At 62.3% G+C, this 54,290-nt stretch carries 55 protein-coding genes, 1 other RNA gene and 2 pseudogenes (1 of these 58 running past the window's edge); 24 read left to right on the forward strand and 34 right to left on the reverse strand.

Translation table 11 applies throughout. The features are described from left to right. From AC19YT_RS13130 to exbB, 8 genes are all read right to left on the reverse strand, one after another. The coding region (locus AC19YT_RS13130; RefSeq protein ID WP_500610430.1) for a hypothetical protein at positions 1 to 852 on the reverse strand (852 nt) is incomplete at its 3' end. 128 nt (positions 853 to 980) lie between these two features. Further along, entirely contained in the window at positions 981 to 2,171 is a 1,191-nt protein-coding gene (locus AC19YT_RS13135) for a DUF2515 family protein (protein ID WP_500610431.1), read from the reverse strand. 476 nt (positions 2,172 to 2,647) lie between these two features. Beyond that, complete coding sequence (locus tag AC19YT_RS13140) at positions 2,648 to 4,048, reverse strand: aminoacyl-tRNA deacylase and HDOD domain-containing protein (RefSeq protein WP_500598460.1); 1,401 nt, start codon at positions 4,046 to 4,048, stop codon at positions 2,648 to 2,650. Positions 4,049 to 4,126: 78 nt separating this feature from the next. Further along, entirely contained in the window at positions 4,127 to 6,202 is a 2,076-nt protein-coding gene (recG, locus tag AC19YT_RS13145) for an ATP-dependent DNA helicase RecG (protein WP_095108673.1), read from the reverse strand. 9 nt (positions 6,203 to 6,211) lie between these two features. Beyond that, positions 6,212 to 7,132: a hydrogen peroxide-inducible genes activator gene (locus AC19YT_RS13150; protein ID WP_095108674.1), complete on the reverse strand. Its 921-nt coding sequence runs from the start codon at positions 7,130 to 7,132 to the stop codon at positions 6,212 to 6,214. Between the two features lie 159 nt (positions 7,133 to 7,291). Continuing rightward, positions 7,292 to 8,038: a TonB family protein gene (locus AC19YT_RS13155; protein WP_095108675.1), complete on the reverse strand. Its 747-nt coding sequence runs from the start codon at positions 8,036 to 8,038 to the stop codon at positions 7,292 to 7,294. Beyond that, a complete protein-coding gene (exbD, locus tag AC19YT_RS13160; protein WP_095108676.1) occupies positions 8,035 to 8,463 on the reverse strand; it encodes a TonB system transport protein ExbD in 429 nt (142 codons plus the stop codon). Before exbD ends, AC19YT_RS13155 begins: the two co-directional genes overlap by 4 nt. Positions 8,464 to 8,469: 6 nt before the next feature. After that, positions 8,470 to 9,480 (reverse strand): tonB-system energizer ExbB, encoded by a 1,011-nt coding sequence (gene exbB, locus AC19YT_RS13165; protein WP_500610432.1) that lies wholly within the window; start codon positions 9,478 to 9,480, stop codon positions 8,470 to 8,472. 187 nt (positions 9,481 to 9,667) lie between these two features. Between exbB and AC19YT_RS13170 the strand changes: the two genes are divergently transcribed. Beyond that, a complete protein-coding gene (locus AC19YT_RS13170) occupies positions 9,668 to 10,525 on the forward strand; it encodes an SDR family oxidoreductase (protein WP_500610433.1) in 858 nt (285 codons plus the stop codon). A gap of 13 nt (positions 10,526 to 10,538) precedes the next feature. On the opposite strand, the gene AC19YT_RS13175 is transcribed toward AC19YT_RS13170, so the two are convergent. From AC19YT_RS13175 to AC19YT_RS13200, 6 genes are all read right to left on the reverse strand, one after another. Then, positions 10,539 to 11,282, reverse strand: a complete 744-nt coding sequence (locus AC19YT_RS13175) for a putative periplasmic lipoprotein (RefSeq protein ID WP_500598469.1) — start codon at positions 11,280 to 11,282, stop codon at positions 10,539 to 10,541. Between the two features lie 65 nt (positions 11,283 to 11,347). After that, the gene (locus AC19YT_RS13180; protein WP_003229509.1) at positions 11,348 to 11,728 is read right to left on the reverse strand and encodes a RidA family protein; all 381 of its coding nucleotides are present in this window, start codon (positions 11,726 to 11,728) and stop codon (positions 11,348 to 11,350) included. A 24-nt stretch (positions 11,729 to 11,752) separates the two neighbouring features. Further along, complete coding sequence (spoT, locus tag AC19YT_RS13185; protein WP_500610434.1) at positions 11,753 to 13,858, reverse strand: bifunctional GTP diphosphokinase/guanosine-3',5'-bis pyrophosphate 3'-pyrophosphohydrolase; 2,106 nt, start codon at positions 13,856 to 13,858, stop codon at positions 11,753 to 11,755. Between the two features lie 57 nt (positions 13,859 to 13,915). Further along, positions 13,916 to 14,179: a DNA-directed RNA polymerase subunit omega gene (gene rpoZ / locus AC19YT_RS13190; protein WP_095108681.1), complete on the reverse strand. Its 264-nt coding sequence runs from the start codon at positions 14,177 to 14,179 to the stop codon at positions 13,916 to 13,918. A gap of 166 nt (positions 14,180 to 14,345) precedes the next feature. Further along, positions 14,346 to 14,966 (reverse strand): guanylate kinase, encoded by a 621-nt coding sequence (gene gmk / locus AC19YT_RS13195; protein ID WP_095108682.1) that lies wholly within the window; start codon positions 14,964 to 14,966, stop codon positions 14,346 to 14,348. A 10-nt stretch (positions 14,967 to 14,976) separates the two neighbouring features. Beyond that, positions 14,977 to 15,840 carry a YicC/YloC family endoribonuclease gene (locus tag AC19YT_RS13200; protein WP_500610435.1) on the reverse strand — a complete coding sequence of 288 codons (864 nt, stop codon included), beginning with the start codon at positions 15,838 to 15,840 and terminating at the stop codon, positions 14,977 to 14,979. A gap of 217 nt (positions 15,841 to 16,057) precedes the next feature. Here AC19YT_RS13200 and rph point away from each other — a divergent pair, with 217 nt between their 5' ends. Both rph and AC19YT_RS13210 read left to right on the forward strand, forming a co-directional pair. Further along, positions 16,058 to 16,780 carry a ribonuclease PH gene (gene rph / locus AC19YT_RS13205; protein WP_095108684.1) on the forward strand — a complete coding sequence of 241 codons (723 nt, stop codon included), beginning with the start codon at positions 16,058 to 16,060 and terminating at the stop codon, positions 16,778 to 16,780. A gap of 27 nt (positions 16,781 to 16,807) precedes the next feature. After that, positions 16,808 to 17,176: a DUF4870 domain-containing protein gene (locus tag AC19YT_RS13210; RefSeq protein ID WP_095108685.1), complete on the forward strand. Its 369-nt coding sequence runs from the start codon at positions 16,808 to 16,810 to the stop codon at positions 17,174 to 17,176. 71 nt (positions 17,177 to 17,247) lie between these two features. On the opposite strand, the gene crc is transcribed toward AC19YT_RS13210, so the two are convergent. Next, on the reverse strand, positions 17,248 to 18,027 hold the full coding sequence (gene crc, locus AC19YT_RS13215) for a catabolite repression control protein Crc (RefSeq protein ID WP_095108686.1): 780 nt from the start codon (positions 18,025 to 18,027) through the stop codon (positions 17,248 to 17,250). Between the two features lie 81 nt (positions 18,028 to 18,108). Here crc and pyrE point away from each other — a divergent pair, with 81 nt between their 5' ends. Beyond that, positions 18,109 to 18,753 carry an orotate phosphoribosyltransferase gene (gene pyrE, locus AC19YT_RS13220; RefSeq protein WP_500610436.1) on the forward strand — a complete coding sequence of 215 codons (645 nt, stop codon included), beginning with the start codon at positions 18,109 to 18,111 and terminating at the stop codon, positions 18,751 to 18,753. A gap of 66 nt (positions 18,754 to 18,819) precedes the next feature. On the opposite strand, the gene argB is transcribed toward pyrE, so the two are convergent. The 4 genes and pseudogenes from argB to coaBC all read right to left on the reverse strand — a co-directional run bounded on the left by argB (position 18,820) and on the right by coaBC (position 22,975). Further along, positions 18,820 to 19,725, reverse strand: coding sequence for an acetylglutamate kinase (argB, locus tag AC19YT_RS13225; RefSeq protein WP_095108688.1), 906 nt, complete (start codon positions 19,723 to 19,725; stop codon positions 18,820 to 18,822). A gap of 32 nt (positions 19,726 to 19,757) precedes the next feature. Beyond that, positions 19,758 to 21,134 (reverse strand): annotated as a pseudogene (locus tag AC19YT_RS13230) (phosphomannomutase/phosphoglucomutase); the annotation flags it as partial. Positions 21,135 to 21,306: 172 nt separating this feature from the next. Beyond that, positions 21,307 to 21,762, reverse strand: a complete 456-nt coding sequence (gene dut, locus AC19YT_RS13235; RefSeq protein ID WP_500610437.1) for a dUTP diphosphatase — start codon at positions 21,760 to 21,762, stop codon at positions 21,307 to 21,309. Between the two features lie 4 nt (positions 21,763 to 21,766). After that, entirely contained in the window at positions 21,767 to 22,975 is a 1,209-nt protein-coding gene (gene coaBC / locus AC19YT_RS13240; protein ID WP_095108691.1) for a bifunctional phosphopantothenoylcysteine decarboxylase/phosphopantothenate--cysteine ligase CoaBC, read from the reverse strand. A gap of 131 nt (positions 22,976 to 23,106) precedes the next feature. On the opposite strand from coaBC, the gene radC reads away from it, so the two are divergent. Continuing rightward, positions 23,107 to 23,781, forward strand: a complete 675-nt coding sequence (radC, locus tag AC19YT_RS13245) for a RadC family protein (RefSeq protein ID WP_095108692.1) — start codon at positions 23,107 to 23,109, stop codon at positions 23,779 to 23,781. Between the two features lie 14 nt (positions 23,782 to 23,795). On the opposite strand, the gene AC19YT_RS13250 is transcribed toward radC, so the two are convergent. After that, complete coding sequence (locus AC19YT_RS13250) at positions 23,796 to 25,379, reverse strand: ABC transporter substrate-binding protein (protein ID WP_095108693.1); 1,584 nt, start codon at positions 25,377 to 25,379, stop codon at positions 23,796 to 23,798. Between the two features lie 542 nt (positions 25,380 to 25,921). Between AC19YT_RS13250 and rpmB the strand changes: the two genes are divergently transcribed. Together rpmB and rpmG are read left to right on the forward strand one after the other, a co-directional pair. After that, complete coding sequence (gene rpmB / locus AC19YT_RS13255; RefSeq protein WP_019410280.1) at positions 25,922 to 26,155, forward strand: 50S ribosomal protein L28; 234 nt, start codon at positions 25,922 to 25,924, stop codon at positions 26,153 to 26,155. 12 nt (positions 26,156 to 26,167) lie between these two features. Further along, on the forward strand, positions 26,168 to 26,323 hold the full coding sequence (gene rpmG / locus AC19YT_RS13260; protein ID WP_003177274.1) for a 50S ribosomal protein L33: 156 nt from the start codon (positions 26,168 to 26,170) through the stop codon (positions 26,321 to 26,323). 70 nt (positions 26,324 to 26,393) lie between these two features. On the opposite strand, the gene AC19YT_RS13265 is transcribed toward rpmG, so the two are convergent. Continuing rightward, complete coding sequence (locus AC19YT_RS13265) at positions 26,394 to 26,606, reverse strand: peptidase inhibitor (RefSeq protein WP_095108694.1); 213 nt, start codon at positions 26,604 to 26,606, stop codon at positions 26,394 to 26,396. 187 nt (positions 26,607 to 26,793) lie between these two features. Next, positions 26,794 to 27,156, reverse strand: a complete 363-nt coding sequence (locus tag AC19YT_RS13270) for a cupin domain-containing protein (RefSeq protein WP_095108695.1) — start codon at positions 27,154 to 27,156, stop codon at positions 26,794 to 26,796. A 237-nt stretch (positions 27,157 to 27,393) separates the two neighbouring features. Here AC19YT_RS13270 and AC19YT_RS13275 point away from each other — a divergent pair, with 237 nt between their 5' ends. The 6 genes from AC19YT_RS13275 to AC19YT_RS13300 all read left to right on the forward strand — a co-directional run bounded on the left by AC19YT_RS13275 (position 27,394) and on the right by AC19YT_RS13300 (position 34,431). Beyond that, entirely contained in the window at positions 27,394 to 28,887 is a 1,494-nt protein-coding gene (locus AC19YT_RS13275; RefSeq protein ID WP_095108696.1) for an aldehyde dehydrogenase, read from the forward strand. Between the two features lie 276 nt (positions 28,888 to 29,163). Beyond that, positions 29,164 to 29,493: a thioredoxin TrxA gene (gene trxA / locus AC19YT_RS13280; RefSeq protein ID WP_003206727.1), complete on the forward strand. Its 330-nt coding sequence runs from the start codon at positions 29,164 to 29,166 to the stop codon at positions 29,491 to 29,493. 232 nt (positions 29,494 to 29,725) lie between these two features. Further along, entirely contained in the window at positions 29,726 to 30,985 is a 1,260-nt protein-coding gene (rho, locus tag AC19YT_RS13285) for a transcription termination factor Rho (RefSeq protein WP_095108697.1), read from the forward strand. 141 nt (positions 30,986 to 31,126) lie between these two features. Then, positions 31,127 to 32,593 carry a 4-hydroxy-3-polyprenylbenzoate decarboxylase gene (gene ubiD, locus AC19YT_RS13290; protein WP_095108698.1) on the forward strand — a complete coding sequence of 489 codons (1,467 nt, stop codon included), beginning with the start codon at positions 31,127 to 31,129 and terminating at the stop codon, positions 32,591 to 32,593. Next, positions 32,593 to 33,561 carry a CDP-6-deoxy-delta-3,4-glucoseen reductase gene (locus AC19YT_RS13295; RefSeq protein ID WP_095108699.1) on the forward strand — a complete coding sequence of 323 codons (969 nt, stop codon included), beginning with the start codon at positions 32,593 to 32,595 and terminating at the stop codon, positions 33,559 to 33,561. Before ubiD ends, AC19YT_RS13295 begins: the two co-directional genes overlap by 1 nt. 201 nt (positions 33,562 to 33,762) lie before the next feature. Next, complete coding sequence (locus AC19YT_RS13300) at positions 33,763 to 34,431, forward strand: gamma-glutamylcyclotransferase (RefSeq protein WP_095108700.1); 669 nt, start codon at positions 33,763 to 33,765, stop codon at positions 34,429 to 34,431. A 226-nt stretch (positions 34,432 to 34,657) separates the two neighbouring features. On the opposite strand, the gene AC19YT_RS13305 is transcribed toward AC19YT_RS13300, so the two are convergent. Further along, on the reverse strand, positions 34,658 to 35,635 hold the full coding sequence (locus tag AC19YT_RS13305; protein WP_500610438.1) for an NADPH:quinone oxidoreductase family protein: 978 nt from the start codon (positions 35,633 to 35,635) through the stop codon (positions 34,658 to 34,660). A gap of 168 nt (positions 35,636 to 35,803) precedes the next feature. Here AC19YT_RS13305 and AC19YT_RS13310 point away from each other — a divergent pair, with 168 nt between their 5' ends. Further along, positions 35,804 to 36,214: a flagellar basal body-associated protein FliL gene (locus AC19YT_RS13310; protein WP_095108703.1), complete on the forward strand. Its 411-nt coding sequence runs from the start codon at positions 35,804 to 35,806 to the stop codon at positions 36,212 to 36,214. Between the two features lie 68 nt (positions 36,215 to 36,282). Here the strand turns inward: AC19YT_RS13310 and AC19YT_RS13315 are convergent, their stop codons facing one another. The 4 genes from AC19YT_RS13315 to AC19YT_RS13330 form a co-directional block, all read right to left on the reverse strand. Next, positions 36,283 to 37,401 (reverse strand): ABC transporter permease, encoded by a 1,119-nt coding sequence (locus AC19YT_RS13315; RefSeq protein WP_095108705.1) that lies wholly within the window; start codon positions 37,399 to 37,401, stop codon positions 36,283 to 36,285. After that, a complete protein-coding gene (gene rbbA / locus AC19YT_RS13320) occupies positions 37,401 to 40,145 on the reverse strand; it encodes a ribosome-associated ATPase/putative transporter RbbA (RefSeq protein WP_500598477.1) in 2,745 nt (914 codons plus the stop codon). The genes AC19YT_RS13315 and rbbA overlap by 1 nt, the downstream gene beginning before the upstream one ends. After that, positions 40,142 to 41,107 (reverse strand): HlyD family secretion protein, encoded by a 966-nt coding sequence (locus AC19YT_RS13325; protein WP_095108708.1) that lies wholly within the window; start codon positions 41,105 to 41,107, stop codon positions 40,142 to 40,144. The genes rbbA and AC19YT_RS13325 overlap by 4 nt, the downstream gene beginning before the upstream one ends. 146 nt (positions 41,108 to 41,253) lie before the next feature. After that, entirely contained in the window at positions 41,254 to 41,703 is a 450-nt protein-coding gene (locus tag AC19YT_RS13330; RefSeq protein ID WP_095108710.1) for an EVE domain-containing protein, read from the reverse strand. 185 nt (positions 41,704 to 41,888) lie between these two features. On the opposite strand from AC19YT_RS13330, the gene AC19YT_RS13335 reads away from it, so the two are divergent. Next, positions 41,889 to 42,035 carry a hypothetical protein gene (locus AC19YT_RS13335; protein ID WP_095108711.1) on the forward strand — a complete coding sequence of 49 codons (147 nt, stop codon included), beginning with the start codon at positions 41,889 to 41,891 and terminating at the stop codon, positions 42,033 to 42,035. A 19-nt stretch (positions 42,036 to 42,054) separates the two neighbouring features. Here the strand turns inward: AC19YT_RS13335 and AC19YT_RS13340 are convergent, their stop codons facing one another. The 4 genes from AC19YT_RS13340 to AC19YT_RS13355 all read right to left on the reverse strand — a co-directional run bounded on the left by AC19YT_RS13340 (position 42,055) and on the right by AC19YT_RS13355 (position 43,480). Further along, on the reverse strand, positions 42,055 to 42,660 hold the full coding sequence (locus AC19YT_RS13340) for a 5-formyltetrahydrofolate cyclo-ligase (RefSeq protein WP_095108712.1): 606 nt from the start codon (positions 42,658 to 42,660) through the stop codon (positions 42,055 to 42,057). An 87-nt stretch (positions 42,661 to 42,747) separates the two neighbouring features. Beyond that, positions 42,748 to 42,926, reverse strand: a non-coding RNA gene (gene ssrS / locus AC19YT_RS13345) — 6S RNA. 30 nt (positions 42,927 to 42,956) lie between these two features. After that, a complete protein-coding gene (locus tag AC19YT_RS13350; RefSeq protein WP_095108713.1) occupies positions 42,957 to 43,274 on the reverse strand; it encodes a cell division protein ZapA in 318 nt (105 codons plus the stop codon). Further along, positions 43,271 to 43,480, reverse strand: a complete 210-nt coding sequence (locus tag AC19YT_RS13355) for a TIGR02449 family protein (RefSeq protein ID WP_017125437.1) — start codon at positions 43,478 to 43,480, stop codon at positions 43,271 to 43,273. The genes AC19YT_RS13350 and AC19YT_RS13355 overlap by 4 nt, the downstream gene beginning before the upstream one ends. 128 nt (positions 43,481 to 43,608) lie before the next feature. Between AC19YT_RS13355 and AC19YT_RS13360 the strand changes: the two genes are divergently transcribed. The 9 genes and pseudogenes from AC19YT_RS13360 to AC19YT_RS13400 form a co-directional block, all read left to right on the forward strand. Next, a complete protein-coding gene (locus AC19YT_RS13360; protein ID WP_095108714.1) occupies positions 43,609 to 44,163 on the forward strand; it encodes a YecA/YgfB family protein in 555 nt (184 codons plus the stop codon). A gap of 27 nt (positions 44,164 to 44,190) precedes the next feature. Continuing rightward, positions 44,191 to 45,525, forward strand: coding sequence for a Xaa-Pro aminopeptidase (gene pepP / locus AC19YT_RS13365; protein ID WP_095108715.1), 1,335 nt, complete (start codon positions 44,191 to 44,193; stop codon positions 45,523 to 45,525). Then, a complete protein-coding gene (ubiH, locus tag AC19YT_RS13370) occupies positions 45,522 to 46,709 on the forward strand; it encodes a 2-octaprenyl-6-methoxyphenyl hydroxylase (RefSeq protein ID WP_095108717.1) in 1,188 nt (395 codons plus the stop codon). The genes pepP and ubiH overlap by 4 nt, the downstream gene beginning before the upstream one ends. An 88-nt stretch (positions 46,710 to 46,797) precedes the next feature. Continuing rightward, positions 46,798 to 48,015, forward strand: a complete 1,218-nt coding sequence (locus AC19YT_RS13375; protein ID WP_500610448.1) for a 2-octaprenyl-3-methyl-6-methoxy-1,4-benzoquinol hydroxylase — start codon at positions 46,798 to 46,800, stop codon at positions 48,013 to 48,015. A 129-nt stretch (positions 48,016 to 48,144) separates the two neighbouring features. Next, positions 48,145 to 49,146, forward strand: a complete 1,002-nt coding sequence (locus AC19YT_RS13380) for an extracellular solute-binding protein (RefSeq protein WP_500598478.1) — start codon at positions 48,145 to 48,147, stop codon at positions 49,144 to 49,146. Between the two features lie 164 nt (positions 49,147 to 49,310). Further along, positions 49,311 to 50,927 carry an ABC transporter permease gene (locus AC19YT_RS13385; protein ID WP_095108721.1) on the forward strand — a complete coding sequence of 539 codons (1,617 nt, stop codon included), beginning with the start codon at positions 49,311 to 49,313 and terminating at the stop codon, positions 50,925 to 50,927. Between the two features lie 153 nt (positions 50,928 to 51,080). Next, a complete protein-coding gene (gcvT, locus tag AC19YT_RS13390) occupies positions 51,081 to 52,163 on the forward strand; it encodes a glycine cleavage system aminomethyltransferase GcvT (protein WP_095108723.1) in 1,083 nt (360 codons plus the stop codon). A 52-nt stretch (positions 52,164 to 52,215) separates the two neighbouring features. Next, positions 52,216 to 52,599, forward strand: a complete 384-nt coding sequence (gcvH, locus tag AC19YT_RS13395) for a glycine cleavage system protein GcvH (protein ID WP_095108724.1) — start codon at positions 52,216 to 52,218, stop codon at positions 52,597 to 52,599. 129 nt (positions 52,600 to 52,728) lie between these two features. After that, a pseudogene (locus AC19YT_RS13400) lies at positions 52,729 to 52,823 on the forward strand (hypothetical protein); the annotation flags it as partial. 51 nt (positions 52,824 to 52,874) lie between these two features. Here AC19YT_RS13400 and AC19YT_RS13405 read toward each other — a convergent pair. From AC19YT_RS13405 to AC19YT_RS13415, 3 genes are all read right to left on the reverse strand, one after another. After that, positions 52,875 to 53,189: a DUF2388 domain-containing protein gene (locus AC19YT_RS13405; protein ID WP_095108725.1), complete on the reverse strand. Its 315-nt coding sequence runs from the start codon at positions 53,187 to 53,189 to the stop codon at positions 52,875 to 52,877. A gap of 68 nt (positions 53,190 to 53,257) precedes the next feature. Next, positions 53,258 to 53,707, reverse strand: a complete 450-nt coding sequence (locus AC19YT_RS13410) for an NfeD family protein (protein ID WP_095108726.1) — start codon at positions 53,705 to 53,707, stop codon at positions 53,258 to 53,260. Positions 53,708 to 53,717: 10 nt separating this feature from the next. Then, on the reverse strand, positions 53,718 to 54,290 hold the 3' portion of the coding sequence (locus AC19YT_RS13415; protein WP_095108727.1) for an SPFH domain-containing protein. It continues 348 nt past the right edge of the window; only the last 573 of its 921 coding nucleotides appear in the window; its start codon lies off the right edge, out of view; its stop codon occupies positions 53,718 to 53,720.

Genomic DNA, 54,290 nt, shown 5'->3' on the forward strand with positions numbered 1-54,290 from the left:
TAGGGCTTCGGCTTTTGCCACGCTCTCCATCGAAGGCACGGGCACGCCCGTGACCATGGTGGGGTCTTGATAACTTTCCAGGATGGGTAAGCCCAGGGCTCGTGCTTGTTCTTCTGCCTTGATTCGCCGGAGTAAGGCGCCTGCTAGGGTTGTGGCGTATTTGGCGCGTGTGGCTTCGTTGGGATGGCTGGCGCCGCTTAGGCTGTTAGTTGTTTGGACTATTACATCCAATTTATCAAATAGAGGGGTGTTAGAGCTCTTTGTGCGAAGGTCCGGGCTATATCTGACTTTAAGTAGCATTCCATCCGCGTGCCAGTACCAAATAAACCCACCCTTCAAGGATTTCCAGTCCTCCCAACTCAACCGGTAATCAGGGTCAGCTAAAAATAGCGATACAAGCTTTAGACTCGCAACGCTGGGTTGGTTTAAATAATCCTCTTTGAAGTGATAGGTTGTGCGTCCAGTTAAACGGGGGTCACCCAGCATAATGAATCGCCTCCAACCGGCAGCTTGGATGCTGGCCTGAAGGTTCATCGCCAAGTCATATACTTGTCGATCATAAGTTTCAAGTTGTTGGTCAGTGGCTTCTTTAAAAAGTGGAGCGTCAGGAAGTTCGATGCTCATATCGACTTCGTCTACCCCATAAGTGTCGCGGGCGTTGTCGTAGAAAAGGACCATGTAGGCATAGGGGAATATTAAACCGTATTTTGGATGCCTAAGCTTTGGCTGAGCATTTTGAGCTGTATAGAACAGGACGCTGTTCACCCCGGAGCGTTGAATGGAAAAATTGGCACGTTGGACAATGGCATCACCTTGTTCGCCTAATGCGAACTCGAGCACACGAGTATTCATAAGGGAATTCCTATAGTTGGCGGAAGATCTATCAGTTGATAAATAGGTGCTCGCAAATTTAACGATAAGGACAGATATTAGTAGCAGTCCGACGCCCAGTAACCACCGGTGCTGATGTCGACGCATGATTAGGCCTCCTTCCAAGCTGCAATTACCTGTATCTGCTCAATCATGTAGAGGCGGAACTGGCCGTCAAAATCACGACCTTTTGTCATCAGATAATGGTACTGCTTGAGGATGGCCATTACGTATTTCATCCTTGCCTCTGGGTCGTAGAGTTTTCCCTGCTTCAAACCCATAGTGACCGTCACGTCTTCTGCCGTAAGCCCATAGGGCTGTAACTCCCGAATTTCAATTTCCCGGGTAACCATGGGCGCAGCATTAAATACTAATGTCGGATCCTTCGTTTCCACCAAGTTCCAAAGTCTGCGTCCCAAGTCGTTGCTATCTATAGCCAATTTAAACTCGGGATGGTTATAGATCATTGCTTGCAGGTGAATATTTTGTTCGTGTTGAAGGAAGTAATCTGCGCTCTTGAATGCTAGCTCCTCCCTGAGTTCTTTTGAGCCCGGCTCATTAACGGTTTCATACGCCTCAACATAACGAAACCCCTCTTTCAAAGGCACTGTCGCCCTGCACTGCTTAATTTCCGCCAGCGCGCCTTTATCGTCGGTCAGGTTCATCTGCCAGTTGAGGTGGCGGATATCTAACTTGCGCAGGTTCTTTTCCATATCCAGGCGCAAGGAAGTGTTTTCCCCCAGGGCCCAAGGCATGGCTTGTACCTGTTGGGTGATGACCGGGTCGTAGGTGGTGACATCCCGGCAATCGACATCGCGGAAGAACGCCTCGCGGCCAAACTTGCGCCAATAGAGCATCCACGGGGTGATTTCGAGAAACAGCCAGAAGTTACCCTTGAGCAAGTAGTAGTAACTGACCCGAGACATGAGCCTGGCGTCGGCCATGAAATGATCGAATTTACTTTCGGCGAACTCGATGCCGTCTACCACTTGCTTGGCGGCAAATGCGGCGAGGCCGGCCCAGTAAAAGCGGCCCTGATGTTCGGTGCCTTCATCGTCCAGGAACAGTTGGGCATAGTTGCCAGCGGTGCGTTTGGCGCGCGTTAAGGCTTTGGGCACCAAGACGTTGTTTTGCGCCAACAGGGCGATGCTTTGCGCTTGCACCAGGGACCATAGGTCGCAACAGGTGACAATCGCGTCTTCGGTGGCGCCTTCTTCCGCGCGGGTGTAGGCCTTTTTCAGGATTCGGCCTTTGACGTAGGTGACGCCTTCTTCGGTGTCGATAATCCAGGGTCGGGTCATCATCTGTCTCCTGGGTGCTGGCTCAGGGTGATTCAGCTTTCCCCTGGGTCTTGGGGTAGGCCATTTGTGCTTGTTGGGGGGCAATCATGTGAGGTGAGGGCTCGGTGAGCGGGCGCTTTTTGAGGTGCGCAGAAGTGCCCGCTGTCAGCGCAGGCGCTGCTAGGCCGGGTGGCTTTTGGGTTGTTGACTGGGAGGCGGGAGTACGCACGGTAGTGCGGGCCGCGTTGGGCCGCTTGGGTTGATTGCCAGCGGCGTGGCTGGCCGCTTAGCAGGGCCAGTTGCAATGGCTGCGAGGGCATCGCGTTTACCTTCTTGGGGTAAGACGCGAGATGGTAGCGATGGTTTTCTGGCCGGAAAATCAGACCGAGGGGACGTGTCGAGTGGGAATCTACTTACGCGAAGCCATGTGCTCTGCTGACATCAGTTGAACAAGTCGAGCCTGGACGAGCGTCCAGGCCCGCAAGGGCCGCCTAACGTCAGTGCTGGCTGAACTGCGACGCCAGTTCGCGCAGCAGGACTTCGGCGTCCAGCACTTTGCTGACCACGTCTTCAGCCTTGTCGCGGCTCAGGCCGACGCGTTCGAGCAGGGCTTCGGGGATTTCTTCGTCGGGGCCGGAGCCGATGCCGCGCCCACGCAGCAGGCGCACGGCCAGGCACACCAGGTTCGGGTACTCGGCGTACTCACCGTCGTAGCTGGGGTCGTGCTGGAAGCGCAGGGCGGTGCACAGTTCCGGCGGCATGTCCCAGTAGCGCATCAGCCAGGCGCCGATCTGTTCGCGGCTGATGCCCAGCAAGTGCTGCTCGATGTAGCTGTGGCACAGGTGCGGGTTGACCTCCAGGTGGCGGCAGATCAGCGAGAAGTGCGGGGGGAAGACGTGGGCCAGCAGCAGGTAGCCGAAGTTGTGTAAAAGGCCGGCGAGGTAGGTCAGGCCGGCTTCGGGGCGCTGCGCGCGTGGCATGGCGCGGGTCAGGCCTTCGATCACGGCAGCGGTGTAGATCGACTGCTGCCAGTACGGCGTGTTGGTCTGCGGCTGGTCCTTGGGCAGGCTCAGGGTTTTGCCCAGGGCCAGGCCCAGCGCCAGGTTTATCACCAGGTCAAACCCAAGCACGCGGACAATGGCGTCTTCGACTGAACGAATTTTACCCGGCGAGGCGTAGTACGGCGACGCGGCCCAGCTCACCACTTGGGCGGCCAGGGCCGGGTCGGTTTCCACCACGCCGGTGATGTCGTCGATGGTGGCGTTGGGGTCCACGCGCAACTTGATGATTTTTTGCGCTGTCTCGGCCAGTGGCGGGATTTCCAGGGTGGCTTCCAGGCGTTGCTGGATGCGCCGCGCCGTGAAGGCCTGCATGGCGAGGGTGATTTCCTCGCTGTCGTCGTGGGGGCGGTCGAGGTTGGGATGAATGGTGTTCAGGGCTTCGCCGAAGTTACCGGCGCTGGCCTTGGTCAGCATGGTCTTGAAGGCTTCGTTGGTGATTTCCAGCAACAGGCCCGGTTCACCCGAGTGGATAAGCAGGGAGGGCTGGTGCAGCAGGCTTTCTTCGTACAGGCAGGGCGAACTGGTCAGCGCCGGTAGGCCCGGCAGCAGGCTCAGGCTGTGTTTGCCGAGCATGCGTTCCAGGCGATCCAGGGGCACGGCGGTGAGGCGCCGGCCTGTCAGCTCGGTGAGGCGGTTGAGATCCAGCAATTGGCTTTGCGGGAACAGCACCATCAGCGCGCCGATGGCATCGTCCAGCAGCACGGCCTGGACTTTGCGCGCCGGGTTCAGCGCCGCGTGGTCCAGCACTTCGGTGTAGGGGATGTCCAGCTTGCCGAGCAGCAGCCGGATAACAGACGGAGCGTGCGGGGTTGCTGGGGAGATGGCAACTTCTGTCATGGTCTGTATCCCTTTTCTTACAATGCCAGGAGTATAACCAGCTTGGTTGCACCCTTGTCTCTTTAACTGGGATTCGATTCACACCTGGCCGTATTGCTGGCCGTGGCGTAACCAGCGCTCTAGCAACGGGCTGACGTGTTGCGGCCAGCGTTCCAGCAAGGCCTGGGCGGCATCGCGCACCGCTGGCAGCAGGTCGGCGTCGCGCATCAGGTCGGCGACTTTGAATTGCAGCAGGCCAGTCTGCCGGGTGCCGAGCATTTCCCCGGGGCCGCGTAGCTCCAGGTCTTTTTCGGCGATGACGAAACCGTCGTTGGTCTCGCGCATGATGCCCAGGCGCTGGCGGCCGATCTGCGACAGCGGCGGGTGATAGAGCAGCACGCAGTGGCTGGCGGCGCTGCCCCGGCCGACGCGCCCGCGCAACTGGTGCAGTTGCGCCAGGCCCAGGCGTTCGGGGTTTTCGATAATCATCAAGCTGGCGTTGGGCACATCGACACCGACTTCAATCACCGTGGTCGCCACCAGCAGTTGCAGTTCGCCGGCCTTGAACTGGGCCATCACCGCGGCTTTTTCCACAGGCTTCATGCGCCCGTGAATCAGGCCGACGCGCAATTCGCCCAGGGCGCTGGTGAGGTCCTCGAAGGTGGTTTCGGCGGCTTGGCAGGTGAGTTCTTCGGACTCTTCGATCAGCGTGCACACCCAGTACGCCTGGCGGCCCTCGGCGCAAGCGGCGCGCACCCGTTCGATGACTTCGATGCGCCGGGTGTCGGTAATCAGCACCGTGTTCACGGGGGTGCGCCCGGGGGGCAGTTCGTCGAGGACCGAGGTGTCGAGGTCGGCGTAGGCGCTCATGGCCAGGGTCCGCGGGATGGGGGTGGCGGTCATGATGAGCTGGTGCGGGCACATGCGCCCGCCGACGCCTTTCTGGCGCAGGGCCAGGCGCTGCTGCACGCCGAAGCGGTGCTGCTCGTCGATGATGACCAGGGCCAGGTTCTTGAACTGCACTTCGTCCTGGAACAGCGCATGGGTGCCCACCACCATCGGCGTGCCGCTGGCGATCTGTTCCAGGGCGGCGGTGCGGTGTTTGCCCTTGAGCTTGCCGGCCAGCCACGCGGTTTCGATCCCTAGGGGTTCGAGCCAGCGGGTGAAGTTGAGGAAGTGTTGTTCGGCGAGAATCTCGGTGGGCGCCATTAGCGCGACCTGGTAACCCGCCTCCAAAGCTTGCAGGGCCGCGAGGGCGGCGACCACGGTTTTGCCCGCGCCGACATCGCCCTGGATCAGACGCAGCATCGGCTCGCGCTGGTTCAGGTCGTAGGCGATTTCATTGCCCACCCGCTGTTGCGCGCCGGTGGGTGGGAAGCCCAGGTTGGCCAGGTATTTGGCCGGCAACACCTTGGCCTTGGGCAGCACCGGTGCGCGCAAGGAGCGCAGGCTTTCGCGCAGGCGTTGCTGGGATAGCTGATGGGTCAGCAGTTCCTCGAACGCCAGGCGATGCTGGGCCCAGTGATGCCCCAGGGCCAGCTCATCCACATCGGCGTCGGCCGGCGGGTGATGCAGGTAGCGGATCGCGTCGGCCAAGGGCGCCAGTTGGTAGTCGCGGGCCAGTTCGTCCGGCAGCCAGTCGGGCAGGCTGCTGGGGCCGAGTAGGGTCAGGGTCTGCTGGCACAACTGGCGCAGGCGTTGTTGGGTCAGGCCTTCGGTGAGCGGGTAGATCGGCGTCAGGGTCTGGTCCACGGGCGGCGGTTCGTCGCCGCTGATGGCGCGGTACTCGGGGTGGTAGATCTCCAGGCCCGAGGCGCCGGGGCGGGCCTCGCCGTAGCAGCGGATGCGGGTGCCGCGCTTGAGGCCTTCTTTTTGCGCGTTGCTGAAGTGGTAAAAGCGCAGGCTCAGGCCGCCGGTGCCGTCCTGCAAGCGCACCAGCAGGCTGCGGCGCTTGCCCATGACCACGTCGGCGCCGCTGACGGTGCCTTCGATCACCGCGTCCTGGCCCGGGCGCAGGTGGCCGATGGGCACTACGCGGGTGCGGTCCTGGTAGCGCAAGGGCAGGTGGAACAGCACATCCTGGAGGTTTTCCAGGCCGACTTTGGCCAGTTTTTCGGCCATGGCTTCGCCGACACCCTTGAGTGCCGTGACGGGCACGTTCGACAGCTGTGTCATGGCCGCGTCTTAGCTCGCGGCGGGCGGCTTGGCCACCGAGCACAGGCGGATCGAGTCGGCGAGGATTTCGATGGCTTTGGGCCTTGGGAAACTGGCGCGCCAGGCAATCGCCACGGTGCGGAACGGCACCGGCGGGGTCAGTGGGCGTACTTCGATCACGCCGGGGGCGTAGTGATGGCTGTCCACGGCCGAGAGCGGCAGGATCGAAATTCCCAGACCCGAGGCGACCATGTGGCGGATGGTTTCCAGGGAGCTGGATTCCACCGTGGTGTGGCGGTTGCCGTCGTTGCCCTTGGCGGTGGTGGGGCAGGCTTCGAGCACCTGGTCGCGGAAGCAGTGGCCTTCGCCGAGCAGCAGCAGGCTCTTGTCGTTGAGCAGGCTGGCGTCGATGGTGGCTTTCTGGGTCCAGGGGTGCGAGCTGGGCATCAGTACGTAGAAAGGCTCGTCGTAGAGCGGCAGGGTCAGCACGTCCGCCTCGTTGAACGGCAGGGCGATGATGATCGCGTCCAACTCGCCGTTGCGCAGTTTGTCGCGCAGCACGTGGGTGAAATTTTCTTCGATGTACAACGGCATCTGCGGGGCGACCCGGTGCAGTTGCGGGATCAAGTGGGGGAACAGGTAGGGGCCGACGGTGTAGATCGCGCCGACTTTCAACGGCGCGGTCAGCTGGTTTTTCCCGGCTTGGGCCAGTTCGCGGATGCCTTGGGCTTGCTCCAGTACCTTTTGGGCCTGGGCGACGATGCCTTCACCCACAGGGGTCAGGCGCACCGCGCTTTTGCTGCGCTCAAAAATCAGCACACCGAGTTCGTCTTCAAGCTTCTTGACGCCTACCGACAGGGTCGGCTGGCTGACGTGGCAGCGCTCGGCCGCGTGGCCGAAGTGTTGCTCTTGGGCGAGGGTAACGATGTAGCGTAATTCTGTGAGGGTCATAGCGGGCGTCCATGAGGTTGCGGGCCAAGCATAACGGCTGCAATCGATAGACGCACGTTATCAGACTGAGGGCGAAGAGCGACACCGGGCAATCTGTCTTTGTGTTTGCAGATGCGCGAAGGGCACCTTGTCGGTGCCCTTCGGTGTTTGCGGCAGCGGTCAGCGGCGACGTTTTTCGATCGAATAAACGAACGGTGCGACGATCTCGATGGAGCCATTGCTCAGCATGTCGGCCGGCGGCTTGGGCAGCGGTTGGGCGCGGCGGATCATTTCCAGGGTGGCCCGGTCCAGATCGGCGTTGCCCGAACGCCCTACCAACTCGTAGGACAACACTTTGCCTTCGCCATCGACCACGAAGCGCAGACGGTTCAAACCTTCCTTGCCACGGGCCTGGGCACCGGGCGGGTACTTTTTGTACTTGGCCAGGTGCCCCAGCAGGGTGCTCTGCCAACTGGCCTTGGCTGCCAGTTGGGCAGGCGAAGGGCCGGGCGCAGGTTGGGCGGACTTGTCCGTTGGCGCGTTGGTTGGCGGGGCGTCGCTGGGTTTTTCCTCGGAAGGTTTTTCCTTGGGCGGCTCCGGCTGCTTCTCAGGCTTGGGCGGTTGTGGCTTGGGCTTGGGCTTGACCGGTTTGGGCACGGAGATCGTCGGTTTCGGCGCCTCCGCGAGTTTTGGCAACGGCAGTTCCTCTACCGGGGCCGGGGGTTGGGGCGGCGTCACGACCTTGGGCGGTGCGGGCGGAGGTGGGGCCGGAACCGGCGCCAACTCCACCAGCATCGCCATCGGCGGCAGTTCGACCGGCTGTGGCGACGTCCAGTTGAGCGCGAGAACAACCGCGACCGCATGGACGCCCAGCACCAGTGCCAGGCTACCGCTGTAACGCGTCAGCTTTTGGCGCGTTGTCATCATTTCTTGGCTGCCGTCTCAAGTCCGACCAGGCCGACCTTCAAGTACCCGGCCGCCCGCAGGGCATCCATCACACTCATCAGGTCGCCGTAATCCACGCCTTTATCGGCCTGGAAGAAGATCGTCGTGTCCTTTTTGCCTTGGGTGCGGGCATCGAGGGTGGCGCCGAGGCTTTCGGCTTTCACTTCGTCTTCGCCCAGGAACAGTCGCTGATCGGCCTTGACGCTGAGGAACACCGGTTTCTCCGGCCGCGGCGCCGGTTTGGCGGTGGAGGCGGGCAGGTCAACCTTGATGTCCACGGTGGCCAGCGGGGCGGCCACCATAAAGATGATGAGCAGTACCAACATCACGTCGATGAACGGGGTGACGTTGATTTCATGGTTCTCGGCCAGATCGTCGTCTGCGCCTTCTTTCAAATGCAGGCCCATGGCCGATTACCCCACTTTCACCATATGCGGTTGCGAGCCGCGCTCAGGCGGCAGGTGGTCGAGGTCACGGCTGACCAGCAGCAGGACTTCGGCAGAGGCGTCGGAGACTTGGGCCTTGTAGCCGGCGATGGAGCGGGCGAACACGTTGTAGATCACCACGGCGGGGATCGCCGCGACCAAGCCCAGGGCAGTGGCCAGCAGGGCTTCGGCAATGCCGGGGGCGACGACGGCCAGGTTGGTGGTCTGGGTTTTGGCGATGCCGATGAAGCTGTTCATGATGCCCCACACGGTGCCGAACAGGCCGACGAAGGGCGCGGTGGAACCGATAGTGGCCAGCACGCCGGTGCCGCTGCTCATGTTGCGCCCGCAAGCGGCGACCAGGCGCTCGAGGCGGAAGCTCACCCGTTCCTTGATGCCTTCTTTCTCGCGGCTATTGGCCGACAGGCGCATTTCTTCCAGGGCGTCGTGCACCAGCAGGTTGGCCAGGGTGCCTTCCTTGGCCGCAGTGGTGCTGGCTTCCTTGAGGGTGGTGGCTTTTTTCAGGGCCAGGATTTCACCGCGCAGGCGACGCTTGGCGCCCAGCAGCTCAAAGCCCTTGGCGATCCAGATGGTCCAGGTGATGATCGAGGCGATGGCCAGGCCGATCATCACGATTTTCACGATGATGTCGGCGTTCTGGTACATGCCCCATGGCGACAGGTCATGGGCCATGCCCAGGGTGTTGTCGGCTTCCAGCACTTCGCCTTCGCCATCGGCGGGCAGGTTGGCGTCTTGCGCCAGGGCCGGGTCGGCGGCAACCGGGGTCACGACTGGCGCCGCTTCGGTGGCAGGAGCGGGGCTGTGGTCGGTGCTCTCATGGGTAGCAGCCGGCGCCGCGGCAGCGGCCGGTGCCGCTTGGTCCGCATAGGCCGCAGTCGGTGCCAGCAACAGGCTGAGCAACAGCGCTGTTACCATGCGCCACGTGCGCGAAGGGCTAGAAAGCTTGGTTGGCGAAGCGGGGAGTTGATTGCTTGTCATGCTGGCCGGACCTGAGAGGGAAAAGGGGTAAATGTCCTTCTAGGCCTCGTGGGGCCGAGAACAAATGGGCGGCCATTATTGCAAGTAATTCTTGTTAACAGAAGCAATAGACTGTCTTTTTTTCCTACGAAGCCCGCCGCTCGTCATCTGACGAAGCTAGGCTGGGCCATTATTTGAGGGGTTTTTGATGTCCGTTCCTTCGGTGTTGATCGCCGGTTGTGGCGACGTTGGCGGGCGTTTGGCGACGCAAATGCTGGCGAAAGGATGGCAGGCTTACGGAATGCGTCGCACGACCGCGAGGTTGCCCGCCGGGGTCACGGGTATCGCTGGGGATTTGTTCAGCGCGCAATGCCCGGCCCAGTGGCCGACTGGCGCCGTGGACTACCTGGTGTATTGCGCCACGGCCACCGAACACGACGAGGCAGGTTACCGCGCGGCTTACGTCCAGGGGCTGGAACATGTACTGGGTTGGCTCGAGCAGCACGGCCAGGCGCCCAAGCGCCTGCTGTTCGTCTCCAGCACCAGCGTCTATGGCCAGCAAGAGGGCGAGTGGATCGACGAAACCTCGGCCACCGAGGCGCGTGGCTACTCCGGGCGTTTGATGCTTGAGGCCGAGCAGGTCGCCGTGCGCAGTGGCATCCCCGCCAGTGCGGTGCGCCTCACCGGCATTTACGGCCCGGGGCGCAACGCACTGCTGACCCAGGTGCGCCAGGGCTATCGCGTGGCCATCGAGCCGCCGTTGTTTGGCAACCGCATTCACGTCGACGACGCAGCGCGGCTGTTGGCCTTCTTGTTGGAGGCTGATCGCCAAGGGGCGGCGCTGGAGGATTGCTATATAGGTGTCGATGACACGCCGGCGCCGCTGGCTGAGGTGGTTGCCTGGTTGCGCGATTACCTGGGTGTCAGCCAGTGGGCCGATGAGGTCAGCGTGCGCCGGGCCAGCAGCAAGCGGTGCTCCAACGCGCGGGCGCGGGCCCTGGGGTGGGCGCCGCTATACCCGAGTTTCCGCGAAGGCTACGCGGCCATCCTCGCGCAGGAGGTGTAGCCGCTGCCGCGGGTTACTGTTTTTCCAGCAGCCACTGGCGTGCGCCGGGGGACAGGGAAGGCATTTCGTCTGCCAGGGCACCGTTGATGGCCTGGAAAATTTCCAGTTGGTCACCCTTGCGGGCGAAGATCCACGAGTTGCCCTGGTTGCCTTGTTGCAGCCAGATGCTGTCGTTGCTACCGCTCATGGATGCGCAATCGCCCGCCAGGCACAGGGCGTAGCGGTCGGCACCGACCATGCCGTCGATCCGGCCATCCGGCTGGAACTGCACGGTGCCGCCTTCGCCAGGGCCACTCAGGACCTTCCAGTTGCCCCCCATGTAGGTGGCGTAGAGTGCGCGCTCGAAACTGGCGCCCAGCGGCGCGCCGGCAGGCACGGTGGTGTCCTGGGCGCGCTCGAAGGTTTGTGCAGGGTCCGTGTCGGCCGCCGCTTGCAGCAATTGCTTGCCGTCGCGCTTGAGCTCGACGGACGAGCCGCCGTAGAAGTCGACTTTCCAGGCCCCGGACTGTTCGCCGGCCAGTTTGCCTTCGACATTTTCGAAGCCGTTGGTGAAGCGCGCCTGAGCGGCTTTGGTGTTGATGTCCCATTCCAGGTTTGGGCCGTTGGCCTGGAGGGTTTCGCGCAATGACTCGCCTTTGGCGGCGGCATCGATTGCCACCTGGTTGATCCAGGTGCCACTGATATCACGGTCGGCGGGATCGCTGGCGCAGCCGCCGAGGAACACGGCGAGCAATGAGAGAGCAAGCGCTTGGCGCATGATGGAATCCTTTCAAAACGAAAATGGCGCAGCACGAGGGCTGCGCCAATACCTGCGGACGCCGCTTACTCGATGACGAGAATGGCGTCCATTTCAACCTGCGAACCCTTGGGCAGCGCAGCGACACCGATGGCGGCGCGGGCCGGGTAAGGCTGGTCGAAGTATTTGCCCATGATCTCGTTGACCTTGGCGAAGTGGCTCAGGTCGGTGAGGAAAATGTTGAGTTTGACGATGTCCTTGAACGAACCGCCCGCCGCTTCGGCCACAGCCTTGAGGTTCTCGAACACCTGGACGGTCTGGGCTTCGAAGCCTTCGACCAGCTCCATGGTTTTTGGGTCCAGAGGAATCTGGCCGGACATGTAGACAGTGTTGCCAGCCTTGATCGCCTGGGAGTAAGTGCCGATGGCTGCCGGCGCTTTGTCGCTGGTGATAACGGTCTTGGTCATGTTGGGTTCCTTGTTATGAAGGGCTTACGCACGCATGCGGGTGATGCGGGTGACGCCGGTGAGGGCGCGCAGTTTCTTGATGACTCGGGCCAGGTGCACGCGATCATGCACGCTGACGACCAGTTGGACCACGCTGATGCGGCCATCGCGCTCATCCATGCTGATTTTCTCGATATTGCCGTCGGCGGCGTTGACGCTACTGGCCAGCAGGGCGATCAGGCCGCGTTGGTGCTCCAGCTCGACGCGCAGCTCGACGTTGAATTCGCCGGTGACGTCCTTGGCCCAGGAGAGCTGGATGCATTTTTCCGGGTTGTGGCGGATTTCGCTGATGTTGCGGCAGTTATCCAGGTGCACGACCATGCCTTTGCCCGCGGACAGGTGGCCGACAATCGGATCGCCGGGGATCGGTGTGCAGCACTTGGCGTAGCTGAGCACCAGGCCTTCGGTGCCGCGGATCGCCAGTGGGCCTTCGGGGCTGGGCAGTTGTTCGCCTTCGCCCAGCAAGCGGCGGGCGACCACGTAGGCCATGCGGTTGCCCAGGCCGATGTCTTCGAGCAGGTCTTCGATCAGTTCCAGGCGGTACTCGTGGAGCATGGCCTGGATGCGCTCGGCCGGGATTTTGTCCAGGGCGCTGTCGAAGCCGTTGAGGACCTTGTTCAGCAGGCGCTCGCCGAGGCTGATGGACTCGGAGCGGCGTTGCAGCTTGAGGGCGTGGCGGATGTGCGTGCGGGCCTTGCCGGTGACCACGAAGTTGAGCCACGCCGGGTTGGGCCGCGCGCCGGGGGCGCTGACGATTTCGACGGTGGAACCGCTCTGCAGGGGTTCGGACAGCGGCGCGAGGCGACGATTGATCCGACAGGCGATGCAGCTGTTGCCCACATCGGTGTGCACCGCGTAGGCGAAATCCACCGCCGTAGAGCCTTTGGGCAGCTCCATGATCCGGCCCTTGGGGGTGAAGACGTAGACTTCGTCCGGGAACAGGTCGATTTTTACGCTTTCGATGAATTCCAGGGAGTTGCCGGCACGTTGCTGCATTTCCAGCACGCCTTTGACCCATTGGCGGGCGCGGGCGTGAGTGCCCTTGGGCTGCTCGTCGCCGGTGGATTTGTACAGCCAGTGGGCGGCGATGCCGTTGTTGGCCATTTCTTCCATTTCGCGGGTGCGGATCTGGATTTCGATCGGCACGCCGTGCATGCCGAACAGCGTGGTATGCAGGGACTGATAGCCGTTGGCCTTGGGGATGGCGATGTAGTCCTTGAAGCGCCCCGGCAGCGGTTTGTACAAATTATGTACAGCCCCGAGCACCCGGTAGCAGGTGTCGACCTTGTCAACGATGATGCGGAACGCGTAGACGTCCATGATCTCGTTGAAGGCCCGGCGCTTGCCGCGCATCTTTTTGTAGATGCCGTAGATGTGCTTCTGGCGCCCGCTGACCTCGCCCTGGATGCCGTCGATGGCGAGGCAGTGGCTGAGGGATTCCTCGATTTTGTTGACGATTTCCTTGCGATTGCCTCGGGCGCGCTTGACGGCTTGGTAGATGCGCGCCGAGCGCATGGGGTGCATGGCCTTGAAACCGAGGTCCTCGAACTCGATGCGGATACTGTGCATGCCCAGGCGATTGGCGATGGGCGCATAGATTTCCAGGGTTTCTTTGGCGATGCGTCGGCGCTTTTCGCCGGACAGCACTTCCAGCGTGCGCATGTTATGCAGGCGATCAGCCAGCTTGACCAGGATCACGCGGATATCGCGGGCCATGGCCATGGCCATTTTCTGGAAGTTTTCGGCCTGGGCCTCGGCCTTGGTCTCGAAATTCATCTGGGTCAGTTTGCTGACCCCGTCGACCAATTCGGCCACGGTTTCACCGAACTGCGCTTGCAGCGCCTCTTTGGCAATACCGGTGTCTTCGATCACGTCATGGAGCATGGCGGCCATCAGGCTCTGATGGTCCATGTGCATGTCGGCAAGAATGTTCGCCACGGCAAGAGGGTGCGTGACGTATGCCTCGCCGCTACGGCGGCGTTGGCCGTCGTGGGCTTGTTCGGCGTAGAAATACGCTCGGCGGACCAGATTGACATGGTCCGTGCCGAGATAGGTCGATAAGCGATCGGCGAGGGCGTCTATGCTCGGCATGATGACTCCTGCCGTAGGCTGTGACCCTGCGCCGTGCTACGTCGACCGGGCATAGGCTTAGACGGCCTCGTTGGACTCGTCCTCGAACGCTGCGAACAGCGGTTCGTCTTCGACGATTTCGGCCTCGGCGATCACGGCGTAGCTCATCAGGCCAGCGGCGATTTCGCGCAGTGCCATTACGGTCGGCTTGTCATTTTCCCAAGCCAGCTTTGGCTCTTTGCCACCGGTTGCCAATTGACGAGCACGCTTGGTAGAGAGCATGACCAGCTCAAAGCGGTTATCCACGTGTTCTAGGCAGTCTTCAACGGTTACGCGGGCCATGGTATTCCTCGTAGCAAATGCAATATGCGCGCAGCCCGAATGGGCGAGCGGACTCAACAGTTTAAAAAATCACCAGCAATTAGGGAAGCGCTGATTTGTCGCTCGCCATGGCAAAGCGCTACAAGTGCCAATGTAAGGCCCTTGCAGCCGTTTTGGAAAGTGCTGTTTAACCCAGCAGTTCGGCGAGCAACTTGCCAAAACGCTGCTGTTGGCGCTTTTGCTGGAGCTGATTGGCACGGAAAATCGCTTTCAGATCGTCCAGCGCATGGGTGAACTCGTCGTTGATGATGAGGTAGTCATAGTCCACGTAGTGGCTCATTTCGCTGACGGCTTCACGCATGCGCCCGTCGATAATCTCGTCGCTGTCCTGGCCGCGGTTGGTCAGGCGCTGGTGTAGAGCTTGCAGCGAGGGCGGCAGGATGAATATCGAGCGGGCCTGGGGCATCAGCTTGCGCACTTGCTCGGCGCCTTGCCAGTCGATTTCCAAGATCAGGTCATGGCCTTCGTCGAGGGTCTGCTGCAAGTGGCTCTGCGAGGTGCCGTAGAGGTTGCCGAACACCTCGGCGCGCTCCAGGAAGTCGCCGTGTTCGATCATTTTCACGAACTCGCTGCGTTCGACGAAGTGGTAGTTCACGCCATTCACTTCACCGGGGCGCATGGCCCGGGTGGTGTGGGAGACCGAGACGCGGATTTCCGGGTTGGCGTCGGTGAGGGCCTTGACCAGGCTGCTTTTGCCCGCGCCCGAAGGGGCGGAAATGATGTACAGGGTGCCGGTGCTGTGGGTCATGGAGGGTGCCTTACTCAATATTCTGTACTTGTTCGCGCATTTGCTCGATCAACACTTTGAGGTTGACCGCCGCTTGGGTGCTGCGCGGGTCGAAGGCTTTGGAGCCCAGTGTATTGGCTTCGCGGTTGAGTTCCTGCATCAGGAAATCCAGGCGCCGACCGGCGGCGCCGCCGGCCTTGAGGACGCGGCGCACTTCGAGGATGTGGGTGCTTAGGCGGTCGAGTTCCTCGGCCACGTCGCTTTTCTGCGCGAGCAAGACCATTTCCTGCTCCAGGCGCTGCGGGTCGAGGTCGGCCTTCATGTCGGCGAAGCGGTCGAGCACCTTCTGGCGTTGGGTGGCGAGCATTTGCGGCACCTGCACGCGCAGGGTCGCCACGTCTTCTTCTATGGCGTCCAGGCGTTCGTGAATCAGGCGTGCCAGCTCCGCGCCTTCGCGCTGGCGGCCGGCCTTGAGTTCCTTGAGGCCTTGGTTGAACAAGGCCAGTGCCTGGGCGGTGAGGGCCTGCGGGTCGGTGGCGTCGGCTACCAGCACGCCGGGCCAGGCCAGCACTTCCAGCGGGTTGAGGGCGGCCGGTTGTTTTATCAGGCTGGCCACGGTTTCGGCGGCGGCGACCAGTTGGGCGGCGCGCTCGCGGTCAACTTGCAGGGGTTTGCCGGTGCTTTCCTCGGTAAAGCGCAGGGTGCATTCGAGCTTGCCCCGCGATACGCCCTGGCGCAGCGCCTCGCGCACGGCGCCTTCGAGGTCGCGAAAGGATTCGGGCAGGCGTAGGTGAGGTTCCAGATAGCGGCTGTTGACCGAGCGCAACTCCCAGCTCAGGGTGCCCTGGGTGCCGGCGTTCTCGACGCGGGCGAAGGCGGTCATGCTGTGCACCATGGCAGGTACCTCGCGATTCGGAACCGCCGCTGGACGGGGCCGATGGATAAATGATGGCCAACAGGCATTGAAGGGGCCGGATTGTAGCGCAGAGCGGCGGATGCTCCCAAGCCGGGCGTGGCCCACCGGTCACAGCACGGTTTTTTAGGCGTGCCCCGTGGGCGTGGTCGGCACTATAATGCTCGGCAGTTTTCCGTCCCCGTACAGGTGTTCCCCTATGAAACGTCCAAGTGGTCGCGTTGCCGATCAGCTTCGCTCGATCCGCATTACCCGCAACTACACCAAACACGCCGAGGGCTCTGTACTGGTCGAATTTGGTGATACCAAAGTGATTTGTACGGTCAGCGTCGAGAACGGCGTGCCGCGTTTCCTCAAAGGCCAGGGCCAAGGCTGGCTGACCGCCGAGTACGGCATGCTGCCGCGCGCTACTGGCGAGCGTAACCAGCGCGAAGCCAGCCGTGGCAAGCAGGGTGGCCGCACCCTGGAAATCCAGCGTCTGATCGGTCGTTCCCTGCGCGCCGCGCTGGACATGTCCAAGCTTGGCGATGTGACTCTGTACGTCGATTGCGATGTGATCCAGGCCGACGGCGGTACCCGCACCGCATCCATCACGGGCGCCATGGTGGCCTTGATCGACGCGCTGAAAGTCATCAAGAAGCGTGGTGGCCTCAAGGCTGGCGACCCGCTCAAGCAGATGATCGCGGCGGTGTCCGTGGGCATGTACCAAGGCGAGCCGGTGCTGGACCTGGACTACCTCGAAGACTCCGCAGCCGAGACCGACCTTAATGTGGTCATGACCGGTACCGGCGGTTTCATCGAAGTGCAAGGCACTGCTGAAGGCGCGCCATTCCAGCCTGAAGACCTGACCGCCATGCTGGAGTTGGCGAAAAAAGGCATGGCTGAAATCTTTGAATTGCAAAAAGCGGCCTTGGCCGACTGATTGCGCCTCACCCTTAAGGAGCGTGTGATGAGCGATGAACTGCAACCCGTGCCGACTTTAAGCCGCGAGGTCCGTCAGTGGGCGATGTTCTGTCACTTTTCCGCTTTCCTGGGGATGTGGTTCCCGTTCGGCAGCCTGATCGGGCCGTTGATCCTGTGGCAGGTCAAGCGTGAGGTGGACCCGTTCATCGACGCCCAGGGCAAGGAAGCGCTGAACTTTCAGATCACCGTGGCCATCGCCTCGGCCATCTGTTATTTGCTGATGTTCGTGCTGATCGGCTTTGCCCTGCTGGCGTTGGTGCTGATTGGCGCACTCGTGCTGACCATCATTGCCGGGATCAAGGCCAACGAAGGTGTGGCTTATCGCTACCCTTTCACTTGGCGCCTTATCAAGTAGGCTGCGGCAGGATTCACGGCCACAAAAAAACCGACAGCGATGTCGGTTTTTTTGTGGCTGCGAAAAGATGCTTAGATGGTCAGCGTCCAGTCGTAGTCCACGATCAGCGGCGCATGCTGCGAGAACCGTGGCTGGCGCGGCAGGCGCGCGCTACGCACGAAGCGACGCAGGCCGGGGGTCAGTAACTGGTAGTCGAAACGCCAACCCAGGTTGAGCATCTCGGCTTGTTCGTTGTCCGGCCACCAGCTGTATTGGTCGCCTTCGCGGCTGACTTCGCGCAGTGCATCCACGTAGCCCATGTTGCCAACGATCTCGTCCATCCAGGCCCGTTCCGGTGCCAGGAAGCCGGGGGATTGCTGGCTGTCGCGCCAGTTTTTTATGTCCAGCTTCTGTTGCGCCACATACAGCGAGCCACAGTAGATGTACTCGCGGCGTTTACGACGCTGTTTGTCCAGATAACGGGCGAAATCGTCCATTAGCTTGAACTTTTGGTTCAGCTCTTCATCGCCGTTCTGCCCTGATGGAAGCAGCAAGGTCGCGATGCTGACCTTGTCGAAATCGGCTTGCAGGTAGCGCCCGTAGCGGTCGGCTGTCTCGAAGCCGAGGCCGCTGATGACCGCCTTGGGTTGCAACCGCGAATACAAAGCCACGCCACCTTGGGTGGGAACTTCGGCATCACAGGCATAAAGGAAGTAGCCATCCAGTTGGAAGGCTGGGTCGTCCAGTTCAAAGGCGGAGGCGCGGGTGTCCTGCAGGCAGATGACGTCGGCATTCTGAGCTTGCAGCCAACTGAGCAAACCACGCTCGACTGCAGCCTGAATACCATTGACGTTCACACTGATGATCCGCATAAATGGCCCCAAAAATCGCGTGCGTGTATGATACCCGAGCTCTACCTAATTAGCTAAAGCCGTGGTATCTGGGGTTTTTTCATGCAGGCGTATCAGCGCGATTTCATTCGTTTTGCCATCGATCGCGGGGTTTTGCGCTTCGGTGAGTTCACCCTCAAGTCCGGGCGTACCAGCCCATATTTCTTCAACGCAGGTCTTTTCAGCTCGGGTTCGGCACTGGCCCAGTTGGGGCGTTTCTACGCGGCCGCCATCGTTGAAAGCGGTATTGGCTTCGATGTGCTCTTTGGCCCGGCCTACAAAGGCATTCCCTTGGCGGCAACCACGGCCGTGGCTTTGGCCGAACACCACGGGCGCGACCTGCCCTGGTGCTTCAATCGCAAGGAAGCCAAGGCCCACGGTGAGGGCGGCAGCCTGGTGGGCGCGCCGTTGACCGGCGAGGTGCTGATTATCGATGACGTGATAACCGCCGGCACCGCGATCCGCGAGGTGATGCAGATCATTGCTTCTCAGGACGGCGCCAAGGCCGCCGGCGTGCTGATCGCTCTCAACCGCCAGGAGCGCGGCAACGGTGAGTTGTCGGCTATCCAGGAAGTGGAGCGCGATTTCGGTATCCCGGTCATCAGCATCGTGTCGCTGAACCAGGTGCTGGAGTTCTTGGCCGATGACCCCGAGCTCAAGCAGCACTTGCCTGCCGTACAGGCCTATCGCGAGCAGTTCGGCGTCTGATTGGCGCTGTTAAAAAAAGACCCCGCTCAGCCAGGCTGAGCGGGGTCTTTTTGCATGCGCCGCGGCTTAAGGGCGCTTGCGATTGCTGATAAGGGTGCCCACACCGGTGTCGGTGAAGATTTCCAGCAGAATCGCATTGGGCACGCGGCCGTCAATAATCAGCGAACTGCCGACGCCACCTTGTACCGCCTCCAGCGCGCAGCGGATCTTGGGCAGCATGCCGCCGTAGATGGTGCCGTCGGCGATCAGGTCGTCGACTTGCTGGGTGGTCAGGCCCGTCAGGACTTGCCCGGACTTGTCCATCAGGCCGGCGATGTTGGTCAGCAGCATCAGCTTCTCGGCTTTGAGGGCCTCGGCTACCTTGCCCGCCACCAGGTCGGCGTTGATGTTGTACGACTCGCCGTTGGCGCCCACGCCGATCGGCGCGATCACGGGGATGAAATCACCCTTGACCAACAGGTTCAGCAGGTCGGTGTTGATGCCGACCACTTCGCCGACGTGGCCGATATCGATGATTTCCGGCGTGGTCATTTCCGGGGTCTTGCGGGTGACGGTGAGTTTTTTCGCGCGGATCAGTTCGGCGTCCTTGCCCGTCAGGCCGATGGCGCTGCCGCCGTGGCGGTTAATCAGGTTGACGATGTCCTTGTTGACCTGCCCGCCGAGGACCATTTCCACCACGTCCATGGTTTGCGCGTCGGTCACGCGCATGCCATCAACGAAATGGCTCTCGATGGACAGGCGCTTGAGCAAGTCACCGATCTGCGGGCCGCCGCCGTGCACGACCACCGGGTTGATGCCCACGGCCTTCATCAGCACGATGTCGCGGGCGAAGCCGGTCTTGAGCTCTTCGCTCTCCATTGCGTTGCCGCCGTATTTGATGACCAGCGTCTTGCCGACGTAGCGTCGAATATAGGGCAGCGCTTCGGATAGAACCTTGGCGGTGTTGGCAGCGGCGTCGCGTTCGAGGGTCATTAAGGGCTCCGGCAAAACGAGGGATTAGTCGATCAGAACGGCAGTTGAAGGTTGGGGGCTACACGTTTCAATTGGGCGTGGAACACGTCCTTGATGCGTTGCAATTCGGCGTCGTTGTCGGCCTCGAAGCGCAGCACCAGCACCGGTGTGGTGTTGGAGGCGCGAACCAGGCCCCAGCCCTGTGCATAGTCGACCCGAACACCGTCGATGGTGGTCAGGTTGGCGCCGGCGCCCCATTGTGCGTCGTGCAGCGCGTCAATGATGCTGAATTTGCTCTCTTCGGTCACATGGATATTGATTTCCGGCGTGGAAATATCGTTCGGGAAGGTCTGGAACAGGTCTTCGCAGCTTGCCGTTTCCTTGCTGAGGATTTCCAGCAGGCGCGCGGCGCTGTAGATACCGTCGTCAAAGCCGAACCAGCGTTCCTTGAAGAACACGTGGCCGCTCATCTCGCCTGCGAGCAGGGCGCCGGTTTCTTTCATCTTCTTCTTGATGAGGGAGTGGCCGGTTTTCCACATCAGCGGGCGGCCGCCGTATTCCTGGATAAGGGGCGTGAGGCGGCGGGTGCATTTGACGTCGAAGATGATTTGCGCGCCCGGGTTGCGGGCTACCACGTCCCGCGCGAACAGCATCATCAGGCGATCCGGGAAGACGATGCTGCCGGTATTGGTCACCACGCCGACGCGGTCGCCATCGCCGTCGAAGGCCAGGCCCAGGTCGGCGTTGGTTTCCTTGACCTTGGCGATCAGGTCCACGAGGTTTTCCGGCTTGCCCGGGTCCGGGTGATGGTTGGGGAAATTGCCGTCTACCTCGCAGAACAGCGGGATGACTTCGCAGTTCAGCGCTTCAAGCAATTGCGGGGCGATCACGCCAGCGGCGCCGTTGCCGCAATCGACCACCACTTTGAGGCGGCGCGCGAGTTTGACGTCGTCGATGATGTGCGCGGCGTAGCGTTCAAGGATTTGCACCCGGGTCACGCTGCCTTCGCCACGGGTCAGGTCGTTGGTCTTGAGGCGGGTGTGCAGGGCCTGGATTTGTTCGTTGGCCAGGGTGTCGCCGGCGATGACGATCTTGAAGCCGTTGTAGTCCGACGGGTTGTGGCTGCCGGTGAGCATGACCCCGGATTTACCCGCCAGCACGTTGGCCGCGTAGTAGAGCGCGGGGGTGGGCACCAGGCCCACGTCGCTGACGTGGCAACCGCTGTCGCATAGGCCCTGGATCAGTTGCTCGACCAGTTCCGGGCCGGACAGGCGACCGTCGCGGCCGACCGAGATGTGCGGTTCGCCCTGGGCCAGGGTCTGGGCGCCGATGGCCCGGCCGATCCAGTAGGCGGTTTCGCCGGTCAGGGTTTTGGGCACCACGCCACGGATGTCGTAGGCGCGAAAGATGCTGTCGGGAAACGCAGGTGCTACGGGGGCTGCATGGCTCATCGCTGAGGTTGCTCCAACTCAAAGGTTGCTGGACGGGACGACGAACGGCTCGCCGGCGGGTTCAAACTGAAGGGTATGACGGCGTTTTCGCCACAGAGTTCGTGGTGTGAAATGGCCACCCCGGCGGTTGGGGTGGCCTGGTCGGGGCCACTCAGTGGCTGCCGGAGTGGCCGAAACCACCAGCGCCGCGCTGGGATTCATCGAAGGTTTCGACCAGCTCGAAGTGCGCCTGCACCACCGGCACCAGAACCAGTTGGGCGATGCGCTCGCCCACGGCGATGTTGAATGCGGTCTGGCCACGGTTCCAGCAGGAAACCATCAACTCGCCCTGGTAGTCGGAGTCGATCAGCCCCACCAGGTTGCCGAGCACGATGCCGTGCTTGTGGCCCAGGCCCGAGCGCGGCAGCACCAGTGCGGCCAGGCCTGGGTCGCCGATGTACACCGACAGGCCGGTGGGGATCAGCAGGGTCTGGCCCGGCTCAAGGAGGGTGTCTTGCTGGAGCATCGCGCGCAGGTCGAGGCCGGCGGAGCCGGGCGTGGCGTACTGGGGCAGGGGGAATTCGCTGCCGATGCGGGGGTCGAGGATCTTGGCTTGCAAAGCGTGCATGGTGTTAAACCTGGTTCAGTCGGTCGGCGATAAAAGCAATCAGTTGGCGGGCAATCTTGCCCTTGCTGGTCTGGGCGAAAAGGGTGGCGTGCAGTTCGCGGTCGATCACGCTGCAGGCGTTTTCCTCGCTGTTGAAACCAATGCTGGGGTTGGCCACGTCGTTGGCGACGATCAGGTCGAGGTTCTTGTCTTTGAGCTTGCGCGCGGCGTAGTCCAGCAGGTGTTCGGTCTCGGCGGCGAAGCCGACGCTGAAGGGGCGGTCCGGACGGGTTGAGATGCTGGCCAGGATGTCTGGGTTGCGCACCATTTGTAGTAACAGGCCGTCGCCGTTTGTAGGGTCTTTCTTGAGTTTTTGCGGGGCAACCACTTCGGGGCGGTAGTCCGCGACTGCTGCCGAGGCGATGAATAGGTCGCATGGCATCGCAGCTTCACAGGCGGCGAGCATGTCCCGAGCACTGACCACGTCGATGCGGGTAACGCGGTCCGGGGTCGGCAAGTGCACGGGGCCGGTAATCAGCGTGACGCGGGCGCCTGCTTCCACCGCGGCTTCGGCCAGGGCGAAGCCCATTTTCCCGGAGCTGTGGTTGGTGATGTAGCGCACCGGGTCGATGTTTTCCTGGGTCGGCCCGGCGGTGATGAGCACGTGCTTGCCGGTCAGCGCCTGGCGCTGGAAGCAATTGGCAGCGCAGTCCACCAGGTCGTTGGCTTCGAGCATGCGGCCCATGCCGACGTCGCCGCAGGCCTGGCTCCCGGAGCCCGGGCCGAACACACGCACGCCACGGCTTTCCAGCAACTGGGTGTTGGCCAGGGTGGCCGGGTCGCGCCACATGGCTTGGTTCATCGCGGGGGCGATGGCGATGGTGGCGTCGGTGGCCAGCACCAGGGTGGTCAGCAAATCGTTGGCGATGCCTTGGGCCAGGCGCGCAATCAGGTCTGCGGTGGCGGGCGCGATCAGCACCAGGTCGGCCCAGCGGGCCAGTTCGATATGACCCATTGCCGCTTCGGCGGCCGGGTCGAGCAAGTCCAGGTGAACCGGGTGCCCGGACAACGCTTGCATGGTCAGCGGGGTGATGAACTCACTGCCACCGCGGGTCATGACCACACGCACTTGCGCGCCCTGGTCGATGAGCCGGCGAACCAGCTCGGCGCTCTTGTAGGCAGCAATGCCGCCGCCAACGCCCAGAACAATGCGTTTCCGATACAGCCGCTGCATAGGCCTGCCTTTGAGTTCAGTGATGACTGCGCGCGATGTCCCTCCCCAGGCCAAATCACGCGCAAAAAAGATGGGCTACGATAACACAGCGACCGCTATGGAACAGCGGCGCCCATCCACAAGGAGGTGCTATGAGCATCCGCAATTGGCCTGCCGCGGAGCGTCCGCGAGAGAAGCTTTTGGAGTCCGGCGCGGCGACGCTTTCTGATGCTGAACTGCTGGCGATTTTTCTGCGTACCGGGGTAACGGGCAAGAGCGCCGTCGATCTGGCGCGCCACCTGCTCCTGCAATTCGGCAGCCTGCGGGCGCTGTTGGAGGCGGATCTGCCGGCGTTCAGTCGACAGCTGGGGCTTGGGCCGGCTAAGTTCGCCCAATTGCAGGCTGTGCTGGAAATGGCGCGCCGGCACCTGGCAGAAAAGCTCCAGCGCGAATCGGTACTGGAGAGCCCGGAGGCAGTGCGCGACTACCTCAAGGCGTTACTGCGCCATGAACCCCATGAGGTGTTTGGTTGCTTGTTCCTGGACGCCAAGCACCGGGTGCTGGCGTTTGAGTCGCTGTTTCGCGGCACCATCGACAGCGCCAGCGTCTACCCCCGGCAAGTGGTCAAACGGGCGCTGGCGCACAACGCCGCGGCGTTGATCCTGGCCCACAACCACCCTTCGGGTGTCGCCGACCCCAGCCCTGCGGACCGGGTGCTGACCAAGCGCCTGCAAGAGGCGCTGGAGTTAGTTGACGTGCAGGTGCTGGACCACATCATCGTCGGGGGCGAAGACCCGATATCCATGGTGGAGTACGGCTGGATGTGACGATGCGGCGCCCATCATTTGACGCTGACTTTCGAAAAGTCCTGACGGCCGAATGGGCTGACCGAATAGCCTTCGATATTTTTGCGGGTCAGGGCAAACGCAGTGGGGTGCGCCAGGGGTACCCACAGCGCCTGTTGCTGGATTTGCGTCTGCGCCTGTTCGTACAACTTGCTGCGTACACCTTGCTCGCTGGTGGTCTTGCCAGCGCTGATGAGCTTGTCCAGGCCTGGGTCGCAGTAACGGGCGAAGTTGGTGCCCGATTGCACGGCCGCGCAGGAAAACTGCGGGGTCAGGAAGTTGTCCGGGTCGCCGTTGTCGCCGGCCCAGCCCATGAACAGCAGGTCATGTTCCCCGGCCTTGGCCCGACGAATCAGTTCGCCCCACTCGATCACGCGGATTTCCGCTTGGATGCCGACCTCTGCCAGGTCCGCCTGGAGCAATTGCGCGCCAAGGCTGGGGTTGGGGTTGAGCAGGCTGCCGGAGGGGCGCGTCCAGAGAGTGGTTTTGAAACCGTCCTTGAGGCCGGCCTTGGCCAGTAACTCCCGAGCCTTGGCAGCGTCGTGGCCATAGCCCGGCAACTCCTTGGCGTAGCTCCAGGTATTGGGTGGGTAAGGGCCGTTGGCGGCTTCGGCGGTGTCCTCGAACACGGCTTTGAGGTAGCTGGTTTTGTCGAACGCCAGGTTGATCGCCTGGCGCACTTGCGGTTTGTCCAGAGGCGGATGCTGGCTATTGATGGCGATGAATGCGGTCATGAATGCGGGCGTGTGCTCGACCTTGAGCGTCGGGTCCTGCCGGGCGGTGTTCACGTCCAATGGTTTGGGCGAGAGGGCGATCTGGCATTCATTGCGTCGCAGCTTTTGCAGCCGAACGTTGGCATCGGGGGTGATGGCGAAAATCAGGTTGTCGACCGCAGGCTTACCGGCGAAGTAGTCGCGGTTGGCCTTGTAGCGGATCACTGCGTCTTTTTGAAAGCGCGTGAAAATAAACGGGCCACTACCGATTGGCTGATTGTTGAGCTTCTCGGGCGTGCCGGCCTTGAGCAATTGGTCGGCATACTCGGCGCTATAAATAGAGGCGAAACCCATGCTCAGGGTGGCCAGAAAGGTGGAGTCCGGGTGGTCGAGGGTAAAGCGCACAGTGAGAGGGTCGAGGGCGTCGATCTTTTTAATCAGCGCGGGCAACTGCATCGATTGCGCATGTGGGAAGCCGCTTTGTGCGATTTTGTGCCATGGGTTTGCAGGATCAAGCATGCGGTCGAAGCTGAACTTCACGTCTTCGGCGGTCAGCTCGCGGCTGGGGTTAAAGTAGTCCGTTTTATGGAACTTCACCTGCGGATGCAGCTTGAACACATAGCTGAGGCCATCCGGGGAAATTTCCCAGCTGTCGGCCAGGCTGGGGACTACCTTGCCACTGGCGGTATCGAAGTCCACGAGGCGGTTCATCAATACATCGGCCGAGGCGTTGGTGGTGGTCAGCGAGTTGTACTGCACCACGTCGAACCCTTCCGGGCTGGCTTCCGTGCACACGCTCAGGGCGGCGGCATGGGCCAGCGGGCTTAGGAACGGAGCCAGCAGCAGGGGCAGGGCGGCGAGACGCATATTCGGTGTCCTTTGCAGATCGAGGGCCCATCTGCGCGCGCAGTCTGGAAAAGTCCTACCCTAGTGGCGTCTTTTGGAAATGACTATCCTATTTTTCATTTTGTTTCGGGCAGTGCATTTACGTCATCGACCGCGGGTCATTGGTCGGTTTTTTGTTTTTGTTGAATCGCTCCCGCACGGCGCCTGCGATGGTTGTGGGGCCCCGGCTGCTGGAGGGCGTTTACTCCGGTGATGGCGGTCGGGCCTTGCCGGGCGGGCGCAAGACCGCCTCGGGCGATGAGCGGCGCAGCGTATTTCGGCTGTTTGGCGGGCGCTCTAGCGCCGATAAAGCAGCCGTCGCGCAAAAGCAAAATCACATGGGCTGTTGTTGCTCTGAGGTCTTTCTGGTATAAAGCAGCGCTCTTTTCTAGGGGCCCGGTTCCTTCGCTTGTAGGTGTAGCCGGTAAGACCCTTAAAGAAACGCGGCGCCTGGCGCCAAATGACTGAGAGATTAAGCGGCCAACCCATGCCGGGTTGGGCATGTGGTTTTAGAGGGCTGAGGCATGTCGAGAGTCTGTCAAGTTACCGGTAAGGGTCCGGTGACTGGGAATAACATTTCCCACGCAAACAACAAAACCCGTCGTCGTTTCCTGCCAAACCTGCAGCATCACCGCTTCTGGGTTGAAGAAGAGAAACGTTTCGTGCGTCTGCGCGTATCTGCCAAAGGCATGCGTATTATCGACAAGCGTGGCATCACTGTCGTGCTGGCCGAAATCCGCCGTGCTGGCAAGATCTAAGGGAGCTAAATCATGCGTGAATTGATTCGTTTGATCTCGAGCGCCGGTACTGGTCACTTCTACACTACCGACAAGAACAAGCGCACGACTCCGGACAAAATCGAGATCAAGAAATATGATCCGGTTGTTCGTAAGCACGTGATCTACAAAGAAGGCAAAATCAAGTAATTGATTTGGCCTCCTTTAAGAAAAAGGCCCGTATCGCGAGATACGGGCCTTTTTCTTTGCCTGTTTTTACTCAGCCGCAGTTGATGCTACGGATAATCTTGTCGGCATCGGTTTGCAGGTTTATGCGGGTTGGGCGTCGATCCCAGGTGGATGGGAATCGTGGGCCGGTGAACCTTACCTGTGCTCCATTGGCCTTTTGACGAACCTCGGCGAGCAGCTCTTCGGTGGCGAGCATACCGATGGCGTATTGAGCGATAGAAATATCGCATGTGTTATCGGGCATTTTTTGCTTCCTTGCGTGACTGTTCATGGGGAAGCGCCCTATCGATCAACCGGCGAATACCGCTTCCTGCGATATTCGGTAGCGATTGGATTTTCAGAGCGCTGAAAACAGTGTGGTCGCCAAGTCATGAATTGCCTGGCCTGGGTTCTGCATAAGTGTTTCCAGATGCTGCCTGGTGAAGGCGCCGTCAGGCTTTTTGCTCGAACACCACGTAGATTTTCCGACAGGGTTGTAACACTTCCCAGGTGCCTCGGAACCCGGCCGGAATCACAAATCGGTCCCCCGCCCGCAGGGTCTTTGCATTGCCGTCGTCGTCACGCAGGACGGAGACGCCCTGGATGATCTCGCAGTATTCATGTTCGGTGTAATTGACCCGCCATTGCCCGGCATCGCCCTCCCATACGCCCGCGTTCATCTGGCCGCAGGGGCTGTTGTAGTGGTTGTAGAGGGTTTGCTGTGGGTCGCCCTTGAGGATTTTTTCCTCGGTGGGGCGATAGCGTTCCGCTGGGGTATTGGCTTGGCTGAAGTCGACAATCTCTTGGATACCCATTGCTGTTTTCTCCCGTGATTGCGGCGCGGATGGCTGAAAAGTCCGAAGTCTATGTTTATTAAAATGAACATCGCAAGGCGCTGCAGGGGCCTTGTGTCAAATATATTGAAACTTTGGCGGCCGCTGGTTTAGGGTGGCGGTTGCCTTGGGCCGATGTGAAGGCTGGCCGGGCAGAATTCCTGAAGGTGCCTGCATAGAACGCACAGCGCCTGTATTCAACAAGAGGAGGACACACGTATGACCACCCTGACTCGTGCCGACTGGGAACAACGTGCTCGTGATCTGAAGATCGAAGGCCGTGCCTATATCAATGGCGAATACACTGCTTCGGTTTCCGGCGACACCTTTGAATGTATCAGCCCGGTCGATGGCCGGCTGCTGGGCAGCATCGCCAGTTGTGACGTCGCCGATGCGCAGCGCGCTGTGGAAAACGCTCGTGCCACCTTCAATTCCGGCGTGTGGTCGCGCCTGGCGCCGAGCAAGCGCAAAGCCACCATGATCCGCTTTGCCGCCCTGCTCAAGGACAACGCCCAAGAGTTGGCCCTGCTTGAAACCCTCGACATGGGCAAGCCCATCAGTGACTCCCTGGGCATCGACGTGCCCGGTGCTGCCCAGGCCTTGAGCTGGAGCGGCGAGGCGATCGACAAGATCTACGATGAAGTGGCTGCCACGCCCCATGACCAATTGGGCTTGGTTACCCGTGAGCCTGTGGGCGTGGTTGCGGCCATTGTGCCGTGGAACTTCCCACTGATGATGGCCTGCTGGAAACTCGGCCCGGCGCTGTCCACCGGTAACTCGGTGGTGCTCAAGCCCTCTGAAAAGTCACCGCTGACGGCCATCCGTATCGCTGCATTGGCGGTTGAAGCGGGTATTCCCAAGGGCGTGCTCAACGTGTTGCCGGGTTACGGCCACACCGTGGGCAAGGCCCTGGCCCTGCATAACGATGTCGATACCCTGGTGTTCACCGGCTCCACCAAAATCGCCAAGCAACTGCTGATCTACTCCGGCGAATCCAACATGAAGCGGGTGTGGTTGGAGGCGGGCGGCAAGAGCCCGAACATCGTATTTGCCGATGCCCCGGACCTACAGGCCGCGGCCGAGTCTGCCGCCGGCGCTATTGCCTTCAACCAGGGCGAAGTCTGCACCGCTGGCTCGCGCCTGCTGGTGGAGCGCTCGATCAAGGATAAATTCCTGCCGCTGGTGATCGAGGCGCTCAAGGGCTGGAAGCCCGGCAACCCGCTGGACCCGGCCACCAATGTCGGCGCGCTGGTCGATACCCAGCAGATGAACACCGTGCTGTCCTACATCGAGTCCGGCCATAGCGATGGCGCCAAACTGGTGGTGGGTGGCAAGCGCATTCTCCAGGAAACCGGTGGCACCTATGTTGAGCCAACGATTTTCGACGGCGTCAGCAATGCGATGAAAATTGCCCAGGAAGAGATCTTTGGCCCGGTGCTATCGGTGATTGCCTTCGACTCGGTCGAGGAAGCCATTGAGATTGCCAACGACACGCCTTATGGGCTGGCGGCGGCGGTGTGGACGTCCAATATCTCCAAGGCGCACCTGACAGCCAAGGCGTTGCGTGCGGGCAGTGTGTGGGTCAACCAGTACGATGGCGGCGATATGACCGCGCCGTTCGGTGGCTTCAAGCAGTCCGGTAATGGCCGTGACAAGTCGCTGCACGCCTTTGACAAGTACACCGAGCTGAAGGCGACCTGGATCAAGTTGTAACCCGGCAACCCCGCCCAAAAACAGGCTGCGACCCATGTCGCGGCCTGTTGTGCTTCTGGTGAGGCATTTCGCCATCAAGCTCACTTCCTCTCTTACTTCGAGCGCGAGGCTACGGTGCGGTCAGAATTTTCTGCTGTAATTAGCGGAATGTGCGGCATTGCCCTATACCCAAAGCCATGAATTGCCATAGTGATAGTCAATCATCTGCGGCTTCCTGAACGGGGGAAGGGCGGCTATGATGGGCCACGTTTTTTTGCTTACAACCTGGAGACTTCCATGAGCAGCGATCTTATCAAACACGTTAGCGACGCTAGCTTCGAGGCTGACGTACTCAAGGCCGAAGGCGCTGTATTGGTCGATTACTGGGCTGAGTGGTGTGGCCCTTGCAAAATGATCGCGCCAGTCCTGGACGAGATTGCTGAAACCTACAAAGGCAAACTGACCGTTGCCAAGCTGAACATCGACGAAAACCAGGAAACGCCAGCCAAGCATGGCGTGCGTGGTATCCCGACGCTGATGCTGTTCAAGAACGGCAATGTCGAAGCCACCAAGGTCGGTGCGCTGTCGAAGTCGCAGTTAGCAGCCTTCCTCGACGCCAACATCTAAGCCTGATGAAAAGCCCCGCAAATTGCGGGGCTTTTCATTGTTCAGGGCTAGACGCTCCTAAATTCAGGTGTTACATTCGGCCCCGCACTGGTTTCTCCATTGCCCCCTGCAAGCCGTCGCCGACGCTCTCCTTTCGATTAGTACGCGATCCTGTCGCCTTCTCCGCGGCGCGGCCTCATTAAGCCAAAAGCTTAATTTCCCCCCCCTCCATAAATGATTACGTCATTCCTATATGAATCTGACTGAACTCAAGCAAAAGCCGATTACCGAACTGCTCGAATTGGCCGAACAGATGGGCATAGAAAATATGGCCCGTTCGCGCAAGCAGGACGTGATTTTCTCTCTGCTCAAAAAGCACGCGAAAAGCGGCGAGGAAATCTCCGGTGATGGCGTGCTGGAGATTCTCCAGGACGGCTTCGGCTTCCTGCGCTCCGCTGACGCTTCCTATCTGGCGGGCCCCGACGACATCTACGTCTCGCCGAGCCAGATCCGCCGTTTCAACTTGCGCACCGGTGACACCATCGTTGGCAAGATCCGCCCTCCCAAGGAAGGCGAGCGTTATTTCGCACTGCTCAAGGTCGATACGATCAACTTTGATCGTCCCGAGAACGCGAAGAACAAGATTCTCTTCGAGAACCTGACCCCGCTGTTCCCGACCGTGCGCATGAAAATGGAAGCCGGCAACGGTTCCACCGAAGACCTGACCGGTCGCGTGATCGACCTGTGTGCGCCCATCGGCAAGGGCCAGCGCGGCCTGATTGTGGCTCCGCCGAAAGCGGGCAAGACGATCATGCTGCAGAACATCGCTGCCAATATTGCGCGCAACAACCCGGAAGTTCATCTGATCGTGCTGTTGATCGACGAGCGCCCGGAAGAAGTGACCGAAATGCAGCGCACCGTGCGCGGCGAAGTGGTTGCCTCGACGTTCGACGAGCCGCCAACCCGCCACGTGCAGGTTGCCGAAATGGTGATCGAGAAGGCCAAGCGCCTGGTCGAGCACAAAAAGGACGTGGTGATCCTGCTCGATTCCATCACCCGTCTGGCCCGTGCCTACAACACCGTGATCCCGAGCTCCGGCAAGGTCCTCACCGGTGGTGTCGATGCCCACGCCCTGGAAAAACCGAAGCGTTTCTTCGGCGCTGCGCGCAACATCGAAGAAGGCGGTTCGCTGACCATCATCGCCACCGCGCTGGTTGAAACCGGCTCGAAGATGGACGAAGTGATCTACGAGGAGTTCAAGGGCACCGGCAACATGGAGCTGCCTCTGGATCGCAAGATCGCGGAAAAACGCGTCTTCCCGGCCATCAACATCAACCGTTCCGGCACCCGCCGCGAAGAGTTGCTGACCGCCGACGACGAGTTGCAGCGCATGTGGATCCTGCGCAAGCTGCTGCACCCGATGGACGAAGTCGCGGCTATCGAGTTCTTGATCGACAAGCTGAAACAGACCAAGACCAACGATGAGTTCTTCCTGTCGATGAAACGCAAGTAATTCGAGCGGGACCGCAAAAGGCCGGGGAAACCCGGCTTTTTGCTGTCTGACCCTTTATCATCGGGCAGCTCACTATTCGTAACAGGTGGCTTCGGCGCTAAACTCGTGCCCCGAACGCCACGGCCAAAACGAGGCTCAAGCATGCAGTATCGCGACTTGCGCGACTTTATCAGCGGTCTGGAAACGCGCGGCGAACTCAAGCGCATCCAGGTTCCGGTGTCTCCTGTGCTGGAAATGACCGAGGTCTGCGACCGCACCTTGCGTGCCAAAGGCCCGGCCCTGCTCTTTGAAAACCCCACCGGCTACGACATCCCGGTGCTCGGCAACCTGTTCGGCACTCCCGAGCGCGTGGCCCTGGGCATGGGCGCCGAAGCGGTCAGCGAGCTGCGCGAAATCGGCAAATTACTGGCCTTTCTCAAGGAGCCGGAGCCGCCCAAGGGCCTGAAAGACGCTTGGTCCAAGCTGCCGATCTTCCGCAAGATCATCGCCATGGCGCCCAAAGTGGTCAAAGACGCGGTGTGCCAGGAAGTGGTCATCGAAGGTGACGACGTCGACCTGGCGATGCTGCCCGTGCAGACCTGCTGGCCTGGCGATGTCGGCCCGCTGATTACCTGGGGCCTGACCGTCACCAAAGGCCCGAACAAGGACCGCCAGAACCTGGGCATCTACCGCCAGCAGGTGATTGGCCGCAACAAGGTCATCATGCGCTGGCTGAGCCATCGCGGCGGTGCGTTGGATTACCGCGAATGGTGTGAAAAACATCCGGGCCAGCCGTTCCCTGTTTCCGTGGCGCTGGGGGCGGACCCGGCCACCATCCTGGGTGCCGTCACCCCGGTGCCCGACAGCCTTTCCGAATACGCCTTCGCCGGGTTGTTGCGTGGCAACCGCACCGAACTGGTGAAATGCCGCGGCAACGACCTGCAAGTGCCGGCCACCGCCGAGATCATCCTCGAAGGCGTGATCCACCCTGGTGAAATGGCCGACGAAGGCCCTTACGGCGACCACACCGGCTACTACAACGAAGTCGACAGCTTCCCGGTGTTTACCGTCGAGCGCATCACCCACCGTATCAAGCCGATCTACCACAGCACCTACACTGGCCGCCCGCCCGATGAGCCGGCGATCCTCGGCGTGGCGCTGAACGAAGTGTTCGTGCCGATCCTGCAAAAGCAGTTCCCGGAAATCACCGACTTCTACCTGCCGCCCGAAGGCTGTTCATACCGCATGGCGGTGGTGACCATAAAGAAGCAGTACCCGGGGCACGCCAAGCGCGTGATGCTGGGGGTCTGGTCGTTTTTGCGGCAGTTCATGTACACCAAGTTCGTTATCGTCACCGACGACGACATCAATGCCCGGGACTGGAACGACGTGATCTGGGCCATCACCACGCGCATGGACCCCAAGCGCGACACGGTGATGATCGACAACACGCCGATCGACTACCTGGACTTCGCCTCGCCGGTGTCCGGCCTGGGCTCGAAAATGGGCCTGGATGCCACCCACAAATGGCCCGGTGAAACCACCCGCGAGTGGGGCCGGGTTATCGTCAAGGACGAGGCGGTCACCCGCCGGATCGATGCCATCTGGAATCAGTTAGGAATAGATTGATGCGTGTAACCTTGCAGCCCTCCGGAGCAGTGCTTGAGATATTGCCCGGCGAGCGGATCCTCGATGGCGCACGGCGCCTGGGCTACGAATGCCCGCAAAGCTGCCGCAATGGCAATTGTCACGTGTGCGCCGCGCTGCTGGTTGAAGGCCGCGTGCAACAGGCCGGCGCGGTGCGCGACCACGGCGAGTTCTACACTTGCATTGCCGAGCCGCTGGAAGACTGCATCGTGCTGTGGGATGGCGTGCTTGCGCTGGGAGAACTGCCGGTGCGCAGCCTGTCGTGTCAGGTCAGTGAGTGCGTGGAGGTGGGCGGCGATGTCTGGCGTGTGCGCTTGCGCACCCCGGCCGGCAAAGCGCCGCGTTACCACGCCGGGCAGTACCTGATGCTGGAGCGCGAGAATGGCGAGAAATCGGCCTTCTCCCTGGCCTCCGCCCCCCACGCCGGGCGGGATCTGGAACTCCATGTACTGGTGCGTGAAGCCAGTGCGCAAACCCTCATCGAGCAACTGCAACGCAACCCATTGGTGCGAGTGGAAATGCCGTTTGGCGACACTCACTTGTCGCAACTGCCGGACGGCCCCCTGGTGCTGATCGCGGCCGGCACTGGCATGGCGCAGATGCACAGCCTGATCGAGCACTGCCGCGCCAAGGGCTTCAAGCATCCGGTGCATCTGTACTGGGGCGTGCGCCGCCCTCAAGATTTCTACGCCATCGAACACTGGGACCAATGGCAACAACTGCCCAACCTCTACCTGCACAAAGTGGTCAGTGACCTGTGTGGCTGGGACGGGCGCTGCGGCATGCTGCATGAGGCGGTGTGCGAAGACATCCAGGACCTGTCCTCGGTTTACGTCTATGGCAGCGGCTCGCCGGCAATGATCTACGCCACCCTCGATGCCCTGGTGGACGCCGGCATGGACCCCCACCAAATGCGTGCGGATGTATTTGCCTACGCTCCTCGCGACTGAATCCTGGCGCGTTATAACTCGCTATATAGCTGATCGGTATTTATTCAAACGGATAGATATCGTTAGGCTATATAAAACAAAGGTTGAATTTAAAAACTGTGCCATGGCACTTAATTTGCCTTAAAACTTATGTGCCTTATTGTTACAGCGGTGCGTTCTATTAAGTAATTCTTCACTGCGGGGAGCTCAACGCTATTCGCCATGAGTGCCATTGAATCTGCTCTTGTGAATCCGGTTTATCCGCCGCGGCTCGATCTGGGGTCGCCCCTCACCCACGAACAACTGATGAGCTCGATGCAGGCCACCCTGGCCCGCCATCGCGGTGGCCCGGTGTGGCTGTTTGCCTACGGCTCGTTGATCTGGCGCCCCGAATGCTCGGCGGTGGAACGGGTGCGCGGCCGGGTCCATGGCTATCATCGCGGCCTTTACCTGTGGTCCCACGAACACCGTGGCACACCGGAACGCCCCGGCCTGGTCTTCGGCCTGGATCGCGGCGGCTCGTGCAGCGGCTTCGCCTACCGACTCCCGCAAGAGCAATTGCAAGATTCCCTCTACGCCCTCTGGCAGCGCGAAATGCCCGTGCCGTCCTACCGGCCCCACTGGCTCAACTGCCGTCTTGAAGACGGTACGCGCGTGCAGGCCCTGGGGTTCGTACTGGAGCGCCACCTGCCCAGCTACGCCGGCAACCTGCCCGACAGCGTGCTGAGCCAAGTCTTCGAAAGTGCCTGCGGCCGTTATGGCACCACCCGTGACTACGTCGAGCAAACCGTCAATGCCCTACGCAGCCACGCCATGCCTGACCGTAACCTGGAAGCCCGCCTCAAGCGCTGCCGCGACGTGGCACAACAGACGCTGGCGGCCAGTATCTGACGGCTAACTCCTCCTTTCTGGGCGTTGACGGGTGCTTTGCCAGATAGCGCGTTAGAGCCCACTCGAAAACATATGTTTGATGAGCGGGCGCGCCATTGCAGAGAGGCTAGAGCAGTGTGAAAAACTGGGGGAGGGATGTGGGTTAGTTGTCCTGGCGGACAAGCGATGGCTTGTAAGAGGGGAGCCCGAGCCACCCCTACGGCAGCCCGGGCCCTCCAACCACCGATCAGCGCACCTGCACCACTACTTTACCCACGGCTTTGCGTTGGCCGAGGTCGTTGATGGCTTGGGCGGCGTTGCTCAGAGGGTAGAGCTGCGAGACCAGGGGTTTGAGCTTGCCTTCGGCGAACCAGCCGAACAGTTGCTGGAAGTTGGCGGCGTTGTCCTGGGGCTGGCGTTGGGCGAAGGAGCCCCAGAACACGCCGACCACCGCCGCGCCTTTGAGCAGGGCGAGGTTGACCGGCAGTTCGGGGATACGCCCGCTGGCGAAGCCCACCACCAGCAGGCGGCCGTTCCAGGCGATGGCGCGGATAGCCTGGTCGAAGAGGTCGCCGCCCACAGGGTCGTAGATCACGTCGGCGCCGTTGCCGTCGGTGAGGCGTTTGATTTCGTCCTTGAGGTTAGTGGTGGTGTAGTTGATGAGTTCATCGGCGCCGGCGGCTTTGGCCACGGCGAGTTTTTCTTCGCTGCTGGCGGCGGCGATCACGCGTGCGCCCATGGCTTTGCCGATTTCCACGGCGGCCAGGCCCACGCCACCAGAGGCGCCGAGCACCAGCAGGGTTTCGCCCGGTTGCAGGTGGGCGCGCTGCTTGAGGGCGTGCATGGAGGTGCCGTAGGTCATGCTGAAGGCGGCGGCGGTGTTGAAGTCCATGGCGGCGGGGATCGGCAGGACGTTGTAGCCCGGCACCGCGACTTGTTCGGCGAAGCTGCCCCACCCGGTCAGGGCCATGACCCGGTCACCGATCTTGAGGTGGCTGACCTTCTCGCCCACGGCGCTGACCACGCCCGCGGCCTCGCCGCCCGGGGAAAACGGGAAGGGCGGTTTGAACTGGTACTTGCCCTCGATGATAAGGGTGTCCGGGAAGTTGACCCCGGCGGCATGTACCTCGAGCAGGATTTCATTCTTCTTGGGCTCGGGACTTGCGACGTCTTCCAGCACCAGCGTTTCGGCGGGGCCGAAGGCTTTGCACAGCACGGCTTTCATCAGGGCTATTCCTTTGGGAGTGATGGCCGATAAGTGTAGGTGTGGGTGTCGGGCGGTCAACGAGCATGCCCGGCCCTGATAGCTGGCCATAAGCTTGTACTTAAGTGGCGGATCGCTATCCTAGTGGCCAGTGTGGCCATAGGCCTCAAACCGGATAAGGAGTGAATTGTGAAAGCGTGGATCCTGTTGCTGCTGGCCCTGTCTCTGCCCACGGCCGCGATGGCCGAGGAAGCAGCCAAAGAAGGCGCGGCGCCGAAAGTCAGCTATATCAGCCTGACCCCGCCCTTCGTCGGCAACTATGGCCTGGACGGCAGCCCCAAGCTCAAGGTGTTCAAGGCTGACGTGGCCCTGCGCGTGACGGGCGAGGAGGCGGCCAAAGCGGTCAAGGCCAACGAGCCGTTGATCCGCAATCAATTGGTGGCGCTGTTTTCCCAGCAAACCACCGAAACCATGAGCAACGTCGAGGCCAAGGAAAAGCTGCGCCAGGAAGCGCTCAAGCAAACCCAGCAAGTGATGAACGACGAAACTGGCAAGCCCATGGTCGATGACCTGCTGTTCAACAACCTCATCATCCAATAACCCGCCGTGTAGCAAGCGGGCTCGCCCGCGCTGGAGCGCACCGCGCGCCTAGTGCCCGTTGCTCACCTTCAAGACGCCAGGCTCTTGCGAAACCGCGCCAGGGCAATGGCGAAGAACAGCAGCCCGATCCCCGCCAATGCCAGCAAGTCCGGCCACACCACGCTCACCCCCGCGTCGCGGAACAGAATCGCCGCGCTGAGGCTGACGAAGTGGGTCGAGGGCGAGCCCTGCATCACCCATTGCAGCCATTGCGGCATGCTGTCTAGCGGCGTGCTGCCGCCCGACAGCAGCAGCATCGGGATGATGACCGGGATCGCCAGCAAGCCGAATTGCGGGGTCGAGCGCGCCAGGGTGGCGAGGAAGATCCCTAATGCGGTGCTGGCGAACAGATACAGCGCCGTGACCAGCAGAAACAGGGTCAACGAGCCCGCCAACGGCACACCGAGGGCGCCCTTGACGATCACCTCCAGCGACACCCAGGTGCACAGCACCACCACCAGCATGTTGCTCCAGATTTTCGCCAGCATGATTTCCAGCGCGGTCAGCGGCAGCACCAGCAAGTGGTCGAGGGTGCCGTGTTCGCGTTCGCGCAGCAGCGCGGTGCCGGTGAGCACGATGGCCAGGATGGTGATGTTGTTGACGATCTGGATCACCGCCAAGAACCAGCCGCCCTCCAGGTTGGGGTTGAACAGTGCACGGGCGGTCAGCAGTGCCGGGGCTTTGTTGGCTGATTCGCTGGGGCTGGCGTAGTTGAGCAGTTCGCGCTGGAAGATCCGGCCGATATAGCCGGCGCCCATGAACGCCTGGCTCATAGCCGTGGCATCAACGTTGACCTGCACCGCCGGGGCGCGCCCGGCCAGCAGGTCGGCCTGGAAATTAGCCGGCACGTTGATGACAAAGGTGTATTGGCCGCTGTCCATGACCTTGTCCAACTGATCGTAGGGCAGCAGCACGGCGCTCTGGAATTCCGGCGGTTGCAGGGATTCGGCGAGCAGGCGCGAGAGGTGGCTGTGGTCTTCATCCACCAGGGCCACGCTGGCGTTGTGCACGCCAATCACCGAGCCGGCGGCGGGCATGTAGATGGCCACGGTGAAGGCGTACATCAAGAACAGCAGCAGAACGCTGTCGTGGCGCAGGCTGGTGAGCTCTTTGAGCCCCAAGCGCAGGATGTGGGCGAACGCGTGCATCAGGCCTCCTGCTTTTTCAGCATGACCAGGCTCAGCCCGGTGAACCCGAGGAAGAACCCGACCAACGCCAGGCATTGCGGCCACAACTGGCGCACGTCCAGGGCCTTGGTGAAGGTGCCGACGGCGATGTCGAGGAAGTAGCCGGCCGGGAACAGCATGCCCATGGCCGCCGCCGCGCCTTCCAGGGACGAGCGCGGCACGATCAGCCCGGAGAACTGAATGGTCGGCAGGCTGGTGATAATCATGGTGCCCAGGATCGCCGCGATCTGGGTGCGGGTGAACGCCGAGATCAGCAGGCCCATGCTGGTGGTCGCCAGCACGTACAAGGTGCCGCCCAGGGCCAGGGTCAGGCCGCTGCCCTTGAATGGCACACCGAATAGCCAGCGGTTCATCGCCGCCAGCAGCGCCAGGTTAATCAGGCTCACGGCCAGGTACGGCGCCTGTTTGCCCAAGAGAAACTCCAGGCGCGTGAGTGGCGTGGCATAGAAGTTGGTAATCGAACCCAACTCCTTCTCGCGCACGATGCCCAGGGCGGTGAGCATGGCCGGGATGAACGCCAGGATCAGCGCCATCACGCCGGGGCCGATGGCGTTGACGCTGACCACATCCTGGTTGTAGCGAAAGCGGGTTTCCAGTTTGGCCGCAGGCATCGCTGCCAGCGCCGGGCTGCTCTGCTCGGCCAGTTGCACGAGGTTGGCCTGGTGCACTGCTTCTACGTAGTTGCGGCTGGTTTCGGCGCGAAACGGCATGCCGCCGTCGAGCCACGCCGCCACCGCCGGTTGCCGCCCGGCGTAGAGGTCGCGGCCGAAACCGGGCGGGATCTCCAGCGCCAGTTTGATTTCCGAGCGCTGCAAGCGTTGGTGCAGCTCCTTGGCATCCTGGATCGGCGCCTGCTCGGCAAAGTAGCGCGAGCTGCGGAACGCCTCCAGGTAGGTGCGGCTTTGCGGGGTCTGGTCCTGGTCGTAGACGGCGAAGGCGAGTTTCTCCACGTCCAGGGAAATGCCGTAGCCGAAAATCACCATCATGAAAATCGCCCCCAGCAGAGCGAACGCCAGGCGCACCTTGTCGCGCATCAGCTCCTTGCCTTCGCGGCTGGCCACCGCGATCAGGCGCGCCAGGCTGAAGCCGCGCTTACCCACGGGGAGCGGCTCGCTCTTGTGGGCGCCTGGCGTGCCAGTGCTGGCGTTCGCGGGAGGGCTGCTGGCCGGTGCCTCGGGTTGCTTCTGCGCGTCTTCCAGGCAGCGCACGAAGGCGGCCTCCAAGGTATCGCCGTGGAACTGGCGCTGCAGCGCCTCGGGCGTATCGCAGGCCAGCACCCGGCCGGCGTGCATCAGGGAGATGCGGTCGCAGCGCTGGGCTTCGTTCATAAAGTGGGTGGAAAGGAAAATCGTCACCCCTTGCTCGCGGGACAACTCGATCAGCAGGCGCCAGAAGTCGTCGCGGGCCGCCGGGTCGACGCCGGAAGTGGGTTCGTCGAGGATCAGCACTTCTGGGCGATGCAGCACCGCCACCGCCAACGACAGGCGCTGGCGCACGCCCAGGGGCAGGGCGCCGGACTGTTGCTCGGCCATGTCGCCCAGGCCAAAGCGTTGGATCAACTCCTCGATACGCGGGCCGCTTTCGGCCTTGGGCAGGTCGAACAACTGGGCATGCAGCACCAGGTTCTGGCGCACGCTGAGTTCCCCGTACAGGGAGAAGCTCTGGGACATGAAACCCACGCGCTTGCGGGTCGCCAGGTCCTTGGCGTTGACCGGGTTGCCCAGCAGCGTGGCGCTGCCTTCGGTGGCGGGCATCAGGCCGGTCAGCACCTTCATGGTGGTGGTCTTGCCGCAGCCGTTGGAGCCGAGGAAACCGAAAATCTCGCCGCGGCCGATGGCGAAGCTGACCTTGTTCACTGCGGTGAAATCACCGAAGCGCAGTGTCAGGTCGTGGGCCTCGATGGCGATTTCGGCGTTGTCGCTGACCCGTGGCGGGATCACCAACGGCTTGCTGTTGTGGGCGCTGTCGCCCTGGAAGTAGGTGAAGGCTTCGTCGAGCTTGCCGCTGGGGGTGACTGAGGCCAGTTCGGCGCTCAGCCCGTCGGCGATCAATTTGCCGCGGTCGAGCATCAGGCAGTGTTCGAACTGCTCGGCCTCTTCCATGTAGGCGGTGGCCACCAGCAGGGTCAGTTGCGGGCGCTGGCGGCGCACGTCGTCCACCAACTCCCAGAAACGCCGGCGTGACAGCGGGTCGACGCCCGTGGTGGGTTCGTCGAGGATCAGCAGGTCTGGCTCGTGGATCAACGCGCAGCACAGGCCCAGCTTCTGCTTCATGCCGCCCGAGAGCTTGCCCGCCGGGCGCTCGGCGAAACTGGCCAGGTCCGTGGCCAGCAGCAGGCTGTGCATGCGTTCGTCGCATTCGGCCTTCGACAAGCCGAACAGGGTGGCGAAAAAGCGGATGTTTTCGCTGATCGACAGTTCCGGGTAGAGGTTGCCGCCCAGGCCCTGGGGCATGAAGGCGATGCGCGGGTAGAGGCTGTTGCGGTGGCGGCGCTGGGTGATGGCGCCGCCGAGGACGTCGAGTTGGCCCTGTTGGAGTTTCTTTACCCCGGCGATCAGCCCCAACAGGCTGGACTTGCCCGCGCCGTCCGGGCCGATGAGCCCGCAGCGCGTGCCGCTGGGCAGGCTGAAGGCGATGTCGATCAGGGCTTGCTGTTTGCCGTAGCGGTGGTTGAGGCCGACGGCTTGCAGGGCCAGGGCGCTCATTGCAGGTTAGCCGGCCAGTCCACGGTCGCCGTGCGTACATAGCCGGCGCCGGGCATGCCCGGTTTCGCCTGGGGCACGGCACTGGGTTGGGTCAGTTTCAGCTTGACGCGAAACACCAGTTTTTGCCGCTCGTCGCGGGTTTCCACCTCTTTGGGGGTGAACTGCGATTTGGCGGCGACGAAGCTGATGCGCGCGGGCAGCGGTTGGTTGGGCAGGGCGTCGAGCACGATGCGGCCTTCGTCGCCCACGGTCAGGCGCCCGGTGACCGAGGCGGGCAGGTAGAGGTTCATGTATTGGTCGTTGGGGTCGATCAGCAGCAACACCCGCCCGCCAGCGCCGAGCACTTCGCCCGGTTCGGCCAGGCGCAATTGAATGATGCCGTCGATGGGCGCGCGCAGGCTGCTGTCATCGATTTCGCTGGTCAGTTGCGCCACCTGCGCCTCGCTGGCGGTGATGGCGGCCTTGACCGCCGCGACCTGGGCTTGCGCCGCGAGCACGGCGGCATTGCCGGTGTTGAGGCGGGCCTGTTGCTGGTCGATGATCTGGCGGCTGGCGAAGCCACGCTTGAACAGCTCCTGGGAGCGGCCCAGTTCCTGATGGGCCAGCAGTTGTTCGCTCTGGCGCAACAGTACGTTGGCTTGTGCCGCGGAGAAGTTTTCCTGGGCGCGTATCACTTCGGCTTCGGCCTGGTTGCGCTGGGCTTCGAGGGTGCGGGTGTCCATGCGTGCCAGCAGTTGGCCCTTGAGCACCTTGTCGCCTTCATCGACACGCACTTCGGCCAGCCGCCCGGGGATCTTGCTGGCGATCTGCACTTCGGTGGCTTCCAGTCGGCCATTGCCCATGCTCAAGCCTTCGGGCAGGCGATCCTGGGAGGATTTCCAGTAGCCAAAGGCACCGGCGCCCACCAGTAGAACCAGGAGCGAACAGGCGAAGAGACGAGATGAGCGATGGTTTGTCGACATAGGGGAAGGCATCCTGCAGCGGTAGCGTCCAAGTTTGGCTGGTTCGCACTTCTGGCGAGTTGATATCAGTCAAATGAGGGGCAAGCCTACCCCGATTGTGCGCAGGATGCATGGGCCTTGGATGTGACTGGCGAGTTCTCGCCCATTCAGCGCAGGGCTAGCACTGCCGCCCACTGCGCGGCGGTCACCGGCATCACCGAGAGGCGGCTGCCTTTTTGCACCAGGGGCATTTCGGCCAGTTCGGCCTGTTGCTTGAGGTAGCCCAGGCCCAAAACCTTGGGGAACGTCTCGACGTGGGCCACGTCCAGTGCGCTCCAGGGGTTTTTCTCGGCGCTGGCCTTGATGTCGTAGTAATGGCTTTGCGGGTCGAGGGCCGTGGGGTCCGGGTAGGCGCCTGCGACAATGCGCCCGATTCCCGCGATGCCCGGTTCAGGGCAACTTGAGTGGTAGAAGAAAAACTCGTCACCCGCGGCCATGGCCCGCAAGAAGTTGCGTGCTTGGTAATTGCGCACGCCATCCCACCGGGTCTGGCCGAGCTTCGCCAGGTCCTGGATCGAGAGTTCGTCCGGCTCGGATTTCATCAGCCAATAGGCCATGGGGCACTCCTGAAAGGGCAAATGCGCGAATTTTATGACAAACCGACAGTCGGTTGACGTCAAGGTTTGCGTGTCAGTTCACGTTATCGCAGAATGCCGGACTTTTAAGCTTGACGCTGCTGCACGGCCTATAAACGGAAACCGATGCTGTCATCGTGTGTGATCTGCCTTGAGGGGGGCAATCGATGAAACGCAAACCGGATTTGCTCTGGGTTTTGGTTATTTTGTTCGGTTTGGGCGTCGTGACCACCGGTTATGCACAGAGCCTGTGGGCCAACAAAGTCGATGCGCCGATTGAAGTGACCCAGCAGGCTCCCGGCTTCAAGCGCTGAACCACCTCTCCCCAGGCGCCTACCGCGCCACGTACCATTTGCGATCGGTTACCGTGCCTTGCAGCGGGACGTCCCAACTGGCCTGATCCAACTTTTCGACCTTTTGGCATTCGTGGGCCAGCCCCAGCAGCGTCGGCTTGCGCCAGCTTTTGCGGCGCGCCAGGTACGCGAGGCTGCGGTCGTAGAACCCGCCGCCCATCCCCAGGCGCCCGCCCGTTTCATCGAAGCCGACCAACGGCAACAGCACCAGGTCCAGGGCCCAGGCCTTGCGCTGGCGGGCGACATTGACCCGCGGTTCGAGGATGCGAAAGCGGTTGGGCTTGAGCTTTTCGCCGGGGCGAACGCGTTGGAATGCCATTTTCGTGCGTGGCCAGGCGCTGAGTACCGGTAGGTAGGTGGCCTTGCCGCGCCGCTGGGCCGCGCGCAGCAGCAGGCGCGGGTCGATTTCACCGTCGGTGGGCAAGTACAGGGAAATATGTTGGGCCCGGCGCCAAACCGGGTGTTGCGCCAGTTGCCGGTACAACCCGTGCGCCGCCCGGCGCTGTTGGCGGGCGGTGAGGGCGCGGCGGGCGCGGCGCAGCATGCGTCGAAGTTGCGGGCGTGAAAGCGGCGCAGGTTCGGTCATGGTGATCGGCTGTCGAGGTGGGCCGCCCGCTGGGCATGCCGGTGATAAAACAATGCCAGTTGCGAGAACTGGCATTGGATTGAATTCAGGCTCCCCGGATGAACCGCTGCCGACTTAGCCCTTGAACCCGAAAGTTCAAGGTGGAAGATGCAGTAGGCTTTAAGGCTTTCCGTCTAGCGGACATGCACACCAGCCCAACGTGCAACTTCCAGGGTAGTGCGAATCGGCTCAGGGACATCGCCAGCTGGCAAGCACCCCAGGGAGTGGCGCGAGTATACCCCAAGCGGTGACATCATTCAGCCTTTGCTGACGTCCGGGTCGTTGGACAACGCCTGGTCGACACGGTCGAGCAGGTCGCGCACTTGCTCGCGGGTCGAGCCGCTGGCCTGCACGTCCGGGCGTTCCTGGCTGTGTAGCAGGTCGTGGGTGATATTCAGCGCGGCCATTACGGCGATGCGGTCGGCGCCGATGACTTTGCCGCTGCTGCGGATCTTGCGCATTTTGTCGTCCAGGTAACGGGCGGCGGCCAGCAGGTGGCTGCGCTCTTCCTGGGAGCAACTGACGGAATACTCTTTGTCGAGGATCTGCACGGTGACGCTATTGCTTGAACTCATGAGTCTTGCTCCAAGGCCTTGAGGCGCGAAATCATCGATTCGACCTTACGCCGGGCGATTTCGTTTTTTTCAATGAGGTGCGCGCGTTCCTCGCGCCAGGTCTTTTCCTGAGCTAATAGGAGTCCGTTCTGGCTCTTTAGTTGCTCGACTCGGGTAATTAGCAGTTCGAGTCTGGCCATCAGCGCGTGCAGGTCGGTGTCTTCCATTGTGTCCACTAAAAATGTGTCTGATGGGCGGCAACTGCCGGGCAGCCTTTAATGGTCTTGGCGAGTCTGTCGTTGTAGGATACAAGCCCTTCATTCTAGACATAGCGCCGCTTGGCGCCTAGCAGCCCATGCCCATTCAGAATTCCCCGTACCAAGCCTTCGCCACCCTGCTCACCACCAGTGGCCACCCCGTCTCGCCTGCCGAACTGCATGGCCTGTTGCTGGGGCGCAGTTGCGCCGGCGCGGGCTTTGAAGCCGACAGTTGGTTGGCCGACGCCGCCGAACTGCTCGAAGGCGAACCGCAGGACAACGTGCGCAATGCTCTGATCGGCTTGCAGGAGATGGTCAAGGGCGAGCTGACTGGCGACGACATGACTGTTGTGCTGCTGTTGCCCACCGACGACGCACCCCTGGCCGACCGTGCCGCTGCGCTGGGCCAATGGTGCCAGGGCTTCCTCACCGGTTTCGGCCTGACCCGCCGCGCCTACGCGTTGAGCACCGAAGCCACCGAAGTGCTGCAGGACCTGGCTGCCATCGCCCAGGTGCAGGACGCCCTCGAAGAGTCCGATGACGGCGAGAGCGACTACATGGAAGTCATGGAATACCTGCGTGTGGCGCCGCTGCTGCTGTTCACCGAAACCAAGAAAACCGACGAGTCGGCCGCCAAACCGTCGCTGCATTGACCGCGTGAGAGGGAACCCCGTCTGCCCATGATCCATATCCCGAAATCGGAATACACCCGCCGCCGCAAGGCGCTCATGGCGCAGATGGAACCCAACAGCATCGCGATCCTGCCCGCCGCCGCGGTGGCGATCCGCAACCGCGACGTCGAGCACGTCTACCGCCAGGACAGCGATTTCCAATACCTCAGCGGCTTCCCCGAGCCCCAGGCCGTGCTGGTCCTGATGCCCGGCCGGGTGCACGGCGAGTACCTGCTGTTCTGCCGCGAGCGCAACGCCGAGCGCGAGTTGTGGGACGGTTTGCGCGCCGGCCAGGAAGGCGCGATCCGCGACTTTGGCGCCGATGACGCCTTTCCCATCACCGACATCGACGACATCCTGCCGGGCCTGATCGAAGGCCGCGACCGGGTGTATTCGGCCATGGGCAGCAACCCGGAATTCGACCGCCACCTGATGGACTGGATCAACGTCATCCGCTCTAAAGCGCACCTTGGCGCCCAGCCACCGAACGAATTCGTTGCCCTGGATCATCTGCTCCACGACATGCGCCTGTATAAATCGGCGGCAGAAGTGAAGGTGATGCGCGAAGCGGCGCGGATTTCCGCCCAGGCCCACGTCCGTGCCATGCAGGCCAGTCGGCCGGGGCTGCACGAGTTCAGCCTGGAAGCGGAGCTGGATTACGAGTTCCGCAAGGGCGGGGCGAAAATGCCTGCCTACGGCTCCATCGTGGCCGCCGGGCGCAACAGCTGCATCCTGCACTACCAGCAGAATGACGCACTGCTCAAGGACGGCGACCTGGTACTGATCGACGCGGGCTGCGAGATCGACTGCTACGCCAGCGACATCACCCGCACCTGGCCGGTCAACGGCAAGTTTTCTCCTGAGCAGAAAGCCATTTACGAAGTGGTGCTGGCGTCTCAGGAGGCCGCTTTTGCCCAGATCGCGCCCAATAAACACTGGAACCAGGCCCACGAGGCCACCGTTCGGGTGATAACCACCGGACTGGTGGAGCTTGGGCTGTTGCAGGGTGAAGTGGACGAATTGATCGCCAGCGAGGCCTATAAGGCGTTTTACATGCACCGCGCCGGCCATTGGCTGGGCATGGACGTGCATGACGTAGGCGAGTACCGCGTAGGCGGGCAATGGCGCGTGCTGGAAGTCGGCATGGCGCTGACGGTGGAACCGGGCATCTACATTGCGCCCGACAACCTCAACGTGGCGAAGAAATGGCGCGGCATTGGCGTGCGCATCGAGGATGACGTGGTAGTGACCAAACAAGGTTGTGAAATCCTGACCGGCGGCGTACCGAAAACCGTCGCCGCCATCGAGGCCTTGATGGCCGCTGCCCGGGTGCCTGTGGCATGAGCCGCGTTCATCTGGCAATCATCGGCGGTGGCCTGGTGGGCGCGAGCCTGGCGCTGGCATTGCAGGCCGGGGCCAAGGCCCGCGGTTGGAAAATCGTCCTGATCGAACCCTTCGCCCCCGGCGACAGCTACCAGCCCAGCTATGACGCCCGCTCCTCGGCGCTGTCCTATGGCGCCAAGCAAATCTACCAACGCCTGGGCCTGTGGCAGGAAGTCTCGCGCCGCGCCGAGCCGATCAAGCAAATACACGTGTCCGACCGCGGGCGGTTTTCCACCGCGCGGCTGTCGGCGATGGAAGAAGGTGTGCCGGCCCTGGGCTACGTGGTGGAAAACGCCTGGCTCGGCCAATGCCTGTGGCAGGGCCTGGACAAGGACGTCATCAGTTGGCGGTGCCCGGCCCATGTCACCCGCATGGAGCCGCTGGCCGATGGCTATCGCCTCACCCTGGACGACGAAACCACCCTTGAATGCGACCTCGCGGTATTGGCCGACGGTGGCCGCTCGGGGCTGCGCGAGCAATTGGGCATCGGTGTGCGCCAGCGCCCTTATAACCAAAGCGCGCTGATCGCCAACGTCACCCCCAGCGAAGCCCATAACGGCATGGCTTTCGAGCGCTTCACCGACGACGGCCCGATGGCCCTGCTGCCGCTGCCGGAAAACCGCTGCGCGCTGGTCTGGACCCGCGTCGGCATGGACGCCAAGCGCTTGGCGGAGCTGGACGAGCGCAGTTTCTTGAGCGAATTGCAGGGCGTGTTCGGCTACCGCCTCGGCACCCTCAAGCACGTCGGCGCGCGGCACCTCTACCCGCTGACGCTGGTGGAGGCCGAAGAGCAAGTGCGGCCCCATCTGACGGTGCTGGGTAACGCGGCCCACAGCCTGCACCCCATCGCCGGGCAGGGCTTCAACCTGTCCCTGCGCGATGCCCAGGCCCTGGCCGATGCCTTGCTGGCCAGTGAATTGCCACCGGGTGACTTCCCCACGCTGCAAGCCTATCGCGAGCGCCAGCGCCTCGATCAGCAGCTCACCGTGGGCTTTTCCGACCAGGTCACGCGCCTGTTCGGCAGCACCCAACCCTTGGTGTCGTTTGGCCGCAACCTTGGCCTGCTGGGCCTCGACCTGCTGCCGCCCGCCAAGCGCTGGTTCGCCCGCCAGGCCATGGGCCTGGGCACCCGGCCCGATATTTAAGTTGCGCGCCCGGCGTGTGCCGGCGCGGCTCACTACAACCCTTTAGGTGCGACGCAAGTCGCCCGCGAGACAGGCTTAAAGCATGGAAATGCGCGCAGATCTGCTGATTGTCGGGGCCGGAATGGTCGGGAGCGCCCTGGCGCTGGCGTTGCAGGGCAGTGGCCTGGAGGTGCTGCTGATCGACGGCAGCCCTCTGAGCGTCAAACCCTTCGACCCCCAGGCCCCCTTCGAGCCACGGGTGAGCGCCTTGTCGGCCGCCAGCCAGCGGATTCTCGAACGCCTCGGCGCCTGGGACGGCATCGCCCACCGCCGCGCCAGCCCCTACAACCAGATGCACGTGTGGGACGGCAGCGGCACCGGGCAGATCCACTTCTCGGCGGCCAGCGTGCATGCCGAGGTGCTGGGCCATATCGTCGAAAACCGCGTGGTCCAGGACGCTTTGCTGGAGCGCCTGCACGCCTGCGATCTGGGCCTGCTGGCCAACGCGCGCCTGGAGCAGATGCGCCGCTCCGGCGACGACTGGCTGCTGACCCTGGCCGATGGCCGCACCTTGCGCGCGCCCCTGGTGATTGCCGCTGATGGCGCCCACTCCGCCGTGCGCCGCCTCACCGGGTGCGCGACCCGCGAATGGGATTACCTGCACCACGCCATTGTCACCAGCGTGCGCAGCAGCAAGGCGCACCAAATGACCGCGTGGCAGCGCTTCACCGACACCGGGCCGCTGGCCTTTCTGCCGTTGACGCGTGATGGCCAGCAAGACTGGTGCTCCATCGTCTGGTCCACCACACCCAGCGAAGCCGAACGTTTGATGGCCCTGGACGAGGAGGCCTTTTGCCGCGAACTGGAGCGCGCCTTTGAAGGACGCCTGGGCACGGTGCTCAGTGCCGACGCGCGACTGTGCGTGCCCCTGCGCCAGCGCCACGCCAAGCGCTACGTGGCCGAAGGCCTGGCGCTGATCGGCGACGCGGCGCACACCATCCACCCGTTGGCCGGGCAGGGCGTCAACTTGGGCTTTCTCGATGCGGCGGTGCTGGCCGAGGTGCTGCTCAACGCCGCCAGCCGTGGCGAGCGCCTGGCGGACGTGAAAGTCCTCAGCCGCTTCGAGCGTCGGCGCATGCCCCACAACCTGGCGCTGATGAGCGCGATGGAGGGCTTCGAACGCCTGTTCCAAGCCGACCAACTGCCGCTGCGCTGGCTGCGCAACACCGGGCTGAAAATGGTTGAGCAAATGCCCGAGGCCAAGGCCCTGTTCGTGCGCCAGGCCCTGGGCCTGAGCGGCGACCTGCCGGAGCTGGCCAAGGCTTGAGTGGGCAATATCTGAGCGGACACTGCGGGCCCTGCAACATCCAGTAACGCCTGGGCTCAGTGATCGATTGAGAACGTAAATGTGAGTCCTTATCATTTGACCCCCTCCTGACTACGAGAGACCGCTCCCATGTTGGCACCCAAGCGCCTGCTCACTGCCCTCGCACTGACCCTGATTGGCACCACCGCCCAGGCGGCCGACGAGGTGGTGGTCTACTCCTCGCGCATCGACGAACTCATCAAACCGGTATTTGACGCCTACACCCAGGAAACCGGGGTCAAGATCAAGTTCATCACCGACAAAGAAGCGCCGCTGATGCAGCGCATCAAGGCCGAGGGTGAAAACGCCACCGCCGACCTGCTGCTCACCGTTGACGCCGGCAACCTGTGGCAGGCCGAGCAGATGGGCATCCTGCAACCGTTCACCTCGCCGGTGATCGACGCCAACATTCCCAAGCAATACCGCGCGTCCAGCCACGCCTGGACCGGCCTGAGCCTGCGGGCGCGGACCATCGCCTACTCCACCGCGCGGGTCAAACCCGGTGAACTGACCACCTACGAAGCCCTGGCCGACAAACAGTGGGAAGGGCGCCTGTGCCTGCGCACCGCGAAAAAGGTCTATAACCAGTCGCTGACCGCCACCCTGATCGAAACCCACGGCGAGGCCAAGGCCGAGGAAATTATCAAGGGCTGGGTCAACAACCTGTCTACCGATGTGTTCTCCGACGACGTCGCGGTACTGGAGGCGATCAACGCCGGGCAGTGCGACGTGGGCATCGTCAACACCTACTACTACGGGCGCCTGCACAAGCAGAAGCCGGACCTGGGCGTGAAACTGTTCTGGCCCAACCAGGCTGATCGCGGCGTACACGTGAACCTGTCGGGCATCGGCCTGACCAAGCACGCGCCGCACCCGGCAGCGGCCAAGGCCCTGGTGGAGTGGATGACCACCGCCCCAGCGCAGAAAATCTTCGCCGACGTGAACCAGGAATTCCCGGCCAACCCGGCCGTGGCACCGTCCGCCGAAGTGGCGGGGTGGGGCAAGTTCACCGCCGATTCGCTGCCCGTGGAAGTCGCCGGCAAGCGCCAGGCGCAAGCCATCCGCCTGATGGATCGCGCTGGCTGGAACTGAGTACAATCTGTAGCGCAGCGTAATGCCCGTGTGGGAGCGGGCCTGCTCACGATAGCGGCCAGTCAGCCGAAACCTTGGTTGACTGAGCCATGCGTATCGCGAGCAGGCTCGCTCCCACAGTGTTTTGTGCCGCTCCCCAGTCCGCCCTCTGAGAGAGTTTTTTCTTGGCCCATCCCGCCCAACGCCGCTGGTATCCCCTGGTTTTTGCCGTCGCCGCGCTGGTGTTGCTGCCGCTGAGTGTGCTGCTGCTGTCGTGGCAGTCGGTCGATACGCAGATCTGGTCGCACCTGTGGCAAACCCAGATGCCGCGCCTGCTGGGCAACACCCTGACGCTGGTGCTGGGGGTGGGCGTCGGCGTGACGCTGCTAGGGGTGAGCCTGGCGTGGTTGACCAGCCTCTGTGAGTTCCCCGGCCGGCGCTGGCTGGACTGGGCATTGATGCTGCCCTTCGCCATCCCCGCTTATGTATTGGCCTTTGTCTTTGTCGGCCTGCTGGATTTCTCGGGGCCGGTGCAAAGCCTGCTGCGCGAGTGGTTCGGCACGGGCCTGCACCTGCCGCGGGTGCGCTCCACCGGCGGGGTGATCCTGGTGCTGGTGCTGGTGTTCTATCCCTACGTTTACCTGTTGGCGCGCACGGCGTTCCTGGCCCAGGGCAAGGGCCTGATGGAAGCGGCGCGGGTGCTCGGCCAATCGCCGTGGCAAGCGTTCTGGCGCGTGGCCCTGCCCATGGCGCGCCCGGCCATTGGCGCGGGGGTGGCGCTGGCGCTGATGGAAACCCTGGCGGATTTCGGCGCCGTGTCGGTGTTCAATTTCGATACCTTCACCACGGCCATCTACAAGACCTGGTACGGCTTTTTCAGCCTCTCCAGCGCCGCTCAGCTGGCCAGCCTACTGTTGCTGGCGGTGATGCTGGTGCTCTATGGCGAACGCCGCGCCCGGGGCGCCAGCCGCGCCAGCAACGAGCGCCCGCGGGGCAAGGCGCTGTATCACCTGCGCGGTTTCAAGGCCCTGGCCGCCAGCGGTTGGTGCCTGTTGGTGTTCGCCTGTGCGTTCGTCATCCCGATGCTGCAATTGCTGGTGTGGTTCTGGCAACGCGGGCGCCTCGACCTCGACGAACGCTACGCCGCCCTTATCAGCCACACCCTGTACTTGGGCGCTATGGCTGCGTTGATTACCGTCAGCGTGGCCCTGGTGCTGGCCTTCGCCCGGCGCCTGGCGCCGACCCGGGCGATTCGTTCCGGGGTCAGCCTGGCGAACCTGGGCTACGCCTTGCCGGGTTCGGTGCTGGCGGTGTCGATCATGCTGGCGTTCAGCTACCTGGACCGCGTGCTGGTGATCCCGGCCTCGTCCTGGCTGGGCGGTGCCGGTAAGCCATTGCTGCTGGGCAGCCTGGCGGCGCTGTTGCTGGCGTATCTGGTGCGTTTTATCGCAGTGGCCTACGGGCCGCTGGAGAACAGCCTGGGGCGAATCCGCCCGTCATTGCCCGAAGCGGCACGTAGCCTGGGTGTCAGTGGGCCGCGACTGTTTTTCAAAGTGTATCTGCCGTTGTTGCTGCCCGGCACCCTGAGTGCGGCGCTGCTGGTGTTCGTCGATGTGCTCAAGGAAATGCCCGCCACCCTGCTGATGCGCCCGTTCGGCTGGGACACCCTGGCGGTGCGGGTGTTCGAGATGACCAGCGAGGGCGAGTGGGCGCGGGCGTCGTTGCCGGCCCTGACCCTGGTTTTGGTCGGCCTGTTACCGGTGATCGGATTGATCCGCCGCTCGGCGCATCGAACGGGCTAGGTGCTAGTCCTACACCTTGCGGCTACAATGCGCCGCATTCGGTGCGGTCCGCCTGACCGGCCGGGTCGCTGAAAGCCGTCGCAAGCCCTGTATTGCGGGGCTTTTGCCAGCACAGCGCCCGCGCACCTTCGCCACGCCCGGAAGGAGAAACCCATGGGACAGCGCACGCCTCTGTATGACCTTCATCTCGCCCTCGGCGCGAAGATGGTCGATTTTGGCGGTTGGGATATGCCTTTGCATTACGGCTCGCAAGTCGAGGAGCACCACCAGGTGCGCCGTGACTGCGGGGTTTTCGATGTATCCCACATGACCGTGATCGACGTCGCCGGCCCCCAGGCCAAGGCGTGGCTCCAGCATTTGCTGGCCAATGACGTCGAACGCCTGCACAGCACCGGCTCTGCCTTGTACAGCGCCATGCTCAACGAGCGTGGCGGCGTGGTGGACGACATGATCGTCTACCGTCTCGACGAGGGTTACCGCTTGGTGGTCAACGCCGCGACCCGCGACCAGGACGTGGCCTGGATGCACGCGCAACTGGGCGCCTACCAGGTGCAACTGCATGAGCGTACCGAGTTGGCGATGCTGGCGATCCAGGGGCCCCATGCCCGGCACAAGATCGCCGAACTGGTGAGCCAGCCCCGCGCCGCCATGATCCAGCAACTCAAGCCCTTTGAAGGCCACGCCGATGGCGACTGGTTCATCGCCCGCACCGGTTACACCGGCGAGGATGGCCTGGAGATCCTCCTGCCGGCCGACCAGGCCCCGGGGTTTTTCAACGACCTGGTGGGCGCCGGCATTTCCCCCATCGGCCTTGGCGCCCGTGACACCCTGCGCCTGGAGGCCGGCATGAACCTCTACGGGCAGGACATCCACCAGGACGTCTCGCCGCTGGCGGCCAACATGGCCTGGAGCATCGCCTGGGAGCCGGCCAGCCGTCATTTCATCGGGCGCAGCGCCCTAGAGGCCGAAAAAGCCGCTGGCGTGGCGACCAAACTGGTGGGCCTGGTGCTGGAAGAACGCGGTGTTCTGCGTGCCCATCAGGTGGTGCGCATCGCCAATGTTGGCGAAGGTGAGATCACCAGTGGTAGTTTCTCCCCTACGCTTAGCAAGTCGATTGCCCTGGCCCGCGTGCCGATGGCGACCGCTGACCGTGGCGAAGTGGAAATCCGTGGCAAGTGGTATCCGGTTCGTGTGGTCAAGCCCACGTTTGTGCGGCACGGCAAAGCCTTGATCTAACTCCCTATTGGCGGGTATCAGCCGCTGACATTTCTTCTTGAGGACACCGAATATGAGCAATATCCCTGTCGATCTACGGTTTGCTGAAAGTCACGAATGGGCCCGCCTGGAAGCTGATGGCACGGTGACCGTCGGGATCAGCGACCACGCCCAGGAAGCCTTGGGCGATGTGGTGTTCGTGGAGCTGGCCGAAATCGGCAAGGTGTTCGCGGCGGGCGATCAGGCCGGTGTCGTTGAGTCGGTGAAAGCCGCTTCCGATATCTATGCCCCGGTGGCCGGCGAAGTGATCGCGGTCAACGAGGCGCTCACTGGCGAGCCTGAATTGCTTAACAGCGCGCCCTATGATTCGTGGATCTTCAAGCTCAAGCCGAGCGACAAAGGTGAGCTGGACAAGTTGCTGGACGCTGCTGGCTACAAAGCCGTTCTCGGCGAGTAAGCCCCACGCGGCACCCCAAAGCCCCGACCTGTCGGGGCTTTTTGCTTTTTGCACGCAGGCCCCGGCGACGATTTTGCCGCCGGGCGCGGGCGGGCCCGCTTATTACTAGGTTGTTTGGGCTGCGCTGCATCGCCCCACGCCAGGGCCCACAAGTACTGGCCGACGGTGAACCGGGCGACCGCCATTTGTTCTGCGCCTGTGTGCCGCTGGAGGATTACCGCCAGGCACAAAAAACCGCTCATCGAGAGCGGTTTTTTTCATCGGGTGTCGCGGGTTTACTCGGCGACGGCGTTCTTGGCCAGGATGGCGTTGGCCAGTTCCATGTCTGTGGCGGCCAGGCCTGGGTTGTCGGCACGCACTTTCTGCATGGCGGCTTCCAGGTACGGCCCGCGGATACCACCGTCGCTGGCCACGAAGCTGCCGGCGTCATCCTGGGCGGCGACGATCAGCTTGTGATCCTTGAAGGTCAGGTAGGTGGAGCCAGTGGTGGCGCCTGAGGAAATGACGTTACGCCAGAAGCTGTCGGCCATTGCCGAACCGACAGGAAGGGACAGCAGGGCAAGGGTGGCGACAGCAATTTTGAGACGCATGATGGGTGACTCCAGCTGGGTTATCTGAAGGGTTTGATGCCCAATAGCCCAGTGGAGTTCCGTTGCCATCAGTCGATGCGTTCTACCTGAAGAATGACGCCATCCTGTGCGATAACTCGCACCTGGGCGCCGACGGGTGCGTCCGGGCCCTTGGCCATCCACACACTGTCCGCGACCTTGATCTTGCCGCGCCCGCCGGTAATGGCTTCATGCACGGTGAAGGTGCGGCCGATCAGTTCCTGGCCGCGCAGGTTGAGGTTGGGTTGGTCGCTGGCGCGCACCGCGCTGCGCTGGCGTCGCCACCAGTACAGGGCGGTCAGCACCGAGAGCAGGCCAAACAACAGGAACTGCATTTCCCAGGACAGCTCGGGCATCAGGAACGTCAGCACGCCAACCGCGGCGGCGGCGAGGCCGATCCACAGCAGGTAGCCGCCGGCACCGAACACTTCGAGGATCAACAGCACGGTGCCCAGCGCCAGCCAGTCCCAGAACGACAGTTGTTGCAGGAATTCCCACATGGCGTTGGCCTCAGGCCTTCTTGCTGTCGAAGGTGGCCTTGACGATCTCGCCGATGCCGCCCACCGCGCCAATCACCTGGCTGGCTTCCAGTGGCATCAGGATCACTTTGCTGTTGTTGGCCGAGGCCAGTTTGCCCAGGGCATCGATGTACTTTTGCGCGACGAAGTAGTTGATCGCTTGCACGTTGCCGGTGGCGATGGCTTCGGACACCACCTGGGTGGCGCGGGCTTCGGCTTCGGCCTGGCGCTCGCGGGCTTCGGATTCGAGGAATGCTGCCTGACGTTCACCCTCGGCTTCGAGGATCTGCGCCTGCTTCTTGCCTTCGGCGGTTAGGATCGCGGCGGCACGCAGGCCTTCGGCTTCGAGGATTTGTGCGCGCTTGACCCGTTCGGCTTTCATCTGCCCGGACATGGCGGCCATCAGGTCGGCGGGCGGGCTGATGTCCTTGATCTCGATCCGGGTGATCTTGATGCCCCACGGCGCTGTCGCTTCATCGACGGTGCGCAGCAGTTTTTCGTTGATACCGTCACGCTGGCTGAGCATGGCGTCCAGCTCCATGGAGCCGAGCACGGTACGGATGTT

It is taken from the genome of Pseudomonas sp. MF08875 (genome assembly GCF_059862525.1).

What these genes read in the sequence shown, in the direction of transcription:
- AC19YT_RS13135 (WP_500610431.1), bottom strand. Translation starts at nt 2,171, where the DNA reads ATGACCCGACCCTGGATTATCGACACCGAAGAAGGCGTCACCTACGTC.
- AC19YT_RS13140 (WP_500598460.1), bottom strand. Translation starts at nt 4,048, where the DNA reads ATGACAGAAGTTGCCATCTCCCCAGCAACCCCGCACGCTCCGTCTGTT.
- recG (WP_095108673.1), bottom strand. Translation starts at nt 6,202, where the DNA reads ATGACACAGCTGTCGAACGTGCCCGTCACGGCACTCAAGGGTGTCGGC.
- AC19YT_RS13150 (WP_095108674.1), bottom strand. Translation starts at nt 7,132, where the DNA reads ATGACCCTCACAGAATTACGCTACATCGTTACCCTCGCCCAAGAGCAA.
- AC19YT_RS13155 (WP_095108675.1), bottom strand. Translation starts at nt 8,038, where the DNA reads ATGATGACAACGCGCCAAAAGCTGACGCGTTACAGCGGTAGCCTGGCA.
- exbD (WP_095108676.1), bottom strand. Translation starts at nt 8,463, where the DNA reads ATGGGCCTGCATTTGAAAGAAGGCGCAGACGACGATCTGGCCGAGAAC.
- exbB (WP_500610432.1), bottom strand. Translation starts at nt 9,480, where the DNA reads ATGACAAGCAATCAACTCCCCGCTTCGCCAACCAAGCTTTCTAGCCCT.
- AC19YT_RS13170 (WP_500610433.1), top strand. Translation starts at nt 9,668, where the DNA reads ATGTCCGTTCCTTCGGTGTTGATCGCCGGTTGTGGCGACGTTGGCGGG.
- AC19YT_RS13175 (WP_500598469.1), bottom strand. Translation starts at nt 11,282, where the DNA reads ATGCGCCAAGCGCTTGCTCTCTCATTGCTCGCCGTGTTCCTCGGCGGC.
- AC19YT_RS13180 (WP_003229509.1), bottom strand. Translation starts at nt 11,728, where the DNA reads ATGACCAAGACCGTTATCACCAGCGACAAAGCGCCGGCAGCCATCGGC.
- spoT (WP_500610434.1), bottom strand. Translation starts at nt 13,858, where the DNA reads ATGCCGAGCATAGACGCCCTCGCCGATCGCTTATCGACCTATCTCGGC.
- rpoZ (WP_095108681.1), bottom strand. Translation starts at nt 14,179, where the DNA reads ATGGCCCGCGTAACCGTTGAAGACTGCCTAGAACACGTGGATAACCGC.
- gmk (WP_095108682.1), bottom strand. Translation starts at nt 14,966, where the DNA reads ATGACCCACAGCACCGGCACCCTGTACATCATTTCCGCCCCTTCGGGC.
- AC19YT_RS13200 (WP_500610435.1), bottom strand. Translation starts at nt 15,840, where the DNA reads ATGGTGCACAGCATGACCGCCTTCGCCCGCGTCGAGAACGCCGGCACC.
- rph (WP_095108684.1), top strand. Translation starts at nt 16,058, where the DNA reads ATGAAACGTCCAAGTGGTCGCGTTGCCGATCAGCTTCGCTCGATCCGC.
- AC19YT_RS13210 (WP_095108685.1), top strand. Translation starts at nt 16,808, where the DNA reads ATGAGCGATGAACTGCAACCCGTGCCGACTTTAAGCCGCGAGGTCCGT.
- crc (WP_095108686.1), bottom strand. Translation starts at nt 18,027, where the DNA reads ATGCGGATCATCAGTGTGAACGTCAATGGTATTCAGGCTGCAGTCGAG.
- pyrE (WP_500610436.1), top strand. Translation starts at nt 18,109, where the DNA reads ATGCAGGCGTATCAGCGCGATTTCATTCGTTTTGCCATCGATCGCGGG.
- argB (WP_095108688.1), bottom strand. Translation starts at nt 19,725, where the DNA reads ATGACCCTCGAACGCGACGCCGCTGCCAACACCGCCAAGGTTCTATCC.
- dut (WP_500610437.1), bottom strand. Translation starts at nt 21,762, where the DNA reads ATGCACGCTTTGCAAGCCAAGATCCTCGACCCCCGCATCGGCAGCGAA.
- coaBC (WP_095108691.1), bottom strand. Translation starts at nt 22,975, where the DNA reads ATGCAGCGGCTGTATCGGAAACGCATTGTTCTGGGCGTTGGCGGCGGC.
- radC (WP_095108692.1), top strand. Translation starts at nt 23,107, where the DNA reads ATGAGCATCCGCAATTGGCCTGCCGCGGAGCGTCCGCGAGAGAAGCTT.
- AC19YT_RS13250 (WP_095108693.1), bottom strand. Translation starts at nt 25,379, where the DNA reads ATGCGTCTCGCCGCCCTGCCCCTGCTGCTGGCTCCGTTCCTAAGCCCG.
- rpmB (WP_019410280.1), top strand. Translation starts at nt 25,922, where the DNA reads ATGTCGAGAGTCTGTCAAGTTACCGGTAAGGGTCCGGTGACTGGGAAT.
- rpmG (WP_003177274.1), top strand. Translation starts at nt 26,168, where the DNA reads ATGCGTGAATTGATTCGTTTGATCTCGAGCGCCGGTACTGGTCACTTC.
- AC19YT_RS13265 (WP_095108694.1), bottom strand. Translation starts at nt 26,606, where the DNA reads ATGCCCGATAACACATGCGATATTTCTATCGCTCAATACGCCATCGGT.
- AC19YT_RS13270 (WP_095108695.1), bottom strand. Translation starts at nt 27,156, where the DNA reads ATGGGTATCCAAGAGATTGTCGACTTCAGCCAAGCCAATACCCCAGCG.
- AC19YT_RS13275 (WP_095108696.1), top strand. Translation starts at nt 27,394, where the DNA reads ATGACCACCCTGACTCGTGCCGACTGGGAACAACGTGCTCGTGATCTG.
- trxA (WP_003206727.1), top strand. Translation starts at nt 29,164, where the DNA reads ATGAGCAGCGATCTTATCAAACACGTTAGCGACGCTAGCTTCGAGGCT.
- rho (WP_095108697.1), top strand. Translation starts at nt 29,726, where the DNA reads ATGAATCTGACTGAACTCAAGCAAAAGCCGATTACCGAACTGCTCGAA.
- ubiD (WP_095108698.1), top strand. Translation starts at nt 31,127, where the DNA reads ATGCAGTATCGCGACTTGCGCGACTTTATCAGCGGTCTGGAAACGCGC.
- AC19YT_RS13295 (WP_095108699.1), top strand. Translation starts at nt 32,593, where the DNA reads ATGCGTGTAACCTTGCAGCCCTCCGGAGCAGTGCTTGAGATATTGCCC.
- AC19YT_RS13300 (WP_095108700.1), top strand. Translation starts at nt 33,763, where the DNA reads ATGAGTGCCATTGAATCTGCTCTTGTGAATCCGGTTTATCCGCCGCGG.
- AC19YT_RS13305 (WP_500610438.1), bottom strand. Translation starts at nt 35,635, where the DNA reads ATGAAAGCCGTGCTGTGCAAAGCCTTCGGCCCCGCCGAAACGCTGGTG.
- AC19YT_RS13315 (WP_095108705.1), bottom strand. Translation starts at nt 37,401, where the DNA reads ATGCACGCGTTCGCCCACATCCTGCGCTTGGGGCTCAAAGAGCTCACC.
- rbbA (WP_500598477.1), bottom strand. Translation starts at nt 40,145, where the DNA reads ATGAGCGCCCTGGCCCTGCAAGCCGTCGGCCTCAACCACCGCTACGGC.
- AC19YT_RS13325 (WP_095108708.1), bottom strand. Translation starts at nt 41,107, where the DNA reads ATGTCGACAAACCATCGCTCATCTCGTCTCTTCGCCTGTTCGCTCCTG.
- AC19YT_RS13330 (WP_095108710.1), bottom strand. Translation starts at nt 41,703, where the DNA reads ATGGCCTATTGGCTGATGAAATCCGAGCCGGACGAACTCTCGATCCAG.
- AC19YT_RS13335 (WP_095108711.1), top strand. Translation starts at nt 41,889, where the DNA reads ATGAAACGCAAACCGGATTTGCTCTGGGTTTTGGTTATTTTGTTCGGT.
- AC19YT_RS13340 (WP_095108712.1), bottom strand. Translation starts at nt 42,660, where the DNA reads ATGACCGAACCTGCGCCGCTTTCACGCCCGCAACTTCGACGCATGCTG.
- AC19YT_RS13350 (WP_095108713.1), bottom strand. Translation starts at nt 43,274, where the DNA reads ATGAGTTCAAGCAATAGCGTCACCGTGCAGATCCTCGACAAAGAGTAT.
- AC19YT_RS13355 (WP_017125437.1), bottom strand. Translation starts at nt 43,480, where the DNA reads ATGGAAGACACCGACCTGCACGCGCTGATGGCCAGACTCGAACTGCTA.
- AC19YT_RS13360 (WP_095108714.1), top strand. Translation starts at nt 43,609, where the DNA reads ATGCCCATTCAGAATTCCCCGTACCAAGCCTTCGCCACCCTGCTCACC.
- pepP (WP_095108715.1), top strand. Translation starts at nt 44,191, where the DNA reads ATGATCCATATCCCGAAATCGGAATACACCCGCCGCCGCAAGGCGCTC.
- ubiH (WP_095108717.1), top strand. Translation starts at nt 45,522, where the DNA reads ATGAGCCGCGTTCATCTGGCAATCATCGGCGGTGGCCTGGTGGGCGCG.
- AC19YT_RS13375 (WP_500610448.1), top strand. Translation starts at nt 46,798, where the DNA reads ATGCGCGCAGATCTGCTGATTGTCGGGGCCGGAATGGTCGGGAGCGCC.
- AC19YT_RS13380 (WP_500598478.1), top strand. Translation starts at nt 48,145, where the DNA reads ATGTTGGCACCCAAGCGCCTGCTCACTGCCCTCGCACTGACCCTGATT.
- gcvT (WP_095108723.1), top strand. Translation starts at nt 51,081, where the DNA reads ATGGGACAGCGCACGCCTCTGTATGACCTTCATCTCGCCCTCGGCGCG.
- gcvH (WP_095108724.1), top strand. Translation starts at nt 52,216, where the DNA reads ATGAGCAATATCCCTGTCGATCTACGGTTTGCTGAAAGTCACGAATGG.
- AC19YT_RS13405 (WP_095108725.1), bottom strand. Translation starts at nt 53,189, where the DNA reads ATGCGTCTCAAAATTGCTGTCGCCACCCTTGCCCTGCTGTCCCTTCCT.
- AC19YT_RS13410 (WP_095108726.1), bottom strand. Translation starts at nt 53,707, where the DNA reads ATGTGGGAATTCCTGCAACAACTGTCGTTCTGGGACTGGCTGGCGCTG.